This is a genomic window from Rhodococcus sp. IEGM 1351 (assembly GCF_030056875.1).
In the GTDB taxonomy this organism is placed as follows: domain Bacteria; phylum Actinomycetota; class Actinomycetes; order Mycobacteriales; family Mycobacteriaceae; genus Rhodococcus_F; species Rhodococcus_F opacus.
The window spans coordinates 563053-605113 of the sequence record NZ_JASHKU010000002.1 but is presented as its reverse complement, the minus strand read 5'-3'; the positions used below and the strand labels follow the sequence as shown (position 1 = coordinate 605113).

Genomic DNA, 42061 nt, shown 5'->3' with positions numbered 1-42061 from the left:
TGCACCCGACAGGGTGTGGGAGAGTAGGACACCGCCGAACATCCGTTACCGAAAGCCCCCCAACCATGTTGGGGGGCTTTCGGCATTCCCGGGCACGAACACCCATGCCGCGCCTGTCTTTTCACCCCGACGCACCCCCGGCCAGGACCTGCAGTGCGCGGGACGCCAGATGAAGATTCAGGCGTGTGTCGACGCTGCGGAGATCACGCCCGGTCAGTTCGTGAATGCGAGACATCCGGTATCGCAGGGTGCTGCGGTGGATCCTGAGTGCCTGCGCGGTCTCGTCGTACTTGCCTCCGCATTCGAGGTATTGGGCCAGTGTGGCCGTCATCGTGCTGCGGTGTTCCCGGTCGTAGTCGAGCAGCGGGCCGAGCCATTCCTGCACGAATGCCTCGACGTCTCCGGTGCTGCTGTGCGAGTCGAGGATCCGGTAGACGCCGAGTTCGTCGAACAGCGCCACCCCACGGGGCGACAGCGACTGTTGTCTGATCTCGAGCGCCCGTATCGCGTGGGTGTACGAGTCGGGAAGACCACTGGGGGAGGTGCATTCGGATCCGACACCGATCACTCCCATCGCGGGGCCGAGTGACTTCTCCAGCGCTGTGAAGATGATGTTCACATCTGTCTTCGCATCCATGACGGCGGCGAGGACCCCGGTTCGGTGCTCGGTGTTGTGGACGAGGAGCGCCGACGAGTCGGAGGACGCCAGGTGACGCCGGAAGGCTTCCGCGACGGACTCGACGGGTGTGTCCGGCCCCCAGCGGACCACCAGGACGCGTTGCGGGGTGTGCAGGTCGTAGCCGAGTGCGTCGGCCCGGGAATAGGCGCTGTCGTCGTCGGTGCCGCCGAGCAGGTCGGCGCCCAGGTCGCGGCTCAGCCGCGCCTCCGCCTCGGCGAGTGATCTGCGATGCGCCATGTCGACGGCGAGCATCGTCGCGGCGTATTCGAGGGCGGCGGTGTCGAGGTCGGTGGCCCGATGTTCCGGGTCGGACAGATACAGAACGCCGAGAAGTGTCTGGCCGGGCCGGACTATCTGCACGATCCGGTTGTCGTGCCGCAGCGGGCGCCCTTCCATCGCGGCACGGCGCAGGACGTCGAGTCGGTTCCCGCCGCCGATCTTGCGGTACCGCGGGGCCTTGTCCGGGCCGGCCCAGACGCGGAGATTGCCGAAGGCGTCCTCGATCCCGACGGCAAGTCCGGTCACGTGGTGGAGGGTCTCGGCGATGGCGGTCTCGTCGGCGCCGGTCGCGGCGAGGCGTCCGAACGTGTTCTGAATCTTCGCTTCCTCCTCGAGCCGCGCGACCCGCGCGCCGAGCGCGGTGATCTCGTCCGCGGCCTCGCGCAATTGACGTTCCTGTGTGGCCGCCCGGGAGCGGAGCGATGCGGCGCGCAGGGCCGACCCCGTGTGCTGAATCAACAACTCGAGCAGCGTGGCCTGCACCGGGGTAGGCGGGTAGTCGGCCCGCAGGGTGAGCGACACCGGCCTCGACCACGAATCGTCGAAAAGCACGCGGTGTCGCCAGACGTCGTCGTCGTGGCGTTCGCCCGTCGGAGCCGACACGGGTTCCACCGTGAAGGGACCGACTTCGGGGAGAGCTTCGACCAGCAGGGCGAGGATCTCGTCCCGATTCCCGCAGTCGTGCATGTGCGCGGTGACGGCCAAGACCGCGGACAGGTTCGTCGCCCGCGGCGTGTGATCCACCCTCGGGTCTGGGGCTGCTTCCAGATCCATGGCTTGGAACTACCCCGTTTTGCGCCGTCGAAACCGGGACGCTGTCCGCTGAGGCCGGATTTCGGTGGATTCTTTCGTTCCGCCGTGACCATGTGGGGAGACGGATCAGCCGCCACTCTTGGTAACTGAGGGGTGGAACTATGACCCAATCCAATAATTGGCACGATCCCGATCTGAACATGATTCGCGATGTCGTCGCGCACACGTCGGACGGGTGCGAGGGCTGTCTCACGCTCGGTACCCGCTGGGAGCACCTGATGTTGTGCCTGACGTGCGGCTATGTCGGATGCAGTGACGGATCACCGATGCGGCACGCGCGACACCACGCCGAACGCAGCGGTCATCCGATCGTCCAGTCGCTCCACGCGGGGGACAACTGGCGCTGGTGCTTCGTGCACGACGCCCAGATCTGCACGCCGTATCCGGCGACCGGGGCCCGGGTGGTCGCACCGAGCCTCGTGCCCGGACCGTCGGACGACCTCAGACACGGTCTCCGTATCGCGAAATCGCAGTGACGATCGCAGACCACACGGCGTCCGCCTGAACCTCGGGGGGAGCGTCGTCGAGCCAACGTGGGCGTACCAGGATTCCGCCGGAACGAGGCGACGTCGGAAGCGGTCCGGGAACTGCGGCGTAGGCGTCCGACGCCGACACCGGGGCGGACGAACCATCGAACGAGGAATGAGACGTCTCCTCGTGTGCGCCGTGCCTGAGCTGGAGAACCTCCTGTCCCTCCCGTCCGCGCAGGAGGAAGAAGAGCAGCGGGTCGTCGTCGAGCACCCACGCGGCCTGATACAGCACCGCGGCAGCGTGGCGGCACGGCACGTCCCACTCCTCGCAGGTGCACGTCGCGTCGGCGTCGAACATCGACGGCACGAGGGACGCGTCGACGGCAGCGAGGTCGTCGTCGAGTTCGCGGGGAAGCGTCCCACTCGACAACTGGGCGACGTGACCGCTCCGCGACGCGAGGGTCGCGAGCACCTCGCCCCACTGGCGCTCGTCCAGCTGGTCCACCCGGATCCGCACGTGCAGGCTCTCCTCGTCCGTGTGCACGTCCGCGGAGACGAGCCCGGCCGCGAACGTGAGCGGACCGACCAGTCCACCACGGGCATAGGCGCGTCCGCGTTTCAGCGTGTCCGAGTCGAGTGCGGCCTGCTCGACATCGTCGACCCATCGCTGCGCCCACCAGGTCCGGCCGCGGGTGCGGCGGCCCTTCTGCGCCGGAAAGCGGGGAAGCGTGACGGCGTCGCTCACAGATCACCTCCGAAGTCGTAGTCGGGGCTCAGCGCCACCAGCCGGGTGAGTTCGCGATCGGTCAGTTCGGTGAAGGCGTCGGCACCGTGTGACAGGACGGAGTCGGCGAGCTGCCGCTTGGACGCGAGCATGCCGGCGATGCGTTCCTCGATGGTTCCGGCGGTGACGAGCCGGTGGACGACGACCGGGTGGGTCTGCCCGATGCGGTACGCGCGGTCGGTGGCCTGGTCCTCGACCGCGGGGTTCCACCAGCGGTCGAAATGGACGACATGATCGGCCCGGGTGAGGTTCAACCCGGTACCGGCGGCTTTGAGGGACAGGATCAGGACGGGAATGTCGCCGTTCTGGAAGCGTTCGACCAGTTCCTCCCGGGCGGGGACGGGTGTGCCCCCGTGCAGGAATTCGCAGCCCACTCCTCGCGCCGTCAGGTGCCGCCGCAGCAGCCGTCCCATCGTGGTGAAGTGGGTGAAGACGAGCGAACGCCCGCCCTCCGACAGGTTGGTGTCGATCAGCTCGTCGAGCAGACCGATCTTGTGGGAGCGGCCGGTGAGCGCGGCGTGCTCCTGCCCGAGGTACTGGGCGGGGTGATTGCAGATCTGCTTGAGTCCCGTCAGCAGCGACACGATGCTGCCGCGCCGCCCGATGCCGTCGCTCGTCTCGATCTGCTCCATGGCCTCGCGCACGAGGGCCTCGTACATTCCGGCCTGTTCCGGGGTGAGCGTGACGTCCAGGTCGATCTCCGTCTTCGGCGGAAGCTCGGGGGCGATCCCCGGATCGGACTTCGTGCGCCGGAGGACGAACGGCGAGATCAACGCCGCCAACTCCGCCGCGCGGTCGGCGCCGTCCTCGGCGGCCGAGCCGTCGTAGCGGCGGTGGAACTGCGCGTACGGACCGAGGAGGCCCGGTGTGACGCCGTCGAGGATCGACCAGAGGTCGCTGAGCCTGTTCTCCACGGGTGTCCCGGTGAGCGCGACGCGGGCCTGTCCCGCAATCGTCCGCAGTGCCCGGGTGACGGACGCGGCGCGGTTCTTCAGGTGTTGCGCCTCGTCCGCGACGACCAGACCCCACACAGTCCGGGCGAGTACGTCGCAATCGAGCCGCATCGTCGCGTACGTGGTGAGGACGACGGTGTCGCTGCCGCCTGCGACCGTCTCACCGGGAGGGCGCCGCTTCGGACCGTGGTGGACGAGGACGCCGGTGCCCGGCGCGAAGCGTTCGATCTCCCGTCGCCAGTTTCCGAGCAGAGACGCGGGACAGACCACCAGCGTGGGTCCTGCCGTTTGCGGTGTCTGCTGTCGGTGCAGGTGAAGTGCGATGAGGGTCAACGTCTTTCCCAGGCCCATGTCGTCGGCGAGACAGGCGCCCAGGCCTCGTGACGTGAGCCCGGCCAGCCAGCGGAATCCGGTCAGCTGGTAGTCCCGCAACTGCGCGCGCAGGGCTGCGGGGACCGGCACGGCCTCCGGATCCTGGTCGGACAGCTCACGCGCCACCGCCGCGGCCGCTCCATAGGAGTCGACGCGGACGTCCTCCTCGCCGCGCCGGGCCCGGCCGGTCAGCGACGCGCGGAGGGCCTCGATGGACGTCATCGTTCCGGTCCGCCGCTGGAGGGTCTTTCGTATCAACGCCGAGTCCGCGACGACGTATCGGTTGCGGAGTTTCACGACGGCGCGCTCCGCCGAGACGAGCTCCTCCATTTCCTCGCGAGTCAGAACGTCGTCGCCCACCGCCACGCGCCAGTCGAAGTCGAAGACGCGGTCGCCGCCGAAAGCGGCTGCGCCCTCGCGGGACCCGGGCTCGCCGAGGATCATGCGGGTGGAGGTGCGGGCGACCAGTTCGCGCGGCCAATGGATCTCGAGTCCACGCTCACGCAGCCGACGGCCGGCGTCCCCGGCGAGGGACGCCAGGTCGTCGTCCTCGAGCCGGATGCGGTGCGGCGCCTCGGCTCGCAGCAGGTCTTCGAGCGGCGCCCAGTCCTGGGCCGCGCGGCGGAGGGCGTCGAGAACCTCGATCCGCGGGTCGGCGGCGAACGCGGACTCGGCGAGCGTCGGATGCCGCCACAGGTCGACGGCGTCGCACACCACCCCGGGCCGCGCCACACCGTGCACCTGGACTGTCGCGTCGAACTCGCCGGCCGAGAGGTCGACCGCGTGCGGATCGACGGGGTCGATCCGCAACGACAGCGCGATCGCATCGGGTGCCAGGGCGTCCGCCCACGCCCGGAGTGCGGGGAAGGTCTCGGCGTTCCATCCCCGGTAGGGTCCGGCGTCGGCCGGTGAGTCGAGTCGCGGGATCGTGTCGACGGCAGCGGTGAGGAAGTCGCGCAGCACGTCCACCGCGGCGGGGAGGCGAACTCCGGCGGCGGACGGATCCCCGAGTGGAATCGCGCGCGCTTCCGGCGGGAGGGCGGCGGCCAGCAGGCGCAGATGAGATTCGTCCTCGTCGTCGAGGACGCCGAGCCGCCAGCGGTCGCGGCCACTCGGCGCAACCGCGGGAAGGATCTTGCCCGCCCCGACGTATCCGAGAGCGGTCCGGGTGCAGGCGGCCCAGAACGCGACCGATCGATGCGTTGTCTCGCCGGGTCGCAGTGCCAGGAGCATCGGCAACGCTTCGGCGAGCGAGATGCTCTGCGTCGGAACGCGTTCCACGGTGCTTCCGATTGCCATCCGGGTGTGGGAATCGATACTCGGTGGCAGCGGCCCGTCCGGGGAATCACGCCAGAACGCCAGGCGGGAGTCGCGCGGAGGATCGGACGGCACGAAGGTGGCCGCACAGGCGGCGAGGATGGGCCCTGCTGTCACTACTGCGCCTTTCGCCTGGTTTACAGTACGCCGTACGTCAACGAGGCGGCGGACGGAATTGTTCCCGGGCGCCGTGGGAAGATCTCGGCATGGGTAGAAGCGCGACACCGGAGGGCGACCCCGCCCGCACCATGGAGCTGCTCTGGGGTGGCGGCAGTACACCGATCTCTCGCCCCCGCAACGGGAAGCCGGGCCTGACGCTCGACCGGATCGTCGAGGCCGCGATCTCCGTCGCGGATGCCGAAGGGCTGGACGCCGTCTCGATGCGCCGGCTGGCAGCCGAACTCGGCGCCGGGGCGATGTCGCTGTACACGCACGTTCCCGGGAAGACCGAACTGGTGGAGGTGATGCTCGATCGCGCGCTGTCCACCCTCGAGCCGGCCGACGACACCGAAGCGGGGTGGCGGGAGCGTCTCGCGGCCGCCGCTCACGACTATTTCCATCTGCTGTGCGCCCACCCGTGGATGCTCGGCGTCGTCGCGCTGAGCCGGCCGGTCCTCGGGCCCGGCGGGATGGCCAAGTACGAGCGGGAACTGCGCGCGGTCGAGGGACTGGGACTGTCGGACCTCGACATGGATTCGGTCGTCACGCTCCTCGACAGTTTCATCGCGGGCGCGGCGCGGGCCGCGGTGGACGCGGCCGCGCTCGCCGCCCAGGGGGAGGCGGACCGTGAATGGTGGCAGCGCGTCGCTCCGCACTTCGAAAAGGTCTTCGACCCCGACCGGTTCCCGCTGGCCGCCCGGGTCGGGGCCTCCGCCGGGGAACACCACGACGCCGCGTACGCGCCCGCCCACGCCTTCGAATTCGGGCTGGCCCGGCTACTCGACGGCGTCGGCGCCCTCATCGTCGACGGCGGAACCGGCGGGGAGTAGTTCGGCCGGAACGGCCAGCGTGGTCGGTTCGACACGGCCGCGCAGGGTGACGGTGTCGGTGAGTTGCCACCGTGTGCGTTCGTCCTCGGCTGCCGCGTCGATCGCCCGCTCGGACGCGACGACGTGTCCGGACACGTTCTTGGCGAGTTCGGACAACCGCGCTGCCTCGTTGACGGGATCGCCGATCACCGTGTACTCGAACCGTTCGTGGGCTCCGATGTTTCCGGCCACGGCGCGACCCGCCGCCACCCCGATTCCCGCATCGCACTCCGGGACCTCGGCGGTGAGCCGTTCGCGGAGGGCCCGAGCGGCGGAGAGCGCGGCACCTGCATGGTCGTCGAGCGCCACGGGTGCCCCGAAGATGGCCAGCGCGGCGTCACCTTCGAACTTGTTGACGAACCCGCCTCGCCGATCGACCTCGTCGACGACCACGTTGAAGAACCGGTTGAGCAGGTCCACGACCTCCGCAGGCGACCGGGTGGCCGCGATCGTGGTGGACCCGATGATGTCGACGAACAGGACCGCCACGTCACGTTCCTCGCCGCCGAGTTCGGGGTTGTGCCGCAGGGCCTGGGAGGCCACCTCCTGCCCGACGTGGCGCCCGAACAGGTCGCGGATCCGCTCACGTTCGCGGAGTCCCTCCACCATCCGGTTGAACCCGGTCTGCAGCGCGCCGAGTTCGGTGCCGTCGTACACGACGACCTCGGCGTCGAGATCGCCCTCCGCCACCTTCGCCATGCCCAGCGACACCGAGCGGATCGGCGCCTCGGTGGCACGCACGCTGATCACGACCAGCAGCAGGCCGAAGAGCAGGATCACACCACCCAGCGCGAGGATCGACACCGCGAGGCTGGTCGGGCTCGCCGGCCGGATGAAACTGAAGATCGCGATGAGCATCAGACCGAGCACCGGAACACCCGTCCCGAGGATCCACGCCAGCGCGGTGCGGCCGGTGATGCCCAGGGTTCGGCGGGGACGCGGTCCGTCCGATCCCAGTGCCCGGGCGGCGATGGGGCGGAGGGCGAACTCCGTCAGCAGGTAGCAGAACGCGCAGACCGTGATCCCGGCCAACGCAATCGTGAATGCGACTTTCGGAATGGTCTGGGGATCGATGAGGCCGTACAGCGTCGTGAAGAAGACCAGCCCGATGCCCCACAACGCCGCCTGGACACGCGTCAGACGCCACGGTGCGCGAAACGCCGCCGACCGGTCGTGGTCCGTGGGCGCGTCGTCCTCCGTGGCCCACCGGAGATCCGACACCAGTCGTTTGGTGCCCCACGTCACGCCGATCAGGACCGCGCACAGCACGAACACGGGCACCGCGACGAAGTTGGCGATCATGAACTCGCTCGACCACACACTCGGGCCGGGGACGACGACACTGACGAGCAGGCAGGTGATCACCGCGCCGACCAGGTTCGTGAACACCAGCGGGGCGGTGAGTAGCAGCTGGACACGGATACGCCGCCTGCGGGGACTCTCGTCCGGTGATCCGAGCAACCACGACCCCAGCGGGGCGACGGATCGGCGAGGGCGGCGCATAGTCATTCGAGACTAGTCGGCACGATCCCTTAGGGTGGGCGGGTGCGCCTAGTGATTGCCAGATGCCGAGTCGACTACGTAGGCCGTTTGACGGCACATCTGCCCACCGCTCGTCGCCTGTTGTTGATCAAGGCCGACGGTTCCGTGAGCATCCACGCCGACGACCGCGCCTACAAGCCGCTGAACTGGATGAGCCCGCCCTGCTGGCTCGTCGAAGACACCGTGGAAGACGCCGAAGCGCTGTGGGTGGTGACCAACAAGGCCGGTGAGGAACTGCGGATCACCATCGAGGAGATCGAGCACGACTCCAGTCACGAACTCGGTGTCGATCCGGGGCTCGTCAAGGACGGTGTCGAGGCACACCTGCAGGAGTTGCTCGCCGAACACGTCGAAACGCTCGGCAGCGGTTACACGCTCGTCCGGCGTGAGTACATGACGGCCATCGGTCCCGTCGACCTGCTGTGCCGGAACGCCGACGGGGCTTCCGTCGCCGTGGAGATCAAGCGCCGCGGAGACATCGACGGTGTCGAGCAGCTCACTCGGTACCTCGAACTGCTCAACCGGGATCCGCTGCTGGCGCCGGTGAGCGGTGTCTTCGCCGCCCAGCAGATCAAGCCGCAGGCCAAAACCCTTGCCACCGACCGCGGAATCCGGTGCCTCGTGCTCGACTACGAAGCGCTGCGCGGTACCGAGAGCACCGAGTTCCGGCTCTTCTGAGGCCTAGGCTGAACCCGTGCCCCGTCGTAAACCGCAGCGGAAGAACACACGCCGCAGTGCGCCCCCGGACGACTCCGAGGGGTCGCTGTTCGGTAGTGCGATGATGCGTCAGGAGTCCGGGCCCGCAGGCTACGCCGACGAGAGTTTCATCGTCCGCACGATCCCCGGGGCCCGGGCGACCAAGTCCTACCGGTGCCCCGGCTGCGATCACGACATCCGGCCGGGTGTCGCCCACCTCGTCACCTGGCCGGCCGAATACGGCGGAGCCGAGGACCGGCGGCACTGGCACACCGGGTGCTGGTCGGGACGCAGCACCCGGGGCCTCACGCGCAGGTGGTCCTAGCTTCCCGTCTTCACGGTTCGCTGATCCGCCGGCCGGTTCGCCGGGTTCTTCTCGACGGTGGACAGCACTGCGGTGTCCTCGTCCGAGTTGTCCGTCTCGTCCGCGGAGTTCTTCCCGGACTCGCTCTGCGTGGACTTCCGGTCGGCGGCACCGCCCGGTGCCGGCTTGCTGCTCGTGTTCTCGGTTGAGCGCTTCTCCGAGTTCGATGCCGCGGTGTCGGGCTGCGCGTCCAGGAGTTCACTCTCCCGGTTGACCGACGCCAACATGGCGGGAACGGAATCGAGCTGACCCCGAATTCCCAAGAGCTGCGCCAGGATCCGGCCGCGTAGCACGCGAAGTTCCTCCGCGAGTTCCTTGGCGTGGGCGATCTTGCGCTCCGACTGGTCGGTGGCCGCCTGCAGCCTGCGCTCCGCCTCGTGCGTGGCGTCCGCGAGACGGCGATGCGCCTCGGCCTTGCTGGTGGACTCGAGTTCGTTGACGGCCGTGATCGTCTTCTGACGACGCTCGGACATCGCGAGGTCGAAGTCTTCCTGCACCTGCGACCGACGCAGTTCGGCCTCGGCGGCGAGGCGGTCGCGCTCGGACTGAGCGGCCTCGACGATCTTCGCCGCCTCCGTGCGGGCCTTGGCCATCGTCTGCTCGTGCTGAATCTCGAGAGCACTCCGGCGGTCTTCGAGTTCCGCGACCAGCGACTCGTACTGGCCGCGGAGCTGCGCGCCCTCCTGCTCGGCGACGGAGATCATCTCGGCGGCGTCGGCCTCGGCCTTCGCACGCACCTCGGACGCCTCGTCCGACGCGAGCCGGAGCATGCGCGAGATGCGGTCGCTCATTCCCTCCGCGGTGGTCGGCGGAACGGACAGGCGGTCGACATCCTTGCGGAGATCGTCGATCTCGTCCCGCGCATCGTCGAGCTGCTTGGCGAGATCCCGCGCCTGCGCCGCCGCGGCGTCGCGGTCGGCGGCAGTGACGCGGAGCTCGGCGTCGAATCGCTCGAAGTAGTTACGTACCTCGTCCCGATCGAATCCCTTGCGCACGGTGGAGAAGGGAAGGGGGATCGAACCACGGTCCTGCTCGTTTACCATGGCCGCCAATCTACCTGGGCAAAGTAGAACTTGTCTCTGCGCCTGGTACCCGGCGGCCGGCCACAGCTCTAGTGGGTCGCCGACGGCTCGACGAGCTCGACGAGAACTCCGCCTGCGTCCTTCGGGTGGACGAAGTTGATGCGCGAGTCGGCGGTTCCGCGGCGAGGTGCGTCGTACAGCATGCGCACGCCGCGCTCGCGCAGCTGGGCGGAGATGGCGTCGATGTCCGTCACGCGGTACGCGAGCTGCTGGAGACCGGGACCGCTGCGATCGATGAACTTGGCGATGGTCGAGTTCTCGTTCAACGGTGCGAGAAGCTGCAGCGCGGTGCTGCCCTCGGGGGAGCCGACGACGCTGAGCATCGCTTCGCGCACGCCCTGCTCCTCGTTCACCTCTTCGTGCGTCGACACCATGCCGAGGTGTTCGGAGTACCACGCGATGGCGGCGTCGAGGTCGGGAACGGCGATACCGACGTGGTCGATGGCGGTCACCAGGTCCGAGGACAGCGGTGACGTGGTCTGGGTGGGGGAGGACTGTGTCATGGTCCCGACGTTAGCGCTACCGTTTCGGTAGTTCTCGTCGGGATGTGACTTCCGTCGCCCCGCACCTGCCTACTCGTCTCACGCGGAGGAAATCGTGACCAGTTCTGTGATCGTCGCCGGAGCCCGGACCCCGATGGGCCGGTTGCTGGGTTCGTTGAAGGATGTGTCGGGTTCGGATCTGGGTGGGGTGGCGATTCGTGGTGCGCTGGAGAAGGCGGGCGTCGCTCCCGAGCAGGTCGAGTACGTGATCATGGGTCAGGTGCTCACGGCGGGGGCGGGGCAGATCCCGGCGCGGCAGGCCGCGGTGGCCGCGGGGATCGGGATGGATGTGCCGGCGCTGACCATCAACAAGGTGTGCCTGTCCGGGATCGATGCGATCGCGTTGGCGGATCAGCTGATCCGGGCCGGCGAGTTCGAAGTGGTGGTCGCCGGCGGCCAGGAGTCGATGTCGCGCGCCCCGCACCTGCTGGAGAAGTCGCGGGAGGGTTTCAAGTACGGCGACGTCACGATGCGCGACCACATGGCCTTCGACGGGTTGTACGACATCTTCACCGATCAGGCGATGGGGAGTCTGACAGAGGCGAAGAACGCGGAGGACGGGCAGCGGATCGGCCGTGAGGAGCAGGACACCTTCGCGGCGGCGTCGCATCAGAAGGCGGCGCGGGCCTGGAAGGACGGGGTGTTCGACGACGAGGTGGTGCCGGTGCCGGTGCCGCAGCGGAAGGGGGATCCCGTGCTGGTCGGCTCCGACGAGGGCGTGCGCGGCGATACGACGGCGGAATCCCTGGCCAGGCTGCGGCCGGCGTTCAGCAAGGACGGCACGGTCACCGCCGGGTCGGCGTCGCAGATCTCCGATGGCGCGGCCGCTGTCGTGGTGATGAGCAAGGCGAAGGCGCAGGAACTCGGGTTGTCGTGGATCGCGGAGATCGGCGCGCACGGGGTCGTTGCGGGTCCGGATTCGACGCTGCAGTCGCAGCCGGCGCGGGCCATCGCGAAGGCGTGCGCCAAGGAGGGGATCGAGCCGAAGGACCTGGATCTGGTGGAGATCAACGAGGCGTTCGCGGCGGTGGGGATCGCGTCGACACGGGAGTTGGGGTTGGATCCGGAGATCGTGAACGTCAACGGCGGGGCGATCGCGATGGGGCATCCGCTGGGCATGTCGGGGGCGCGGATCGCATTGCATCTGGCGCTGGAGTTGCGTCGTCGCGGCGGGGGTGTGGGCGCTGCGGCACTGTGCGGTGGTGGCGGTCAGGGTGACGCCCTGATCGTCCGCGTCCCCAAGGCCTGACCGGACGACAGTCCGTGGTGGTGTATCTCACACCACTACGGACTGTCGTAGATGGTCGGGCACAATGGTCGGCATGGCGAACGTCTTCGATCTCAGCACCACGGCCACGCGCTTCCGATTTGTCGCAATTCTGGAGGCATTCACCTGGCTCGGCCTCCTCATCGGCATGGCCTTCAAGTACCTGCCCGCCGACGGCAACGAGATCGGCGTGAAGATCTTCGGGCCCATCCACGGCGGTGTCTTCGTCCTGTACCTGCTCATCTCGCTGTGGACCGCCCGCAAGCTGAGCTGGAATCTGGTCACCACCTTCTGGGCGCTCGTCGCCAGCGTCCCGCCGTTCGGCACCGTCGTGTTCGAGGTCTGGGCGGCCCGCACCGGCCGGATGGGCGAACTGTCCCGGTCGAGCGCCGTGAAGAGCGAACCGTCGCTCGTCTGATCCGCTCCGCGGTAGGCACGGCCCGCATTCCGGTGCGCGCTCAAATCGTGACAAACTGGTGGACGTGACTCGACCAGGTTCTCGTCCGTCAGCGCGTTCCTCAGCAGTGGCCGCGGCCATGAGCGGAGCAGTCGATCTCTCCGCCCTCAAGGAGCGTGCGGCCGCTCCACCCCCGCCGGCACCCGCACCCTCCGGGGACGGCGCGGCCCCGGCCGCACCCGGGAGTACCGGACTCATACCCGTCATCGACGTCACCGAGGCGACGTTCGAGGCGGAGGTGCTCGTCCGGTCCCAGCAGGTCCCGGTCGTCGTCGACCTGTGGGCCACCTGGTGCGAGCCGTGCAAACAACTCTCACCCCTGCTCGAGAAGCTGGCACACGAGGCCGGCGGCACCTGGGTGCTCGCCAAGGTCGACGTCGATGCCAACCCGCGGATCGCACAGGCTTTCGGCGTCCAGTCCGTCCCGACCGTGGTCGCCATCGCCGGCGGGCAACCGCTCGCCGACTTCCAGGGCGCGCAGCCCGAACCGCAACTGCGTCAGTGGCTCGCCGCCGTTCAGCAGGCCACCGCCGGAAAGCTGTCCGGACCGCCGGCCGGTGACGGCAACGAGGACGAGCCCGAACCGGAGGACCCGCGTTTCGTCGCGGCCGAGGCCGCGCTCGACGAAGGCGACCTGTCGGCAGCCGAAGCCGAGTTCCAGAAGATCCTCGACGACGAACCGGCCAACGCCGAGGCGCAGGGCGCGATCCGGCAGGTGCGTTTCCTCGCCCGCGTGCAGTCCGTCGATCCCGGTGCCGTCGCCGCGGCGGACGCCGCCCCGAACGACATCGACGCCCAGTTGCAGGCCGCGGACGTCGAGCTCTACTCCCAGGCCCCCGACGCGGCGTTCGCCCGTCTCATCGGTGTCGTCGCCCGCAGCGCCGGCGACGACAAGACGCGGGTACGGACGCGTCTGCTGGAGTTGTTCGAACTGTTCGACCCGGCCGAGCCGGTCGTCATGACCGCGCGACGGAAACTCGCCGCCGCACTGTACTGACGAGGAACCGGGGTGAGTGCTGTCGGCACTCACCCCGGTCACCTCGTCTGATGGTCAGCTTCGAACGCGCTCCACCCGTCCGACCAGGAAGACGTAGGACGCGACCCCGACCGCGGTCACCACGGTCATGTAGACGAATCCCGGCGCGAAGCTGTCGTCGGTGACGAGCAACCCGATCACGATGGGCGTCGCGATCGACGACAGGTTGCCGATGAAGTTGAACATTCCACCGGTGAGCCCGAGCAGTCGTTCCGGCGCGAGCGCCGAGACCAGCGACCACGTGATCGACGCGAGCCCGTTGCCGAAGAACGCGATGGACAGGAACACGATCACCATCGCGGTCGAGTCGGTGAAGTTGGCGCCGATCATCGCGACCGTCAGCAACAGGCCCACGATGATCGGACCCTTCCGGGCGACTCCGAGAGACACTCCCTTGCGCAGCAGGAAATCGGAGAACACCCCGGAGAACAGCACACCGACGAGTGCCGCGACGAACGGCAGCGAGGCGAGAAATCCGGACTTGATGTAATCCATGTCCCGGTACTCGACGAGATACGTGGGGAACCAGGTGAGGAAGAACCACAGCGTCGACGTGAGGCAGAACTGCCCCAAGTAGATCCCCCACAGCTTGCGCCGGCCGAGGACGGTGGCGACATCGTTCCGGGTCACCGCCGGACGTTCGGGTTGCTGCTCGTCCGCGAGGTCGACGAGTCCGCCGCCGTCGCGGATCAGGTCGATCTCGGCGTCGTTCGCCCGCGAGTCGCGTGGCTCGCGATAGAACGCGTACCACACGGCACCCCAGACCGCCCCGATCGTTCCGGTCACGATGAAGACCCAGTGCCACGACAGCACGGACTGCAGCCAGGACAGGAACGGCGTGAGCAGGGCCAGTCCGATGAACTGCCCGGAGGTGTAGAAGCCGATCACCGTCGCCCGTTCACGCTCGGGGTACCAGGCCGTCGCGACCCGGTTGTTGATCGGATACGCGGGCGCCTCGAACACACCGACCAGCAGGCGCAACGCGATGAGCGCTACGAAGCCGCCGATGACCCCCATGAACGCGGTCGCGACCGACCACAGGATGAGGCAGGCGGGGTAGAGCAGTCTCGGGGGAATCCGGTCGACGAGCCATCCTCCGGGGATCTGCAGCGCCGCATAGGTCCAGCCGAAAGCCGACAGCAGAAGTCCCTGCTGCGCCTTGGAGAGATCCATTTCGTCCGCGATCGCAGGCATCGCGATCGACAGGTTTGCCCGGTCCATGTAGTTGATGACGACGGTCACGAACAGCATCACCGCGATGAGAACGCGCGCCTTCGACGCCTGCGCGGCGACCGTAGTGGACTTGCCGATCTTCTGGGTCTGCACCATTGCCCTCACCACTCCGCAAAGGATCCGTCGGTGTGGCGCCAGACCGGGTTTCGCCAGCGATGGCCTTCGGCGGCCCGTTCGATCACGTACTCCTCGTTCACCTCGATGCCCAGTCCCGGACCGGTGGGGATTCGGACCTGACCGTCCGCGTACGTGAACACGGACGGGTCGACGAGATAGTCGAGGAGATCGTTCGACGTGTTGTAGTGGATGCCGAGGCTCTGTTCCTGGATCGTCGCGTTGTAACAGCCCGCGTCGATCTGCAGGCACGTGGCCAGGGCGATCGGCCCGAGGGGGCAGTGCAGCGCGAGTGCCACGTCGTACGCCTCGGCCATGTGCGCGATCTTCCGGGCCTCGGTGATGCCACCGCAGTGCGACGGATCGGGCTGGATGATGTCCACCGCCCCGGACGCGAGGACGGTTTTGAAATCCCAACGAGAGAACAATCTCTCACCCAGCGCGATCGGGATCGGCGACTGTCGCAGCACGTCGACGAAACCGTCGACGTGCTCGGAGAGGACCGGTTCCTCGACGAACATCAGCCGGAACGGCTCGAGTTCCTTCAGCAGCACCTTGGCCATCGGCTTGTGCACCCGGCCGTGGAAATCGACGCCGATGCCGATGTTCGGGCCCACTGCGTCCCGTACCGCGGCGACGTTGGCGAGGCACTGGTCCACCTTGTCCCAGGAGTCCAGGTACTGCAGTTCCTCCGTGCCGTTCATCTTCACGGCGGTGAACCCCCGGTCGACCACTTCGCGTGCCGCCTTCGCGGTGTCCGAGGGGCGGTCGCCACCGATCCAGGAATAGACCTTGATCCGGTCCCGGACGCGGCCGCCGAGAAGCTCGTACGCAGGCACGCCGAGGGCCTTGCCCTTGATGTCCCACAGGGCCTGGTCGATGCCGGCCAGCGCGCTCATGTGGATGCCGCCACCGCGGTAGAAACCGGACCGGTACATGACCGTCCACAGGTCTTCGATCTGCGTCGGATCCTGTCCGATCAGGTAGTCGGACAGTTCCTCCACCGCCGCGGCGACGGACGCGGCCCGGCCTTCGAGCACCGGTTCGCCCCAGCCGACCACGCCGTCGTCCGTCTCGATCCGCAGGAACAGCCACCTGGGGGGAACGGCGTACGTGGTGAGTGACTTGATCTTCATGGAGTCCTCCTGTGCGGGGCTGTGGTGGTGGCCCCGGGGTGTAGGTGTCGGTTCAGGCGGCTTCGGCCGACCAGATGTTCATCAGGGTGAGGGCGCGGTCGCGGACGGTCTCGGCGCCGTCCCCGGGCCGGTACAGGCAGGTTCCGAGTCCCGCGCCGCCCGCGCCCGCGGATGCCCACTCGGCGAGGTTGATTCGGTCGACGCCGCCGACGGGGAGCAATTCGACCTCCGTCGGCAGGACGGCCCGCCATGCCTGCATCCCGGCTGTCCCGACCGAGTCGGAGGGAAACAGTTTGATGCTGCGCGCTCCCGCACCGACGGCGCGAAACGCCTCGGTGGGAGTGGCCGCTCCCGGATACGGGTGCAGGTTCCGGGCAACGGCGGCGCCGATGACCTCCACGTCGGTGTTGGGCGAGACGATGATCCGGGAGCCGGCTGCTTCGGATCGGATCACGTCGTCGACGCTCAGTACCGTTCCGGCCCCGACGACGCAGACGTCGCCGACGGCCGCGGCCAACCGCTCGATCGAGTCGAACGGTCGCGGCGAATTCAGCGGGACCTCGATCGCGGTGAACCCGGCGTCGACGAGGGCCGAGCCGACGGCGACGATCTCGTCCGGGGTGATGCCGCGCAGAATGGCGATCAAACCGGTCCTGGTGGTGGTGGCTGTGCTGCTCATAGGGACTCCTTCTCGGGATTCGTGGATGGCGCCGGGTCGACCAGCCCCGCATCGACCGCCACGCGCCACAGACCCTGTGCGGCGGCCTCCTCGGCGACGATGTCGGCGGCCACGCCGTGAACGCGCAGTCCGGCTGCGTAGCGTCGGCAGAGATCGGCGTTTCCGCACAACAGGATTCGGCTTCCGGCGGCGTAGTGGGGCAGGAGATGCCGGACCTCGTCGGCGATGATCACGCCGGAGACGTAGTCGGGAAGCGACGCCGGATCGAGGAGTCCGTCGAGCACGAGGGCTCGTGCTCCGAACAGCTCCGCGGGTAGTCCGCGACTCGGTGTCGACGTTCCGGTGGCGAGGCCCCGCTCGAACGCGGCGTCGTCCCGCACCTCTGCGGTTGCCGTTCGGCCGAGGATGCCGTGCTGGATCACCAGGCCGTACAACTCGCCCGACATCGATGTGGCGAACGAGGCGATCTTGCGGTTCTCGACTCGTGCCCACTTGCTGTGTGTTCCGGGGAGCACGATCGTGAGTGGTCGGTCGGTCGGCGGGAGCAGGCCCAATGCTCCGATGATCTGCGTCTCCTCGCCCCGCATGACGTCGCCGGCCACCGTGCCGTCGGCCGAGGGTGCGACGCGCAGGCCGGGTACGAGATGCAGTACTCCGCGCGAATGAGGAACCGTCGTCAGATCGCCGGCGTCGATCGCGAGATCGGTCGGCGTGGTCAGATAGCCGGCTTCACGCCAACCCTGGGCGCTGCCGACCATGCCGCAGGCGATCGCCGGGAGACCGGGGGTGGCCGCGATCCAGTCGCCGCAGGCCTCGTCGAACGCGGCTTCGTAGTCACGCGTGCGCGATGCGGGGTCGTCTCCGGCGGTGCCGAGCAATCCGAAGTCCGGCCGGCGAACGTCCAGAATGCGGCCGCCGTCGCCGAGGAGCCAGGCACGCTGTGACGACGTACCCCAGTCGAGGGCGATCAGGCGCGGTGTCGATGTGTCGGGGGTGTTCTGGATCACGCGAACCACTATCGGACGTGAATCCCATAATGACGAACACGGTCCCTATATATGGGACAGTGGGGTGTGGCGAATCCGACGTACGACATTCCCCCCGGCACTCAGACGCTCGCGAGGGGGCTGGCCGTCATCCGCGCCGTCTCCGACGGCGCGCAGGATCTCCGCGCGGTCGTCGAGAGCACCGGGCTGGGACGCAGCACCACCCACCGGCTCGTGCAGTTGCTGGTCCACGAGGGATATCTCCGGAGCGGAAGCCGCGGCTACACACTCGGCCCGACGTTGATCGAACTGGGTTTCAAGGCCCTCCACGGCAACCCACTGCCGGTCGTCGCGCGCCCGATTCTCGAAGAGCTGTCGGCGCACGTCCACGACACCGTGCACCTGGCGGTCGAGGACGGCGGATCGGTGCTGTATCTCGACAAATTGCCGGGGTCTCGGGGTGCCGAGATGCGCTCCCGCATCGGTCACCGCATGCCGCTGACCCGCGCCGGTGTCGGAAAGGCGCTGCTGCTGGACTCGGCCGACCGCTGGGATGCGCTGTACGAGAGCGATGCCGCACACGCGCAGCGGCCACCGAGTCCCCGCGGAGTGGCGGACTTCCGCGCGCGGATGGAGGACTACGCGCGGAGGGGCGCGGCGATGGACCTCGAGGACAACGAACCCGGAATCCGCTGTGTGGCGGCACCGGTGCGGGACGCGTCGTGCGCGATCGTCGGTGCGATCAGCGTGTCGGCCACGAGCCCGTACATGCCGGACGAGCGCATGCGCGGACTCGTGCCGGTCGTGTGCCGGGCCGCGGGGCGGATCTCCGCGGCGCTCGGCTACCGGGAGATCTGAGACGGCGATCGGGTGATCCGCTGGTGGGACGGTCAGCGGTACCGGCCCTCGCAGGCCTGCTCGCCGCCGAGCACTCCGGTGCGGAACGCGTCGACCCGGGAGAATCCGCTCGGAACGGTCTCCCCGTTGACGTCACTGGCGGCGAGTCCGTCGGTGAGCAGCCCCGACACGGCCTCGTCGAGATCGCCGGGGGACAGCCACACGCTGCCCGCCTCCAGGGTGGCGGGACTGTCCGGGCTCAACGCGCTGGTGATGACGCCGGACAGGCAGGCGGCTCGCAGCGCGGTCTGGGGTGAGTGCAGATCGTTGCCCCGGTCCCGCTGCAACGCCAGGGTGTACCGCGAGGCGAGCAGGACGTATGCGTTGTAGTCGCCGGTGAGTTTGGTCTGGAAGAGTTCCCGCCTGCCCGGGCGGCCCGGTGTGCCGCGTTCGGCGAGGGCGTCGACACTGACCCCGATCGTGTTGGTGGCCGGGCAGTACGACACCGGTTCGGTCGCGTCGGCGTCCGCGCAGTCGAGGTCGGCGCCGTCGAGTTGCAGCGTCGGGGGATCGCTGAGATCGAAGATCTGCTGGAAGGACGTGAAGAACGCCTCGAGCGCCTCCTCGGTGACGGGGAGTTCGCCGTCGTCGCTCTCGTCGGCGAACCGCTGAGGCAGATCCGCGCGGCGCGAGTCGATCTCCTTCTCGTCGATGCGCGTGCAGGACGCAGGACCGTCCGTGAATCCGATCTGGGTGGCGGTGACGCGTTCGAACGCCGAGCCGTGCACGTTGTCGGGATCGTTCGGGTCGCTGTCACCGATCGCCACCGCCGACGCCAGTACCTTGTTCAGCCCGTCCGACGTGTTCAGCGTGAAATGGGTCGCCTTGTCTTCCGCGATGTACCGCATGAACGCCCCCGCGAAGCAGTCGGCCTGCTGTTCCCGCACGATGCCACCGCCCACGTTCTCGTCGGCGATTCCCGCCTTCGTCTGCACGGCGTGCCCGTACTCGTGTGCCAGAACGAAGACGGCGGCGACGACGCCGAACTTCTCCACGACCTCGGGCAGCAGCAGCGCCCGGTCCCAGCCGATCGTGTGGTCGGTGCTGCAGTAGCCGGCGTTGAGGAGTTCCTCGGTGCTGTCCCCGCAGAACCGTGGGCCGTAGGACTCGCGCGGATCCCAGGAGATCAGTTCCTCGACCGGCTCGAACTTGCGCTGGAACAGCGCCGGGAACTCGGTGCGCCAGTAATCCTCGATGTCGCTCACCGCGTTGGCGGCCACCGTGTCGATCTCACCGCCGTCGGTGCCGGTGACGGGCACGTCGGCGTCGGCCACGCCCTTGCGGGCACCGCTCGGACCCGACGTGGCATCCAGCCCAGCCACCTTGAACGGATCGTCGTAGATGGACGCGGCCTCGCCGTCCACCGACCGCGTGCACCCGGACAGGACGACCGCAGCCACGGCCAGAACGCCCACGCTCGCAGCCCACTGCCGACGTCGGGTCAGCAAGGCCGTGCCTTCATCAACGCTCCAGACTCATCCAGATCGCGCCGTTCGCGGGCAGTGCCACCTCTGCAGAGGCGGGACGGCCGTGCCACGGCTGCGACGTTGCCGTCACCGCACCGAGATTTCCCCAACCCGATCCCGCGTAGATCTCGGCGTCGGTGTTGAGAATTTCACGCCATTCGCCCCGTTCTGGCAAGCCCACACGATAATTCGCGTGCGGCGAACCCGAGAAATTGAACAGGCAGGCCAGGATCGACCCATCGGTGCCGTAGCGCAGGAAGCTCAGGACGTTGTTCGCGGTGTCGTTGGCGTCGATCCAGGAGAACCCGCCCGGTGACGTGTCGAGAGTCCACAACGCCGGGTGCTCCCGATAGGTGGCGTTGAGGTCGTGGACGAGCCGGAGCAGACCGCGGTGGAAGCCGCCGGTGTACGGGTCGTCGAGCTGGTACCAGTCGAGTCCGCGCTCCTCGGACCACTCCGCGGTCTGTCCGAATTCCTGACCCATGAACAGCAGTTGCTTGCCGGGGTGCGACCACATGTACGCCAGCAGGGCCCGTACACCGGCGGCCTTCGCGTAGTCGTCGCCGGGCATCCGCGTCCACAGCGTGCCCTTGCCGTGCACCACCTCGTCGTGGCTGATGGGCAGCAGATAGTTCTCGCTCCACGCGTACATCAGGGAGAACGTGATCTCGTGATGGTGATAGCTGCGGTGGACGGGATCGTGTGCCATGAATCCGAGGGTGTCGTGCATCCACCCCATGTTCCATTTCATGTTGAAACCGAGACCGCCGACATTGGTCGCGCGGGTGACACCCGGCCACGCCGTCGACTCCTCCGCGATGGTGACGACCCCGCGGTGCTGCTTGTGGACCGTGGCGTTGGTCTCCTGCAGGAAGGCGACAGCCTCGAGGTTCTCCCTGCCGCCGTGGATGTTCGGCGTCCAACCGCCCTCCGGCCGCGAATAGTCGAGGTAGAGCATCGACGCGACCGCGTCGACGCGCAGACCGTCCACGTGGAACTCGTCGAGCCAGTACAGCGCGTTCGCGACGAGGAAGTTGCGGACCTCGCGCCGCCCGAAATCGAACACGTACGTTCCCCAGTCGAGTTGCTCGCCGCGCTGAGGATCGCTGTGCTCGTAGAGCGGTGTGCCGTCGAAACGTGCCAGCGCCCACTCGTCCTTGGGGAAGTGGGCCGGTACCCAGTCGACGATGACCCCGATGCCGGCGGCGTGCAAGTGGTCGACGAACCACCGGAAGTCGTCGGGGGAGCCGAACCGTGAGGTGGGCGCGTAGTACGACGTGACCTGGTACCCCCACGAACCGCCGAACGGGTGCTCGGCGACCGGCAGCAGCTCGACGTGCGTGAATCCCGTCTCCGTGATGTGGGCCGCGAGTTGTTCGGCCATCTCGCGGTAGTTCAGCCCGGGCCGCCACGAAGCGAGGTGAACCTCGTACACGCTCATCGGGGATTGCGCCGGCTCGGTGGCCGCGCGCTGCGCCAGCCAGTCGGCGTCGTTCCATTCGTACGAGCTCACCGACACCCGGGACGCGGTAGCCGGAGGGACCTCGGTGGCGAAGGCCATGGGGTCGGCCTTGTCGCGCACGGTGCCGTCCGGTCCGTGGACCCGGAACTTGTACAGGTCGCCGGCCTCGATACCGGGAACGAACAACTCCCACACCCCGGTGGAGCCGAGCACCCGCATCGGGAAGTTCCGCCCACTCCATCCGTCGAAATCGCCGATCACACTCACCCCGCGGGCATTGGGAGCCCACACGGCGAACGAGGTGCCGGTGACGGTGCCGTCGGGGGTGTCGTAGCGGCGGCGGTGCGCGCCGAGGATCTCCCACAGCCGCTCGTGCCTGCCCTCCCCGAACAGGTGCAGGTCGAGTTCGCCGAGCGTGGGCAGGAACCGGTACCCGTCGGCGGAGACGTCGTTGTGACCACCCGGCCACGTCGTGGACAGCCGGTAGTCCATCAGATCCCGGTACGGGACGAGTGCGCCCCACACACCGTGCGCCAGGTGTTCCAGCGAGAAACTCGTCCCCCCGATGACGGCGTCGACAGCCTCGGCGTGGGGGCGCAGTGCGCGGATCACCGTGCCGTCGGGGTGCGGGTGCGCGCCCAGGACCGAGTGCGGGTTGTGGTGCTCGCCCCGGAACAGCAGGTCGAGGTCGGCGGCGTCGGGTGCGATGGCGACAGGCGGTTCGACGGTCACTATGTACCTCCGCGGTAGGCCAGCTTCGTTCTGGCCGGATAGGGGATCGACGGTAATGCCAGGATATGGGCCACCGCGCGCCAGGGTTCCAGGCGCACGAAGTTGGCCTGCCCCCAGTGATACTGCTCCCCGGTGACCTCGTCTAGCACGGTCAGGTGGTCGTGCCAGTCGCGACCCAGCGCGGGCATGTCCAGCCACACGTTGCCCTGCTCGGCGCCGTACGGGTTGAGGTTGATCACCGTCAGCACGGCGTCGCCGGTGGTGGCGTCGAACTTGGAATAGGCGATCAGGGCGTCGTTGTCGACGTGGTGGAAATGGATGTTGCGCAACTGCTGCAGCGCCGGATGCTGCCTGCGGATCCGGTTGAGCGCGGTGATCCACGGTTCGAGGGACTCGCCGCGCGCGGCAGCACCCTCGAAATCTCGGGGACGCAGCTGATACTTCTCGGAGTCGAGGTACTCTTCACTGCCCACTCGCAGCGGAACATGTTCGTACAGTTCGTATCCCGAGTACACCCCCCACGTGGGGGACAGGGTGGCCGCCAGCGCGGCGCGCAGGGCGAACATTCCCGGGCCGCCGGTCTGCAGGCTCTCGTGCAGGATGTCCGGGGTGTTGACGAACAGGTTGGGGCGCGCCTCGTCGGCCTTGGCGGCGATCTCCTTGCCGAACTCCGTCAGCTCCCACTTCGCGGTCCGCCACGTGAAATACGTATAGGACTGCGTGAAACCGCGGCGGGCGAGACCGTACAACCGCGCGGGACGGGTGAACGCCTCGGACAGGAACAGGACGTCCGGATCCGATTTCTTGACCTCGGCGATCAGCCACTCCCAGAAGTCCGGCGGCTTGGTGTGCGGGTTGTCGACCCGGAAGATCTTGACGCCCGCCGCAACCCAGTGCCGGACGACCCGCAGGACCTCCGCGTAGATCCCGTCGCGGTCGTCGTCGAAGTTGACCGGGTAGATGTCCTGGTACTTCTTCGGCGGGTTCTCGGCGTAGGCGATGGTGCCGTCGGGGAGCACGGTGAACCATTCGGGGTGCTTCTTCGCCCACGGATGGTCCGGTGCGGCCTGCAGGGCCAGGTCGATCGCCACCTCCATGTGCAGCTTCCGGGCGGCAGCGATGAACGCCTTGAAATCGCGCATCGTCCCGAGCTGGGGATGAATCGCGTCGTGGCCGCCCTCGTCCGAGCCGATGGCCCACGGCGAACCGACGTCGTCGGGGCCGGGTGTCAGCGTGTTGTTGGGGCCCTTCCGGTTGACCTTGCCGACCGGGTGGATGGGTGGGAGGTACACCACGTCGAATCCCATCGACGCGATGCGGGGAAGCGCAGCCACGGACGTCGCGAACGTACCGTGCCGCGGCTTGCCGTTCTCGTCCCAGCCGCCGGTGGATCGCGGGAAGAACTCGTACCAGGACCCGAACAGGGCGCGCGTGCGATCGACGAGCACGGTGTGCGGTTCGCTCTTCGTGACGAGATCGCGCAGCGGATGTGCGCGCAGCAGTTCCGTGACATCCGAGCCGAACGCCGGGGCCACACGTTCGGACAGGTGACGGTCGGAACGCAGCGACGCCGCGACCCCGGCCAGCCGCGAGCGGTCCGCGCGGGGGACGCCCTTCGCGGCTCGCTCGAACAACCGCGCACCGATCTCGAGGTCGTTGGCCAGTTCGGCCGGCCCCTGCCCCACTGCCAGCTTGGCCTCGACCGCGTGCTTCCACGTGGTGAGCGGGTCGCTCCAGGCCTCGATCCGGAACGTCCAGATGCCCTCGCCGGTCGGGGTGAAGGAACCGTCGACGGTGTCGGGCACCGGACCGCCGGTCATCGGAATGCGGAAGGTCGCCGAGCCGCCCGACGCGGCACTGCGCGGTCCCCGCACCGCAAGCGTGGCGGCTACGGCGTCATGACCTTCACGCCACACGGTTGCCCGGACGGGAAACACCTCACCCACAACGGCCTTGGCGGGATAGCGACCGCACCCGATGTTCGGTTCCACGTCGTCGATACCGAGTCGACCTGTCACACTGGGCTCCGTTCCATAGCCGGAAGTTGCCGGCGGCTCGTGGGCTGGGCCGCCCGTTCAACCGTAATGGAGTCGACCGGTTCCTGTCCGTATTGGAGATCTGACGTCTACCCGCCCCGACACGGCGCAACGACGCCCGCGGTGCGTTATCGTTCGCGAGGTGAAAGCCTTGCGTCGGTTCACTGTCCGAGCCCACCTTCCGGAGCGGCTCGCTGCCCTCGGTCCGCTGTCCACCAATCTTCGCTGGTCGTGGCATCCGGCCACGCAGGAACTGTTCGGATTGCTGGACGAGGAACTGTGGCGGCAGGTGCAGTTCGACCCGGTCCGGATGCTCGGTGAGGTCGATCCGGCCCGCCTGGACGAACTGGCCGAGGACGTCGCGTTCCTGGCCCGGCTCGACGCCGCGGCCGCCGACCTCGACGACTACCTGTCCCGCCCCCGCTGGTATCAGAACCAGCAGGCCAAGGGCGTGTCGCTGGACGGTGGGATCGCGTATTTCTCAATGGAGTTCGGGGTCAGCGAAGTGCTGCCCAATTACTCCGGCGGTCTGGGAATTCTCGCAGGCGACCACCTGAAGGCGGCGTCCGATCTGGGCCTGCCGCTGATCGGTGTCGGCCTGTTGTACCGCTCGGGTTACTTCCGGCAGTCACTGACCGCGGACGGCTGGCAGGCCGAGCACTACCCGCCGCACGACCCGCAGGGCCTGCCGCTGCGCCTGCTCACCGAGTCCGGGCCGCAGTCGTCGGACGGGGCGCCCGTCCTTGTCCACGTCGCGATCCCCGGTGGCCGGGTTCTGCGCGCCCGCGTGTGGATCGCCCAGGTGGGGCGCGTCCCGCTGCTGCTGCTCGACTCCGACATCGCGGAGAACGACGCCGAGATGCGGGGCGTCACCGACCGTCTGTACGGCGGCGACCAGGACCACCGCATCAAACAGGAGATCCTCGCCGGCATCGGCGGTGTCCGTGCCGTGCGCGCCTACACCCACGCCTACGGCCTGCCCGATCCCGCCGTCTTCCACATGAACGAGGGACATGCAGGTTTCCTCGGCATCGAGCGGATCCGTGAACTGGTCACCACGGGCGGACTCGACTTCGACGAGGCGCTGGCCACGGTCCGGGCCGGCACGGTGTTCACCACCCACACCCCGGTTCCTGCGGGAATCGACAGGTTCCCGGCCGACCTCGTGCGGCACTACTTCGGCGGCGACAACGCTGCGAACGAATCCTCGCTGCTGCCGGGGCTGACGATCGACCGGATCCTCGGACTCGGCCGCGAATCGGATCCGTCCGTGTTCAACATGGCCCACATGGGCCTGCGGCTCGGGCAACGGGCCAACGGTGTGTCCAAGCTGCACGGCATCGTCAGCCGCGAGATGTTCCAGCCGCTGTGGCAGGGATTCGACGCCGAGGAGGTGCCGATCGGCTCGGTGACCAACGGTGTCCACGCGCCCACCTGGGCCGCACCCGAATGGATCGATCTCGCCACCCGCATCCTGGGCCCCGAACTGGTGGAGGAGGCCCGCGGCTGGGAGCGGCTGCAGGACCTGTCCGCCGAGGAACTGTGGTCGACCCGCAACGTGCTGCGCGGAAAACTGGTGGAGGAAGTGCGCCGCCGGGTCCGCGCGTCCTGGATCGAACGCGGTGCGACGTCCGCCGAACTCGGCTGGACGGACGAGGTGTTCGACCCGAACGTGCTCACCGTCGGCTTCGCCCGGCGGGTGCCCACCTACAAGCGACTGACGCTGATGCTGCGCGACCCCCAGCGGCTCCGCGCCCTCCTCCTCGACGAGAGGCGGCCCGTGCAGCTGGTGGTGGCCGGGAAGAGTCACCCCGCGGACGACGGCGGGAAGGCCCTCATCCAGCAGGTCGTGCGGTTCGCCGACGCCGCCGACGTCCGGCACCGCATCACCTTCCTTCCCGACTACGACATGTCGATGGCGCGGTACCTCTACTGGGGTTGCGACGTGTGGCTCAACAACCCGCTGCGCCCGCTGGAGGCGTGTGGCACGTCGGGTATGAAGTCCGCTCTCAACGGCGGACTGAACCTGTCGATCCGGGACGGCTGGTGGGACGAGATGTTCGACGGCGAGAACGGCTGGGCCATCCCCACCGCCGACGGCGTCGTCGACGAGGCACGGCGTGACGACCTCGAGGCCAGCGCACTGTACGAACTGCTCGAGCGCGCCGTCCTGCCGAGGTTCTACGACCGCGCGGACGGCCTGCCGGTGCGCTGGGTGGAGATGGTCCGTCACACCCTGCAGAATCTCGGGCCCAAGGTGCTTGCATCGCGGATGGTGCGCGACTACGCCGTCCAGTACTACGCGCCCGCCGCCGAATCGGCCCGGACGGTGGCGGCGGAGAACTTCGCCGGCGCCCGCGAACTCGCCGCGTTCCGTCGCCGCGTCGAGGCCGCCTGGCCGTCGGTGGCGGTCCTGCAGGTCGACGGCGCGGGGCTGCCCGACACCCCCGAGATCGGCGCCAATCTGGTGCTCCGCGCCCGCATCCGCCTCGGCGAACTGTCCGTCTCGGACGTCACCGTGCAGGCCGTGATCGGAAAGGCCGGACCGGACGAGGAGCTCACCGACATCGTCACGGTCCCGATGACCCACTCCGCATCGGACGAGTCGGGGGAGTTGTTCGTCGCCGACCTGGCCCTGCCGTTGTCGGGGTCGGTCGGATACACGGTGCGGGTCCTTCCGCACCACCGGTTGCTCGTCGACCCGTCGGAGCTGGGTCTGGTGACGGTGCCGAACCCCTGACCGGCGCTACCGAGCCGTCACCGGCCGACGTCCCGGCGCTGGAATCCGGTGACGGCGGCGAGGAACAGTGCCGCCGCGAGAAGCAGCAGAACCGCGAGGGGAGTCGCCGAGAAACTCTCCGCAGGCAGGGCCGGCGTGTAGTGGAAGGGGGAGAGTACCCCGAACCGGTCCGGGAGCACTTCCCCGAACATTCCGGCGACGAGGACGTAGCCCAGGAATGCCCACAACGCCGGCAGCGCGCGGGGAATCAGGCCATAGACGGCTGCGCACGCACCGACGATCACCAGCACTGCCGGCACGGTGTTCAGGGCCGCGCCGATCAACCGGCCGAGCGCGCCCGCATCGGACAGCGTGAACGCCGCGGTGATCCCCATGCCGACCCCTGCCGCCACCGTGATCGCGACGGCCGCACCGGCGATCACGGCCAGCTGGCCACCGAGCCACGACGTGCGGGACACCGGGGTGGCCAGTGCCTCCTCGGCGCGACCGGACGATTCCTCCGAGCGGACGGATATGACGGCACCGACGGCGTACATCGCCGCCATCACCACCAGGAACACCAGATACAGGGCGAATGCACCGTCCGCGGCCGCCGCGGCGCCACCCGGCAGCAGCTGTGCGAGATCGGGATCCTGGTCGATGAAGTCGCTGATCTGCCTGCCGAGTGAACCGATCGGCAGCGACAGCGCGAACACGCCGACACCCCAGGCGAGGATCTGGCCGCGCTGCTGACGCGCCGCCAGCGCGGTGACACCGGTCAGGCGGGGGGACGCCTCGGCGCGCCCGCCCCGCGGCGCGAGGAGCCCCGCCCCGACGTCCCGTCGACCGATGGCGGCATACGCGCACCCGACGGTCAGCCCCGCCGCGACGATGCCGATCAGCAACGGCCACCACCGTTCGTCGACGTAGGCGCGAGTGGCCTGCGACCAGCCGATCGGCGACACCCACGTCAGCAGGCTCCCGCTGTGTCCCTGCTGCACGTCGCCCACCGCACGCAGCAGATACGCGACGGTGATCGCAGAGATCCCGACACCGCTTGCAGTGCGGGCGTGCTCGGTGAACTGGGACGCCAGCGCCGACAGCGAGGTGAACACCAGACCCACCACCAGCACACCCGCGGACATGTTCAGCGAACCCACCGGAGGCAGACCCACGGCGAGCAGCCCGATGACGAGCAGAAGCGCGACGAACACATTGGCGAGCGCCGCGGAGATCAACCCCGCCGTGATTCCCGCATACCGCCCGACGACGCCAGCGCGTACCAGTTCCGTGCGCCCGGTCTCCTCCTCCGTCCGCAGATGCCGCGTCACCAGCAGCACCGACATGATCGCCACGGCCACCATCGTCATGCCGGCGATCTCGTTGGCGACCATCGCACCGAGCGTGTAGTCGTCCAGGCCGTACCCCGGCCCGGCGAGTGCCGTGGCGGCCGGGGACGAGATGAGTTCGGCACGGGCCTGCCGGGATTCGGCGGTCGGGTAGATGGTGGAATAGCTCGACGCGATCAGGACGGTGAGGCCCGCCACCGCGACCGTCCACACCGGAATCCGGACCCGGTCGGTGCGCACCGCCAATTCGGCGAGCACCCCCGTTCCGCTCAGTCGACTCACTGCGGCCGTCCGATCCCGAGTGCCTCGACCTCGTCGCGGTACTCACGGAGGAACAGGTCCTCGAGTGTCGGCGGGTTGGCGGTGATCGAGACGATGCCCAGCCCCGTCAACGTGGTCATGACCGGATCGATCTGATCGGAATCGACGTCGAACGTCACCGTGTTCGCATCCTCACCCTTCTGCAGGTTGTGCACACCGGGGACGTTCGCGATAGGAGTGGGCCTGATCCGGGTGGTCGCCGTCACCGTGGTACGGGTGAAATGGCGCAGTTCGGACAGCGTTCCCGCCTGCACGGTCCTGCCCGCGCGAATGATGGTGACGGCGTGACACAGCGCGTCGACCTCGGCGAGGATGTGGCTGGACAACAGCACTGTGCGTCCGCTACGGGCGAATTCGGTGATGCACTCCTGAAACACCGCCTCCATCAACGGGTCCAGGCCCGACGTCGGCTCGTCGAGGATGAGGAGTTCGGTGTCGGCGGCGAGCGCCGCCACGAGGGCGACCTTCTGTCGGTTGCCTTTCGAATAGGTGCGGCCCTTGCGGGTGGGGTCGAGTTCGAACCGCTCGATCAGCGACGCGCGACGGACCGGATCCAGCCCGCCGCGCAGCCGCCCGAGGAGGTCGATCGCCTCGCCACCGGACAGGTTGGGCCACAGGTTCACGTCACCCGGAACGTAGGCGAGTCGCCGATGCACGGGAACGGAATCACGCCACGGATCGGAACCGAGAACGGACGCCGAACCGCCGTCGGCGCGCAGCAGACCGAGGAGCACCCGGATCGTCGTGGACTTGCCCGAGCCGTTGGGGCCGAGGAATCCGTGCACCTCACCCGACTTCACCTCCAGATCGAGGCCGTCGAGGGCGAGGACTTCGCCGAACTTCTTGGTGAGTCCGCGGACTGAGATCGCAAGGTCCATCGGTCGAGCATAGGTGCGCACCGATCCGCTGTCCGACTCAGTGCGCGACAGCGGTTCAGGGGCGCGAATCGCGGATCCGCCCCAGCGCCTTCCGCACGACTTCCGGATCGGACGTCTCCCAGAACGGTGGCAGCGAGGCCCGCAGATACCCGGCGTAGCGGGCGGTGGCGAGCCGCGGATCGAGGACGGCCACCACACCCTTGTCGTCGACGCTGCGCAGCAGACGTCCCACACCCTGGGCGAGCAGCAGCGCCGCGTGATTGGCTGCGACGGAAAGGAACCCGTTTCCGCCGCGCGACTCGACGGCCTTCTGCCGGGCGACCAGCAACGGGTCGTCGGGGCGGGGGAAAGGGATGCGGTCGAGGATCACGAGGCTGAGGGACGGGCCCGGCACGTCGACACCCTGCCACAGCGATAGCGTGCCGAACAGCGACGTCGGCTCGTCTCCGGCGAACGCCCGGACGAGAGCGCCCGTCGAGTCGTCGCCCTGGCACAGGATCGGGGTGTCGAGCCGGTCGCGCATCGCCTCGGACGCGGCCTTCGCGGCCCGCATCGACGAGAACAATCCCAGCGTGCGCCCACCCGCCGCCTCGACGAGCTCGGCGATCTCGTCGAGATACGTGGGGGACAGGCCGTCCCGCCCCGGCGGCGGAAGCTGCTTCGCGATGTAGATGATGCCGGCACGGGCATGGTCGAACGGCGACCCGACATCGAGGGCATTCCATTTGAGAGTGCCCGAATCGGACGGCGCCTCGGAGCCGGTGGCCATCGCCGGATCGATCACGACGGACGATTCGGCCGGAAGTCCCCAGTTGACGGCCAGACCGTCGAACGACCCGCCCACGGTCAGCGTGGCGGACGTCAGGACCACGGTCGATTCGGCGAACAGCCGGGAACGCAGCAGCCCGCCGACCGACAGCGGCGCCATCCGCACAACCCGGCGGATCGACCCGCGGTTGTCGTCGGCGGCCAGCCACACCACGTCGTGACGCTTGGCCGGATCCGGCTCGTCGAAGGCGCTCAGAACGCGGACGGCGCTGTCGTGCACCTCCTCGACCGACGCGAGTGCGGTGTTGCGTGCCGCCGCGGCCTCCGGGTCGCTCAATGCCATACCGGGGCGGGACGGGCCGATGGCCGTGCGCAGCGACCAGGCGGCGTCGCGAACAGCGGCGAGGGCGGGGGCTGCGCCGGGCGGCAACGCCTCCCACCGTTCCGGCCGCAACTCCTCGAGCAGTGCCGCCCAGCCCTCGCCCGCGGCCTCGAGACGGTCTGCGTCCTGCTCCTCGACGAGCTTCGCGCAGCGCCGCGCCGCGGCACTGATCGTCGACGCCGCCAACTCCGCGGTGGCGACGTTGGTGACGCGGTCGACCAGTTCGTGCGCCTCGTCGATGACCACGACGTCGTGTTCGGGGAGGATCGCGATCCCGGTGATGGCGTCGATGGCGAGCAGGGCGTGGTTGGTGACCACGACGTCGACCTGCGAGGCCTCCGCGCGGGCCCGCTCCGCGAAGCAGTCCTCGCCGACCGGACAGCGGGACTTGCCGAGGCATTCCCGGGCGGTGACGCTGACCTGGCGCCACGCCTTGTCGCTGACTCCGGGGGCCAGGTCGTCGCGGTCGCCGGTCTCGGTGTCCGAGGACCACTCGGTGAGGCGCTGGACCTCCCGTCCGAGCCGCGACACCGCGAACGGGTCGAACAGCTCGTCCGTGGGAGGCTCCTCGGCGGACCCGGTGTGGATCTTGTTCATGCACAGATAGTTGTTGCGGCCCTTGAGGATCGCGAAGTGCGGTCGCCGTCCGAGTGATCCCTCGAGCGCGTCCGCGAGCCGCGGCATGTCGCGGTCGATCAGCTGACGCTGCAGTGCGATGGTGGCCGTCGAGACGATGACCGTCTTCCCGCTCTGCACCGCGTGCCGGACGCTCGGTACCAGATAGGCGAGGGACTTGCCGGTGCCCGTCCCGGCCTGGACGGCCAGATGCTCCCCGGTGTCGATCGAATGCGCGACGGCGGAAGCCATGGTCAGCTGGTTGGACCGCTCGGCACCGCCCAGCGACCGCACCGCCGTGCGCAACAGCTCGGGGACGTTGGGGAGGTTTTCAGGCACCCGAGCAGGTTACTCGGGACCTACGTCAGAAATCGTCACGCGGTCCGAGGGGGTGTCTGCGTCGCGGCCCACGAGGCGCACCCCGGCGGCCCGCATCGCGGTGATCGCGGCCTCGACGGTCGCGGGGGCGACGCCTGCGGTGAGGGGGAGGCGGACGCGCGTCGGGAACCCGGCGGCCACGGCGTCGAGAGCCGTCGCGACCACGCAGTGATCAGTGGCGATCCCCACGACGTCGACCTCGGTGACTCCGGCCGCACGCAGCCATTTCTCCAGGCTCTGGCCGTCGGAGTTCTTGCCCTCGAAGCCCGAGTAGGCCGCCGAGAACTCGCCCTTGGAGAACACCGATTCGATGCCGCTCAGGTCGAGGTCGGGGTGGAAGTCCGCGCCGGACGTTCCCGATTTGCAGTGCACCGGCCAGGTGTCGACGTAGTCCGGGTCGTCGGAGAAGTGGTGGCCCGGGTCGATGTGGTGGTCGATCGTGGCCGCGACGGCGTCGTACTCGGTCGCCGCCAGGAAGCGGCTGATCGCGGCGGCGACCGCGGAACCGCCGTCGACGGCGAGGGAGCCGCCCTCGCAGAAGTCGTTCTGGACGTCGACCACGAGCAGCGCCCGCCGGAGGTCGGTGTTCTCGATGTCGGTCATGGTGCCCTCCTGGGTTCGGGTTCGGCGAAGCGCACCGGGATCGCGGGCTCGCCGTGGGAGAGCTTCAGGCCCTCCCAGGGCAGGCTGACGAGGCCCGCCGCCAGGAGGCATCTGCTGTCTTCCAGGGTAGTCGTGTCGCAGACGGTCTCACCGCCCCGCACCAGCGGGACCAGCAGTTCCCGCGTCTCGAGGCCGGCCGAGCCGGGTGCGTCCGAGTGGGCCGAGTACACGACCTCCTCCACCAGGGTTCCGGTGTCACGGGCGAATCGCAGCGCCCGCTTGGTGCCGCCCCGCGACGCCTTGTTGCTACTCCTCTTCTCGACGGGGATGCCGTCCACCTCGACGAGTTTGTAGACCATTCCGGCGGTCGGCGCGCCGGAGCCGACGACGACGGACGTGCCGACGCCGTAGACGTCCACCGGTTCGGCCCGCAATGCGGCGATGGCGTATTCGTCCAGGTCGCCGGAGACGATGATCTTCGTCCCGGTCGCACCGAGGTCGTCGAGTTGCCTGCGGACCTGCCGGGCCAGCACACCCAGATCGCCGGAGTCGATCCGGACACCCCCGAGGCCGGGGCCCGCCACCTCGACGGCGGTCTTGACGCCTGCGGTGATGTCGTAGGTGTCGACGAGGAGCGTGGTCCCGGCTCCGAGTGCCGCGACCTGCGCGCGGAACGCCGCCGCCTCGTCCGGCCCGTCCGGGGTGGTGTGCAACAGGGTGAACGCGTGCGCGCTGGTACCCGCACCGGGTACTCCGTGCCTGCGGACCGCCTCCAGATTCGACGTGGCCGTGAAGCCCGCCAGGTAGGCGGCGCGGGAGGCCGCCACCGCGGATTCCTCGTGGGTGCGCCGCGAACCCATCTCGATCATGGGGCGTCCGTCGGCAGCGCTGACCATGCGGGCGGCGGCGGACGCGATCGCGCTGTCGTGGTTGAGGATCGACAGGCTCAGCGTCTCGAGGAGGACGCATTCGGCGAACGTTCCGCGGACGGAGAGGATCGGGGAGCCGGGAAAATAGAAGTCGCCCTCCCGGTAGCCGTCGATGTCCCCGCTGAAGCGATAGTCACGCAGCCATGCGACGGTCGCCTCGTCGAGGAAGCGGGACACGATCTCGAGTTCGTGCTCGCCGAAACGGAAGTTCGACAGCGCGGCAACCAGACGGGCGGTGCCGCCGACCACTCCGTACCGGCGGCCGTCGGGGAGCCGGCGGGCGAACACCTCGAAGCTGCAGCGTCGGTGGGCGGAACCGTCGGCGAGGGCCGCCGACAACATCGTCAACTCGTACTGGTCGGTGAACAAGGCGGTGCTCTCTCTGGACACCCGGCCACTGTAAGCCGCGGTGTCGCCCAGTGGAGGAGCGTCGTACCCTGGTGTCATGGCTCATTGCTCGACGACAGCTCCATTCGTGGATGCCATGCCGGCATCGCCGCAGGTCACCCCTGCAGAGTCGGAGGTCGCCGAGATCGATGAAGCCAATGATCGTCCCTGGGTCACCGTCGTGTGGGACGATCCGGTGAATTTGATGCACTACGTCACCTACATTTTCCAGAAACTCTTCGGGTACAGCAAAGCCAAGGCCACGGAATTGATGATGCAGGTCCATTCCGAGGGAAAGGCCGTGGTGTCGAGCGGTTCCCGGGACAAGGTCGAAAACGATGTACGCAAGCTGCACGCGGCCGGCCTGTGGGCCACGATGCAGCGTGACGGCAGCTAACTTTCCGTTCGGACAGTAAGGAACTCGGTACACGACGTGCGGATGTGGAGCAGGAAGAACTCGCTCGGCGGTGTGAAGCTGCGTTCGGAGATGGACGCGCACGAGGCCACGGTGCTGCGATCGCTGGTCGCCTCCGTCCTCGGTCTCCTCGAGGAGCGGGCCGCGTCCGCCCCGGAGGACGAACTCGCGGCGCTCACCGGGATGCGGACCGGCAACACGGCGGCACCCGACGAGGAGGTCCTCGCGCGGCTGCTGCCCGACTTCCACCGTCCCGACATGGACGCGCCGGACGACGACGAGATCCGCGCCGAATCGAAGGCCGACATCAACGGTGCGCTGCGCGGACTCCACGAACCGGAGATCATCGACGCCAAACTGGCGGCGGGCTCGGTCATTCTCCACACGGTGCCCGAGAACGGCGGCAAGGTGCTGCTCACGCCGGAGCAGGCCGACGCCTGGCTCAGCGGTCTCAACGACGTCCGGCTGGCGCTGGGCACCAACCTGGGCATTGACGCCGACACACCCGACGAACTCGATCCCGCCGATCCCCGCGCACCGCACCTCGACATCTACCACTGGCTGACCTGGATGCAGGACTCGCTCGTTCAGGCACTCGCGCCGTGACGGCCACGACGCCGGGCCGCACCGATTCGCTCGTCGATGTGGTGGGCCTGAGCGTCGGGCACCACCACGAACTCGACGCGGACGCCACGCTCGGAAGCGGTGCCGCCACCGGGTGCACCGTGGTCCTCGCGCCGCACGGCGCGACCGGAGCGGTCGACGTCCGTGGCGGGGGACCGGGCACCCGGGAAACCGACCTTCTCGACCCCAGCCACAGCGTCCGGAAGGTGCACGCGATCGTCCTGACCGGCGGCAGCGCCTACGGACTCGCCGCCGCGGACGGCGTCATGCGGTGGCTCGAGGAGCACGGTCACGGAATCGCCATGGGGGAGCCCGATCAGGTGGTTCCGATCGTCCCCGCCGCCGTGATCTTCGACCTACCGGTCGGTGACTGGCGCACGCGTCCTACCGCCGAATTCGGTTACCGGGCAGCAGAGTCCGCGTCGCACGCCGTGCTCTCCGGTTCGGTGGGCGCCGGAGTCGGGGCGCGGGCGGGCGCGCTCAAAGGGGGGCTCGGAACGGCGAGCGTCGTCGTCACGGACGGTCCCGCGAAGGGCATCACGGTGTCCGCGCTGATGGTGGCCAACCCCGTCGGAACCGTGTTCGACCCGGCGACCGGACTGCCGTGGGGTGTCGCCACCGTGGGTGCAGCCGCTTTCGGGCTCAGGCCCCCCGTCGCCGCCGAGGTGTCGGCGGCGCGCGAACTGATCGCCAAGAGCACGGTCCTCAACACGACCATCGGGGTCGTCGCGACCGACGCCGTCCTGGGGAAGGCGGCGTTACGCCGCGTCGCCGTCGCCGGCCACGACGGGTTGGCCCGCGCGATCCGGCCTGCGCATTCGCCGCTCGACGGCGACACGATCTTCGCGCTCTCCACCGGCATCCACCCGGTTCACCACCCGCCGGGAGTGCCCGACGCGTTCCCGCCCGATCTGCCCGTCGTCGACGCCGTCTGCACCGCGGCCGCCGAAGTGGTGGAGAAGGCCATCGTCGACGCCGTCCTCAGCGCCACCCCCGTCGCGGGAATTCCCACCTACCGCGAACTGTTCCCCTCTGCACTGCGTTCCTGAGGTTCGCGTACCTGAGGTACCCGTTCCTGAGGTACCGGCCGGTCGGTGGCCGACTCGCCGGTGCGCACCTAGGATGGCGCTCACGGAGGTGGATGACGTGCTGGTGATTCGATCGGACTTCGTCGAGGCGATGGTGGCGCATGCGCGCGCCGACCACCCCGACGAGGCGTGCGGGGTCATCGCCGGGCCGGAAGGCTCCGACCGCCCCGAACGGCACATCCCGATGATCAACGCCGAGCGTTCGCCGACGTTCTACCGCTTCGACTCGGGTGAGCAACTGAAGGTGTGGCGGGCAATGGACGACGCCGACGAGGTGCCCGTCGTGATCTACCACTCGCACACCGCCACCGAGGCGCACCCCAGCCGGACCGACATCTCCTTCGCATCCGAACCGGACGCCCACTACGTGCTGATCTCCACCCGCGACCCCGACGCCCACGAACTGCGCAGCTACCGCATCGTCGACGGTGTCGTCACCGAGGAACCCGTCGACGTGGTCCAGAGCTACAAGTTCGCCCACACGTCCGTGGCAGACATCCCCGACAAGTGACGGTGCCGTCCCTCGCGACGGGCCCGCGGCATGCAAAGACACCCACATCCCGAGGAGCCGACCATGGCTGTCACAGTTTCGATCCCCACCATCCTGCGAACCCACACCGGCGGTGAAAAGCGGGTGGAGGCAACAGGTCCCACACTCTCCGACGTCATCGACGATCTCGACGGCAACTACGGCGGCATCAAGGACCGCCTGATCAACGACGGTCGTCTGCACCGCTTCGTCAACGTGTACGTCAACGACGAGGACGTCCGATTCTCCGGCGGACTCGACACCGAGGTGACCGACGGGGACTCCGTGACGATCCTGCCCGCCGTCGCCGGAGGCTGATCGCGGCCGTGGCGCGGTTCGGTTCGCTGATCGACACCCTCGGCGACACACCCCTCGTCGGGCTGCCCCGCCTGTCTCCCAGCTGGAACGGCGCTGCGCCGGTCCGGCTGTGGGCGAAGCTCGAAGACCGCAACCCCACCGGTTCGGTGAAGGACCGGCCCGCCCTCCGCATGATCGAGCAGGCCGAGAACGACGGCACCCTCACACCCGGCGCCACGATCCTCGAACCGACCAGCGGGAACACCGGGATCTCGCTCGCGATGGCCGCGAAACTCAAGGGCTACCACCTGATCTGCGTGATGCCCGAGAACACGTCCGTGGAACGCAGGCAACTGCTCACGATGTTCGGTGCACAGATCATCGACTCACCCGCGCGCGGTGGCTCGAATCAGGCTGTGGCCGTGGCCAAGGAGCTGTCCGCGGAGCACCCCGACTGGGTGATGCTGTACCAGTACGGCAATCCCGCGAATGCGCTGGCGCACTACGAGACCACCGGCCCCGAGATCCTGCGCGACCTTCCCGAGATCACCCACTTCGTCGCGGGCCTCGGCACCACCGGCACCCTGATGGGTGTGGGACGCTACCTCCGCGAACACGTCGACGGCATCGAGATCGTGGCGGCCGAGCCCCGCTACGGCGAACTCGTCTACGGCCTCCGCAACATCGACGAGGGCTTCGTCCCCGAGTTGTACGACGAATCCGTCCTCACCTCACGGTTCTCCGTCGGCCCCGCCGACGCCGTCCGCCGCACCCGGCAACTGATCGACAACGAAGGCATCTTCGCGGGCATCTCGACCGGCGCGATCCTCCACGCCGCGCTGGGGGTGGCGCGCAAGGCCGTCAAGGCCGAACGCGCGGCGAACATCGCGTTCATCGTCGCCGACGGCGGATGGAAATATCTGTCGACCGGCGCATACGGCGGTACGGTCGAGGAAGCAGAAGAAGCACTGGAAGGGCAGTTGTGGGCATGACGACAGGGGTGTGTGGATCGTGACTTCGTCGTTCGACTCCTCGCGATTCGACTCGCCGGTGCCCAGGGGCGGCGCGAAGCCGGCGCCCGCGTCGAAGTCGAAGCCGCTGTGGCTGCAGTCCGCAATCCTCATCGGCACCTTCACGATGCTGCTGTACGTCATCGAGATCGTCGACGTGGCGTCCGACGAGCGACTCGAAGAGAACGGCGTCGGGCCGCGCTCCGTCGACGGGCTCCGGGGGATTCTGTTCGCCCCGGTCCTGCACGACGACTGGGCGCACCTGTTCGCGAACACCGTCCCGCTGCTGGTCCTCGGGTTCCTCGTGCTGCTGTCGGGCATCGCCCGCGGCCTCGCCGCCACCGGGATCGTCTGGGTGGTCGGAGGTCTGGGCACCTGGTTGACCGGCGGATCCTATTCCAACCACATCGGCGCCTCCGTCCTGATTTTCGGCTGGCTCGCCTACCTGCTGGTCCGGGGAATCTTCGCCCGCAGCCTCGGTCAGATCCTCGTCGGTGTGGTGGTGTTCGTCGTCTACGGCAGCCTGCTGTGGGGTGTGCTGCCCAGCGCTCCCGGTGTGTCCTGGCAGGGACATCTGTTCGGCGCCGTCGGCGGTGTCGTCGCCGCCTGGCTGCTCTCCGCGGACGCCAGGAAACAGCGGGCCCGGAAAGCAGTGGGGCCACAATCGTTCGGGTGATCGCCCCGGCCCGGTCGGCGCAAGCCCCCGACGCGTGCGATCAGGTCACAGTTCCCCATCGGTTGTGAGGTCGACGCGCCAATTCGGTCGGAAGCTTTTTCCGAAACGGGTCGTCGTGGCAGCATGGCGGGTATGCGCATTACCGTCCTGGGGTGTTCAGGGAGCGTCTCCGGACCAGACTCACCTGCATCGGGTTATCTGTTGACAGCGCCGGACACACCGCCGCTGGTACTCGACTTCGGACCCGGTGTCCTCGGGGCGCTCCAGCGGTTCGCCGATCCCGGCGAGGTCTCCGTCCTGCTCAGCCACCTGCACGCGGACCACTGCCTGGACCTCCCCGGACTGCTCGTCTGGCGTCGCTATCATCCTCACCCGCCGAAGGGGCGCGCACGCGTCTACGGCCCGTCCGACACCGCCCGCCGGATCGGCGTCGCGTCCGCGGAGTGCGGCGGCGACATCGACGACATCTCCGACACGATCGACCTGCGTCACTGGATCGACGGCGAACCGGTCACGTTCGGCGACCTCACCATCACCGCGCGCCGGGTCAACCACCCGCCCGAGGCGTACGGGTTCCGTGTGACCAACGGTGCCGGGCGCACCCTCGTGTACACCGGCGACACCGGCATGTGCGAAGAAGTGATCGACCTCGCCCGCGCGGCCGACGTACTGCTCGCCGAGGCGTCGTGGACACACAGCCCGGATCGGCCCGAAGGGATCCACCTCTCGGGCACCGAGGCCGGTCAGGTCGCACACCGCGCCGGTGTCGGCGAACTGCTGCTCACCCACATACCGCCGTGGACGTCGCGCGAAGACGTCATCGCCGAGGCCAAGGCCGAATTCTCCGGCCCCGTGCACGCGGTGTCCGCGGGCGGCGTCTACACCGTCTGAAGCCGTGTGCCCGCCCCCCGCACCGGGGCGACTAGGCTCTCTGCCGTGACCACACGAGAAGACGGTAGGGCGGACGACGAACTCCGCGAGGTCAAGATCACCCGCGGTTTCACCACTCATCCCGCGGGATCGGTGCTGGTGGAATTCGGAAACACCAGGGTGATGTGCACAGCCAGCGTCGAGGACGGTGTTCCCCGCTGGCGTCAGGGCTCCGGACTCGGCTGGCTGACGGCCGAGTACGCCATGCTGCCCGCCGCCACCCACACCCGCAGCGGCCGAGAGTCCGTCAAGGGCAAGGTCGGTGGACGAACCCAGGAGATCAGCCGGCTGGTCGGACGCTCCCTCCGCGCCTGCATCGACCTCGCCGCCATCGGTGAGAACACCATCGCCCTCGACTGCGACGTGCTGCAGGCCGACGGCGGAACCCGCACCGCCGCCATCACCGGCGCCTATGTGGCCCTCGTCGACGCGGTGACCTATCTCCGCGCCGCCGGCCGTCTCGCGGACCCCCAGCCGATCTCCTGCGGCATCGCCGCGGTGAGTGTGGGCGTCGTCGACGGCCGTGTGCGCCTCGACCTGCCGTACGAGGAGGACTCGCGCGCCGAGGTCGACATGAACGTGGTGGCCACCGACACCGGCACTCTCGTCGAGATCCAGGGCACCGGCGAGGGCGCGACGTTCCCGCGGAGCACGCTCGACAAACTGCTGGATTCCGCGCTCACAGGGTGCGAGCAACTGTTCGAGATCCAGAAGGCCGCACTCGAACTGCCCTACCCCGGTGTGCTTCCGGAGCCGAAGATCCCGGAGACGTCGAAGAAGAAGTTCGGGAGCTAGATCGGTGCCGGAAACCACACGAGTGCTGGTGGCCAGCCGCAACGCGAAGAAACTCCGGGAACTGCATCGCGTGCTCGCGGCAGCCGGTGTCGACGGAATCGAACTGGTCGGACTCGATGCCGTACCCGAATACCCCGAGGCCCCCGAAACGGGTGCGACGTTCGAGGAGAACGCCCTGGCGAAAGCGCGCGACGGTGCCGCCGCAACCGGATTGCCCTGTGTCGCAGACGATTCCGGAATCGAGGTGGACGCACTGAACGGCATGCCCGGAATTTTGTCCGCACGCTGGTCGGGCACGCACGGAAACGATCCCGCGAACACCGCCCTGGTCCTGGCTCAGCTCGGCGACGTGCCCGACGACCGCCGGGGGGCGGCGTTCGTCTCGGCGTGCGCGCTCGTGGTGCCCGGCGGCGAGGAATCGGTGGTCCGCGGCGAATGGCGGGGGAGCATCGCCCGCGAGCCCGTCGGCGACGGCGGGTTCGGCTACGACCCGGTCTTCGTGCCCGACGGGGACACCCGATCGGCCGCCCAGCTGTCACCGGAGGAGAAGGACGCGTCCTCGCACCGGGGGCGGGCACTCGTTCAGCTCGTCCCCGCCCTGGCGGCGCTCACCGGGCGCTGACACTCGCTACGCTTCACGGGAGGAGGTTCGCATGTCGCCGATGATGGTGCCGCAGACGCCGCTCGGCTGGCTGACCTACGTGATCGCGATGATCACCGGGCAGCCGGTCATCATGTGAGGAAGCCGACCGGTTCGATCAGAGACCGAAGTCGCGGCGGACCTGCTTGGTCCGCTGGTGCTCCACGTAGAACGACAGGAACGGAATGGTGCCCGCGAGGAGCGTCCCGACCGTCCGGCCCGCGGGCCAGCGCACCTTGACCGCCAGGTCGAGCGTCACCAACAGGTAGACGAAGTACACCCAGCCGTGGACGACGGCGATCCAGGTGGGCAGGTTGTCGACCTTGAAGATGTACTTGGCCACCATCTCAGCGGTGAGTACCAGCAGCCACACACCGGTGGCGTAGGCGAGGACGCGGTAGCGCAGGAGCGCGGGGGCGATCTTCTTCTGCTTCGCGGTGTCTGCGACCGAACCGGCAGTCGTCTCGTCTTGGCCCGTGCTCACGTGGTGCTCCTATCGGTCTCGCGAGCGGACAGCTCGGCGAGGTACTGGTTGTACTGCGAAATCTGCCGGCTCTCGAGGTCGTCCGGATCGTCGTCCTCGGCCACCGAGGGACGAGGGGGCAGGACGTCTGCCGGGATCTCCCGCAGTTCGGTGGGAGCATCCGGGACGTCGGCGGGGTCAGCCGGTTCGGCGTCCTCGAGCTGCACGAATCGCCGATAGGCGTAGACGAGGAACGCCGCGAACAGCGGCCACTGGAACGCGTATCCGAGATTCTGGCCGGTCCCGCCCACCGCTTCGAAACGTGTCCACTGCCACCAGCCGAGTGCGAGGCACCCGACAGCCCCGACGACCACCAACAGGATCAGCGCGGGGCGGCGTTGCTTACGGTTACCGGACACGTAACGACGGTACCTGAATCGCTGAATGCGCTGCTAGGAGAGGTTGCCGCTATGGCGGCGGTCACAGCCGCCGCAGCGCCCGACAAGCCGTAAATCTAAGCGAAACAGGGCCGCCGAAAAATTGGCAAAGAACCCGAGAAGTGCGCGAGGGGGGATTCGAACCCCCACGTCCTTTCAGACACCAGGACCTAAACCTGACGCGTCTACCCTTCCGCCACTCGCGCGCGAAGCACAGACTACGCCATGTGAGCGACACTCTGGCGCACACGCGTCAGCCGGTGTGCTCGCCTCCGTTCCCGCTCCTTCGCCCGGCCCACGTCGCAGTCTGGCTGTGGCAGTTGGGGCACAGGAATCGAACTTGCTCCAAGCGGGAGTCCGACGGGTCACCCCGTATGTGGTCCACGTGCAGGATCAGTGGGAGTCC

40 protein-coding genes and 1 tRNA gene (1 of these 41 cut by a window edge) are annotated in these 42061 nt (G+C 68.5%); 19 read left to right on the top strand and 22 right to left on the bottom strand.

Features of this window, described 5'->3' with window-relative positions:
• Positions 1–121: 121 nt before the first annotated feature.
• Positions 122–1732 (bottom strand): PucR family transcriptional regulator, encoded by a 1611-nt coding sequence (locus QM806_RS05995; protein WP_283290717.1) that lies wholly within the window; start codon positions 1730–1732, stop codon positions 122–124.
• A gap of 140 nt (positions 1733–1872) precedes the next feature.
• Between QM806_RS05995 and QM806_RS05990 the strand changes: the two genes are divergently transcribed.
• Positions 1873–2247, top strand: coding sequence for a UBP-type zinc finger domain-containing protein (locus QM806_RS05990; RefSeq protein ID WP_005262064.1), 375 nt, complete (start codon positions 1873–1875; stop codon positions 2245–2247).
• Here QM806_RS05990 and QM806_RS05985 read toward each other — a convergent pair.
• Together QM806_RS05985 and QM806_RS05980 are read right to left on the bottom strand one after the other, a co-directional pair.
• The gene (locus tag QM806_RS05985; protein ID WP_005567422.1) at positions 2213–2986 is read right to left on the bottom strand and encodes an SWIM zinc finger family protein; all 774 of its coding nucleotides are present in this window, start codon (positions 2984–2986) and stop codon (positions 2213–2215) included. The two genes, QM806_RS05990 and QM806_RS05985, sit on opposite strands and share 35 nt — an antisense overlap.
• Positions 2983–5784, bottom strand: a complete 2802-nt coding sequence (locus QM806_RS05980) for a DEAD/DEAH box helicase (protein ID WP_064080149.1) — start codon at positions 5782–5784, stop codon at positions 2983–2985. Before QM806_RS05980 ends, QM806_RS05985 begins: the two co-directional genes overlap by 4 nt.
• 89 nt (positions 5785–5873) lie before the next feature.
• Between QM806_RS05980 and QM806_RS05975 the strand changes: the two genes are divergently transcribed.
• Positions 5874–6656: a TetR/AcrR family transcriptional regulator gene (locus tag QM806_RS05975; protein ID WP_005262058.1), complete on the top strand. Its 783-nt coding sequence runs from the start codon at positions 5874–5876 to the stop codon at positions 6654–6656.
• Here the strand turns inward: QM806_RS05975 and QM806_RS05970 are convergent.
• Positions 6603–8198, bottom strand: a complete 1596-nt coding sequence (locus QM806_RS05970) for an adenylate/guanylate cyclase domain-containing protein (protein WP_005262057.1) — start codon at positions 8196–8198, stop codon at positions 6603–6605. The two genes, QM806_RS05975 and QM806_RS05970, sit on opposite strands and share 54 nt — an antisense overlap.
• Positions 8199–8240: 42 nt before the next feature.
• On the opposite strand from QM806_RS05970, the gene nucS reads away from it, so the two are divergent.
• Complete coding sequence (gene nucS / locus QM806_RS05965) at positions 8241–8915, top strand: endonuclease NucS (RefSeq protein ID WP_005248359.1); 675 nt, start codon at positions 8241–8243, stop codon at positions 8913–8915.
• 16 nt (positions 8916–8931) lie between these two features.
• Positions 8932–9258, top strand: coding sequence for an Rv1322 family protein (locus QM806_RS05960; protein ID WP_005262055.1), 327 nt, complete (start codon positions 8932–8934; stop codon positions 9256–9258).
• Here QM806_RS05960 and QM806_RS05955 read toward each other — a convergent pair.
• Together QM806_RS05955 and mce are read right to left on the bottom strand one after the other, a co-directional pair.
• Positions 9255–10340 (bottom strand): coiled-coil domain-containing protein, encoded by a 1086-nt coding sequence (locus tag QM806_RS05955; protein WP_005262054.1) that lies wholly within the window; start codon positions 10338–10340, stop codon positions 9255–9257. The genes QM806_RS05960 and QM806_RS05955 overlap by 4 nt on opposite strands.
• A gap of 68 nt (positions 10341–10408) precedes the next feature.
• Complete coding sequence (gene mce / locus QM806_RS05950) at positions 10409–10882, bottom strand: methylmalonyl-CoA epimerase (RefSeq protein ID WP_120660612.1); 474 nt, start codon at positions 10880–10882, stop codon at positions 10409–10411.
• 94 nt (positions 10883–10976) lie between these two features.
• Here mce and QM806_RS05945 point away from each other — a divergent pair, with 94 nt between their 5' ends.
• The 3 genes from QM806_RS05945 (at position 10977) to QM806_RS05935 (ending at position 13642) form a co-directional block, all read left to right on the top strand.
• The gene (locus QM806_RS05945; protein ID WP_283290712.1) at positions 10977–12170 is read left to right on the top strand and encodes an acetyl-CoA C-acetyltransferase; all 1194 of its coding nucleotides are present in this window, start codon (positions 10977–10979) and stop codon (positions 12168–12170) included.
• 64 nt (positions 12171–12234) lie between these two features.
• Positions 12235–12606, top strand: coding sequence for a DUF3817 domain-containing protein (locus QM806_RS05940; RefSeq protein WP_005262052.1), 372 nt, complete (start codon positions 12235–12237; stop codon positions 12604–12606).
• A 118-nt stretch (positions 12607–12724) separates the two neighbouring features.
• A complete protein-coding gene (locus QM806_RS05935; protein WP_005262051.1) occupies positions 12725–13642 on the top strand; it encodes a tetratricopeptide repeat protein in 918 nt (305 codons plus the stop codon).
• A 54-nt stretch (positions 13643–13696) separates the two neighbouring features.
• On the opposite strand, the gene QM806_RS05930 is transcribed toward QM806_RS05935, so the two are convergent.
• From QM806_RS05930 to QM806_RS05915, 4 genes are read right to left on the bottom strand one after another with little or no spacing between them, the layout of a single operon-like run.
• A complete protein-coding gene (locus QM806_RS05930; RefSeq protein WP_005262050.1) occupies positions 13697–15010 on the bottom strand; it encodes an MFS transporter in 1314 nt (437 codons plus the stop codon).
• Between the two features lie 5 nt (positions 15011–15015).
• Complete coding sequence (gene dgoD / locus QM806_RS05925) at positions 15016–16164, bottom strand: galactonate dehydratase (RefSeq protein ID WP_005262049.1); 1149 nt, start codon at positions 16162–16164, stop codon at positions 15016–15018.
• A gap of 52 nt (positions 16165–16216) precedes the next feature.
• Positions 16217–16843, bottom strand: coding sequence for a 2-dehydro-3-deoxy-6-phosphogalactonate aldolase (locus QM806_RS05920; protein WP_283290709.1), 627 nt, complete (start codon positions 16841–16843; stop codon positions 16217–16219).
• Entirely contained in the window at positions 16840–17850 is a 1011-nt protein-coding gene (locus QM806_RS05915; RefSeq protein WP_005567780.1) for a 2-dehydro-3-deoxygalactonokinase, read from the bottom strand. The genes QM806_RS05920 and QM806_RS05915 overlap by 4 nt, the downstream gene beginning before the upstream one ends.
• A 51-nt stretch (positions 17851–17901) precedes the next feature.
• On the opposite strand from QM806_RS05915, the gene QM806_RS05910 reads away from it, so the two are divergent.
• A complete protein-coding gene (locus QM806_RS05910; protein ID WP_005567782.1) occupies positions 17902–18687 on the top strand; it encodes an IclR family transcriptional regulator in 786 nt (261 codons plus the stop codon).
• Between the two features lie 32 nt (positions 18688–18719).
• Here QM806_RS05910 and QM806_RS05905 read toward each other — a convergent pair whose 3' ends face one another.
• From QM806_RS05905 to QM806_RS05895, 3 genes are read right to left on the bottom strand one after another with little or no spacing between them, the layout of a single operon-like run.
• Positions 18720–20141 carry a neutral zinc metallopeptidase gene (locus QM806_RS05905; protein ID WP_283290707.1) on the bottom strand — a complete coding sequence of 474 codons (1422 nt, stop codon included), beginning with the start codon at positions 20139–20141 and terminating at the stop codon, positions 18720–18722.
• 46 nt (positions 20142–20187) lie between these two features.
• A complete protein-coding gene (glgB, locus tag QM806_RS05900; protein ID WP_283290705.1) occupies positions 20188–22386 on the bottom strand; it encodes a 1,4-alpha-glucan branching protein GlgB in 2199 nt (732 codons plus the stop codon).
• Positions 22386–24404, bottom strand: coding sequence for an alpha-1,4-glucan--maltose-1-phosphate maltosyltransferase (locus QM806_RS05895; RefSeq protein WP_005567788.1), 2019 nt, complete (start codon positions 24402–24404; stop codon positions 22386–22388). The genes glgB and QM806_RS05895 overlap by 1 nt, the downstream gene beginning before the upstream one ends.
• 160 nt (positions 24405–24564) lie before the next feature.
• Here QM806_RS05895 and glgP point away from each other — a divergent pair, with 160 nt between their 5' ends.
• Positions 24565–27162 carry an alpha-glucan family phosphorylase gene (gene glgP, locus QM806_RS05890; RefSeq protein ID WP_054247618.1) on the top strand — a complete coding sequence of 866 codons (2598 nt, stop codon included), beginning with the start codon at positions 24565–24567 and terminating at the stop codon, positions 27160–27162.
• A gap of 17 nt (positions 27163–27179) precedes the next feature.
• On the opposite strand, the gene QM806_RS05885 is transcribed toward glgP, so the two are convergent.
• From QM806_RS05885 to QM806_RS05865, 5 genes are read right to left on the bottom strand one after another with little or no spacing between them, the layout of a single operon-like run.
• Entirely contained in the window at positions 27180–28772 is a 1593-nt protein-coding gene (locus QM806_RS05885) for an ABC transporter permease (protein ID WP_231137667.1), read from the bottom strand.
• On the bottom strand, positions 28769–29689 hold the full coding sequence (locus QM806_RS05880) for an ABC transporter ATP-binding protein (RefSeq protein WP_005570830.1): 921 nt from the start codon (positions 29687–29689) through the stop codon (positions 28769–28771). The genes QM806_RS05885 and QM806_RS05880 overlap by 4 nt, the downstream gene beginning before the upstream one ends.
• A gap of 55 nt (positions 29690–29744) precedes the next feature.
• On the bottom strand, positions 29745–31793 hold the full coding sequence (locus tag QM806_RS05875; protein ID WP_005262018.1) for an ATP-dependent DNA helicase: 2049 nt from the start codon (positions 31791–31793) through the stop codon (positions 29745–29747).
• 9 nt (positions 31794–31802) lie between these two features.
• Positions 31803–32435: an isochorismatase family protein gene (locus QM806_RS05870; protein ID WP_005570832.1), complete on the bottom strand. Its 633-nt coding sequence runs from the start codon at positions 32433–32435 to the stop codon at positions 31803–31805.
• A complete protein-coding gene (locus QM806_RS05865) occupies positions 32432–33811 on the bottom strand; it encodes a nicotinate phosphoribosyltransferase (protein WP_283290701.1) in 1380 nt (459 codons plus the stop codon). Before QM806_RS05865 ends, QM806_RS05870 begins: the two co-directional genes overlap by 4 nt.
• On the opposite strand from QM806_RS05865, the gene clpS reads away from it, so the two are divergent.
• The 10 genes from clpS to rdgB all read left to right on the top strand — a co-directional run bounded on the left by clpS (position 33810) and on the right by rdgB (position 40737).
• On the top strand, positions 33810–34148 hold the full coding sequence (clpS, locus tag QM806_RS05860) for an ATP-dependent Clp protease adapter ClpS (protein WP_039950843.1): 339 nt from the start codon (positions 33810–33812) through the stop codon (positions 34146–34148). The genes QM806_RS05865 and clpS overlap by 2 nt on opposite strands.
• 36 nt (positions 34149–34184) lie before the next feature.
• Positions 34185–34772, top strand: coding sequence for an oxidative stress transcriptional regulator AosR (gene aosR, locus QM806_RS05855; protein WP_005248321.1), 588 nt, complete (start codon positions 34185–34187; stop codon positions 34770–34772).
• Positions 34769–35839: a P1 family peptidase gene (locus QM806_RS05850; protein WP_054248373.1), complete on the top strand. Its 1071-nt coding sequence runs from the start codon at positions 34769–34771 to the stop codon at positions 35837–35839. The genes aosR and QM806_RS05850 overlap by 4 nt, the downstream gene beginning before the upstream one ends.
• A 130-nt stretch (positions 35840–35969) precedes the next feature.
• On the top strand, positions 35970–36389 hold the full coding sequence (locus QM806_RS05845) for a M67 family metallopeptidase (protein WP_240483034.1): 420 nt from the start codon (positions 35970–35972) through the stop codon (positions 36387–36389).
• A gap of 63 nt (positions 36390–36452) precedes the next feature.
• On the top strand, positions 36453–36725 hold the full coding sequence (locus QM806_RS05840) for a MoaD family protein (RefSeq protein ID WP_005262004.1): 273 nt from the start codon (positions 36453–36455) through the stop codon (positions 36723–36725).
• 8 nt (positions 36726–36733) lie between these two features.
• A complete protein-coding gene (locus QM806_RS05835) occupies positions 36734–37696 on the top strand; it encodes a PLP-dependent cysteine synthase family protein (protein ID WP_005570843.1) in 963 nt (320 codons plus the stop codon).
• Positions 37697–37706: 10 nt separating this feature from the next.
• Positions 37707–38390, top strand: a complete 684-nt coding sequence (locus QM806_RS05830) for a rhomboid family intramembrane serine protease (RefSeq protein WP_005570845.1) — start codon at positions 37707–37709, stop codon at positions 38388–38390.
• Between the two features lie 132 nt (positions 38391–38522).
• Complete coding sequence (locus tag QM806_RS05825; RefSeq protein ID WP_043792108.1) at positions 38523–39281, top strand: cyclic nucleotide-degrading phosphodiesterase; 759 nt, start codon at positions 38523–38525, stop codon at positions 39279–39281.
• A gap of 45 nt (positions 39282–39326) precedes the next feature.
• Positions 39327–40115 carry a ribonuclease PH gene (gene rph / locus QM806_RS05820; RefSeq protein ID WP_005570849.1) on the top strand — a complete coding sequence of 263 codons (789 nt, stop codon included), beginning with the start codon at positions 39327–39329 and terminating at the stop codon, positions 40113–40115.
• 4 nt (positions 40116–40119) lie between these two features.
• A complete protein-coding gene (gene rdgB, locus QM806_RS05815; RefSeq protein ID WP_169693867.1) occupies positions 40120–40737 on the top strand; it encodes an RdgB/HAM1 family non-canonical purine NTP pyrophosphatase in 618 nt (205 codons plus the stop codon).
• 136 nt (positions 40738–40873) lie between these two features.
• On the opposite strand, the gene QM806_RS05810 is transcribed toward rdgB, so the two are convergent.
• The 4 genes from QM806_RS05810 to QM806_RS05795 form a co-directional block, all read right to left on the bottom strand.
• Positions 40874–41239, bottom strand: coding sequence for a DUF3817 domain-containing protein (locus QM806_RS05810; RefSeq protein WP_005248298.1), 366 nt, complete (start codon positions 41237–41239; stop codon positions 40874–40876).
• Complete coding sequence (locus QM806_RS05805; protein WP_005248296.1) at positions 41236–41637, bottom strand: hypothetical protein; 402 nt, start codon at positions 41635–41637, stop codon at positions 41236–41238. Before QM806_RS05805 ends, QM806_RS05810 begins: the two co-directional genes overlap by 4 nt.
• Before the next feature lie 141 nt (positions 41638–41778).
• Positions 41779–41861, bottom strand: a tRNA-Leu gene (locus QM806_RS05800).
• A gap of 47 nt (positions 41862–41908) precedes the next feature.
• Positions 41909–42061, bottom strand: partial view of an HNH endonuclease gene (locus QM806_RS05795; RefSeq protein ID WP_246860048.1) — the 3' portion only. The gene runs 330 nt beyond the window's last position; the window shows 153 of its 483 coding nt (coding positions 331–483); its start codon lies off the right edge, out of view — the gene reads right to left on this strand; its stop codon occupies positions 41909–41911.

Coding starts and splice junctions, on each gene's coding strand:
- mce (WP_120660612.1), bottom strand. CDS start 10,882: ATGACACAGTCCTCCCCCACCCAGACCACGTCACCGCTGTCCTCGGAC.
- QM806_RS05825 (WP_043792108.1), top strand. CDS start 38,523: ATGCGCATTACCGTCCTGGGGTGTTCAGGGAGCGTCTCCGGACCAGAC.
- clpS (WP_039950843.1), top strand. CDS start 33,810: ATGGCTCATTGCTCGACGACAGCTCCATTCGTGGATGCCATGCCGGCA.
- QM806_RS05845 (WP_240483034.1), top strand. CDS start 35,970: ATGGTGGCGCATGCGCGCGCCGACCACCCCGACGAGGCGTGCGGGGTC.
- QM806_RS05865 (WP_283290701.1), bottom strand. CDS start 33,811: ATGACACCAGGGTACGACGCTCCTCCACTGGGCGACACCGCGGCTTAC.
- QM806_RS05840 (WP_005262004.1), top strand. CDS start 36,453: ATGGCTGTCACAGTTTCGATCCCCACCATCCTGCGAACCCACACCGGC.
- QM806_RS05910 (WP_005567782.1), top strand. CDS start 17,902: ATGGGACAGTGGGGTGTGGCGAATCCGACGTACGACATTCCCCCCGGC.
- QM806_RS05990 (WP_005262064.1), top strand. CDS start 1,873: ATGACCCAATCCAATAATTGGCACGATCCCGATCTGAACATGATTCGC.
- QM806_RS05940 (WP_005262052.1), top strand. CDS start 12,235: ATGGTCGGCATGGCGAACGTCTTCGATCTCAGCACCACGGCCACGCGC.
- QM806_RS05955 (WP_005262054.1), bottom strand. CDS start 10,340: ATGGTAAACGAGCAGGACCGTGGTTCGATCCCCCTTCCCTTCTCCACC.
- QM806_RS05995 (WP_283290717.1), bottom strand. CDS start 1,732: ATGGATCTGGAAGCAGCCCCAGACCCGAGGGTGGATCACACGCCGCGG.
- QM806_RS05930 (WP_005262050.1), bottom strand. CDS start 15,010: ATGGTGCAGACCCAGAAGATCGGCAAGTCCACTACGGTCGCCGCGCAG.
- QM806_RS05920 (WP_283290709.1), bottom strand. CDS start 16,843: ATGAGCAGCACAGCCACCACCACCAGGACCGGTTTGATCGCCATTCTG.
- QM806_RS05880 (WP_005570830.1), bottom strand. CDS start 29,689: ATGGACCTTGCGATCTCAGTCCGCGGACTCACCAAGAAGTTCGGCGAA.
- QM806_RS05975 (WP_005262058.1), top strand. CDS start 5,874: ATGGGTAGAAGCGCGACACCGGAGGGCGACCCCGCCCGCACCATGGAG.
- QM806_RS05870 (WP_005570832.1), bottom strand. CDS start 32,435: ATGACCGACATCGAGAACACCGACCTCCGGCGGGCGCTGCTCGTGGTC.
- QM806_RS05935 (WP_005262051.1), top strand. CDS start 12,725: ATGAGCGGAGCAGTCGATCTCTCCGCCCTCAAGGAGCGTGCGGCCGCT.
- QM806_RS05970 (WP_005262057.1), bottom strand. CDS start 8,198: ATGCGCCGCCCTCGCCGATCCGTCGCCCCGCTGGGGTCGTGGTTGCTC.
- dgoD (WP_005262049.1), bottom strand. CDS start 16,164: ATGAAGATCAAGTCACTCACCACGTACGCCGTTCCCCCCAGGTGGCTG.